At 68.9% G+C, this 55,105-nt stretch carries 54 protein-coding genes, 2 tRNA genes and 1 pseudogene (1 of these 57 cut by a window edge); 31 read left to right on the forward strand and 26 right to left on the reverse strand.

All coding sequences use genetic code 11. The features are described 5' to 3' along the window. Positions 1-173: pseudogene (locus tag CKO28_RS29605) on the reverse strand (ferredoxin:protochlorophyllide reductase (ATP-dependent) subunit N); the annotation flags it as partial. Beyond that, a complete protein-coding gene (bchF, locus tag CKO28_RS09360; RefSeq protein WP_200340420.1) occupies positions 170-712 on the reverse strand; it encodes a 2-vinyl bacteriochlorophyllide hydratase in 543 nt (180 codons plus the stop codon). The pseudogene CKO28_RS29605 and the gene bchF, both read right to left, overlap by 4 nt. A gap of 318 nt (positions 713-1,030) precedes the next feature. Between bchF and CKO28_RS09365 the strand changes: the two genes are divergently transcribed. The 5 genes from CKO28_RS09365 to CKO28_RS09385 all read left to right on the forward strand — a co-directional run bounded on the left by CKO28_RS09365 (position 1,031) and on the right by CKO28_RS09385 (position 7,216). Continuing rightward, complete coding sequence (locus CKO28_RS09365; protein WP_200340422.1) at positions 1,031-2,023, forward strand: cobalamin B12-binding domain-containing protein; 993 nt, start codon at positions 1,031-1,033, stop codon at positions 2,021-2,023. A 61-nt stretch (positions 2,024-2,084) separates the two neighbouring features. Beyond that, positions 2,085-3,518 (forward strand): transcriptional regulator PpsR, encoded by a 1,434-nt coding sequence (gene ppsR / locus CKO28_RS09370; protein WP_200340424.1) that lies wholly within the window; start codon positions 2,085-2,087, stop codon positions 3,516-3,518. A gap of 205 nt (positions 3,519-3,723) precedes the next feature. Then, entirely contained in the window at positions 3,724-4,605 is an 882-nt protein-coding gene (gene chlG / locus CKO28_RS09375) for a chlorophyll synthase ChlG (RefSeq protein WP_200340426.1), read from the forward strand. After that, positions 4,605-5,987, forward strand: a complete 1,383-nt coding sequence (locus CKO28_RS09380; protein WP_200340428.1) for a BCD family MFS transporter — start codon at positions 4,605-4,607, stop codon at positions 5,985-5,987. The genes chlG and CKO28_RS09380 overlap by 1 nt, the downstream gene beginning before the upstream one ends. Beyond that, a complete protein-coding gene (locus tag CKO28_RS09385) occupies positions 5,984-7,216 on the forward strand; it encodes a geranylgeranyl diphosphate reductase (protein ID WP_200340430.1) in 1,233 nt (410 codons plus the stop codon). Before CKO28_RS09380 ends, CKO28_RS09385 begins: the two co-directional genes overlap by 4 nt. A 146-nt stretch (positions 7,217-7,362) precedes the next feature. On the opposite strand, the gene CKO28_RS09390 is transcribed toward CKO28_RS09385, so the two are convergent. After that, complete coding sequence (locus tag CKO28_RS09390) at positions 7,363-7,653, reverse strand: high-potential iron-sulfur protein (protein ID WP_200340432.1); 291 nt, start codon at positions 7,651-7,653, stop codon at positions 7,363-7,365. Between the two features lie 371 nt (positions 7,654-8,024). On the opposite strand from CKO28_RS09390, the gene CKO28_RS09395 reads away from it, so the two are divergent. From CKO28_RS09395 to CKO28_RS09405, 3 genes are all read left to right on the forward strand, one after another. Next, positions 8,025-9,800, forward strand: coding sequence for an adenylate/guanylate cyclase domain-containing protein (locus CKO28_RS09395; protein WP_200340434.1), 1,776 nt, complete (start codon positions 8,025-8,027; stop codon positions 9,798-9,800). A gap of 139 nt (positions 9,801-9,939) precedes the next feature. Then, positions 9,940-10,518, forward strand: coding sequence for a peptidylprolyl isomerase (locus CKO28_RS09400; protein ID WP_200340436.1), 579 nt, complete (start codon positions 9,940-9,942; stop codon positions 10,516-10,518). Positions 10,519-10,587: 69 nt separating this feature from the next. Next, complete coding sequence (locus CKO28_RS09405) at positions 10,588-11,424, forward strand: transglutaminase-like domain-containing protein (protein ID WP_200340438.1); 837 nt, start codon at positions 10,588-10,590, stop codon at positions 11,422-11,424. 70 nt (positions 11,425-11,494) lie between these two features. Here CKO28_RS09405 and CKO28_RS09410 read toward each other — a convergent pair whose 3' ends face one another. Both CKO28_RS09410 and CKO28_RS09415 read right to left on the reverse strand, forming a co-directional pair. Beyond that, complete coding sequence (locus CKO28_RS09410; RefSeq protein WP_200340440.1) at positions 11,495-12,136, reverse strand: response regulator transcription factor; 642 nt, start codon at positions 12,134-12,136, stop codon at positions 11,495-11,497. Between the two features lie 162 nt (positions 12,137-12,298). Then, complete coding sequence (locus tag CKO28_RS09415; protein WP_200340442.1) at positions 12,299-14,491, reverse strand: ATP-binding protein; 2,193 nt, start codon at positions 14,489-14,491, stop codon at positions 12,299-12,301. Positions 14,492-14,810: 319 nt separating this feature from the next. On the opposite strand from CKO28_RS09415, the gene CKO28_RS09420 reads away from it, so the two are divergent. Together CKO28_RS09420 and CKO28_RS09425 are read left to right on the forward strand one after the other, a co-directional pair. Then, entirely contained in the window at positions 14,811-15,128 is a 318-nt protein-coding gene (locus CKO28_RS09420) for a hypothetical protein (RefSeq protein ID WP_200340444.1), read from the forward strand. Beyond that, positions 15,125-15,634 carry a response regulator gene (locus CKO28_RS09425; RefSeq protein WP_200340446.1) on the forward strand — a complete coding sequence of 170 codons (510 nt, stop codon included), beginning with the start codon at positions 15,125-15,127 and terminating at the stop codon, positions 15,632-15,634. Before CKO28_RS09420 ends, CKO28_RS09425 begins: the two co-directional genes overlap by 4 nt. 37 nt (positions 15,635-15,671) lie before the next feature. Here the strand turns inward: CKO28_RS09425 and CKO28_RS09430 are convergent, their stop codons facing one another. Further along, the gene (locus CKO28_RS09430) at positions 15,672-16,118 is read right to left on the reverse strand and encodes a YqaA family protein (RefSeq protein ID WP_200340448.1); all 447 of its coding nucleotides are present in this window, start codon (positions 16,116-16,118) and stop codon (positions 15,672-15,674) included. A gap of 145 nt (positions 16,119-16,263) precedes the next feature. Here CKO28_RS09430 and ectA point away from each other — a divergent pair, with 145 nt between their 5' ends. The 6 genes from ectA (at position 16,264) to CKO28_RS09460 (ending at position 22,798) form a co-directional block, all read left to right on the forward strand. After that, entirely contained in the window at positions 16,264-16,944 is a 681-nt protein-coding gene (gene ectA, locus CKO28_RS09435) for a diaminobutyrate acetyltransferase (protein ID WP_200340450.1), read from the forward strand. Positions 16,945-17,381: 437 nt separating this feature from the next. Then, positions 17,382-18,752, forward strand: a complete 1,371-nt coding sequence (locus tag CKO28_RS09440; RefSeq protein WP_200340452.1) for a substrate-binding protein — start codon at positions 17,382-17,384, stop codon at positions 18,750-18,752. 150 nt (positions 18,753-18,902) lie between these two features. Next, entirely contained in the window at positions 18,903-19,919 is a 1,017-nt protein-coding gene (locus CKO28_RS09445) for a branched-chain amino acid ABC transporter permease (protein ID WP_200340454.1), read from the forward strand. A gap of 6 nt (positions 19,920-19,925) precedes the next feature. Beyond that, entirely contained in the window at positions 19,926-21,092 is a 1,167-nt protein-coding gene (locus CKO28_RS09450) for a branched-chain amino acid ABC transporter permease (RefSeq protein WP_200340456.1), read from the forward strand. A gap of 19 nt (positions 21,093-21,111) precedes the next feature. Further along, positions 21,112-21,876, forward strand: a complete 765-nt coding sequence (locus CKO28_RS09455) for an ABC transporter ATP-binding protein (RefSeq protein WP_200340458.1) — start codon at positions 21,112-21,114, stop codon at positions 21,874-21,876. Between the two features lie 115 nt (positions 21,877-21,991). Then, positions 21,992-22,798, forward strand: a complete 807-nt coding sequence (locus CKO28_RS09460) for an ABC transporter ATP-binding protein (protein WP_200340460.1) — start codon at positions 21,992-21,994, stop codon at positions 22,796-22,798. Positions 22,799-22,925: 127 nt separating this feature from the next. Here the strand turns inward: CKO28_RS09460 and CKO28_RS09465 are convergent, their stop codons facing one another. The 6 genes from CKO28_RS09465 to CKO28_RS09490 all read right to left on the reverse strand — a co-directional run bounded on the left by CKO28_RS09465 (position 22,926) and on the right by CKO28_RS09490 (position 28,084). Beyond that, positions 22,926-25,361 carry an FAD-dependent oxidoreductase gene (locus tag CKO28_RS09465; RefSeq protein WP_200340461.1) on the reverse strand — a complete coding sequence of 812 codons (2,436 nt, stop codon included), beginning with the start codon at positions 25,359-25,361 and terminating at the stop codon, positions 22,926-22,928. Continuing rightward, positions 25,358-25,606, reverse strand: a complete 249-nt coding sequence (locus CKO28_RS09470) for a hypothetical protein (protein WP_200340462.1) — start codon at positions 25,604-25,606, stop codon at positions 25,358-25,360. The genes CKO28_RS09465 and CKO28_RS09470 overlap by 4 nt, the downstream gene beginning before the upstream one ends. Next, positions 25,606-25,743 carry a hypothetical protein gene (locus CKO28_RS09475; RefSeq protein WP_200340464.1) on the reverse strand — a complete coding sequence of 46 codons (138 nt, stop codon included), beginning with the start codon at positions 25,741-25,743 and terminating at the stop codon, positions 25,606-25,608. Before CKO28_RS09475 ends, CKO28_RS09470 begins: the two co-directional genes overlap by 1 nt. Before the next feature lie 178 nt (positions 25,744-25,921). After that, a tRNA-Ile gene (locus tag CKO28_RS09480) sits at positions 25,922-25,998 on the reverse strand. Between the two features lie 104 nt (positions 25,999-26,102). After that, a complete protein-coding gene (rho, locus tag CKO28_RS09485; protein ID WP_200340465.1) occupies positions 26,103-27,353 on the reverse strand; it encodes a transcription termination factor Rho in 1,251 nt (416 codons plus the stop codon). A 344-nt stretch (positions 27,354-27,697) separates the two neighbouring features. After that, the gene (locus CKO28_RS09490; protein ID WP_200340467.1) at positions 27,698-28,084 is read right to left on the reverse strand and encodes an ArsR/SmtB family transcription factor; all 387 of its coding nucleotides are present in this window, start codon (positions 28,082-28,084) and stop codon (positions 27,698-27,700) included. 342 nt (positions 28,085-28,426) lie between these two features. Between CKO28_RS09490 and CKO28_RS09495 the strand changes: the two genes are divergently transcribed. Then, positions 28,427-29,560, forward strand: coding sequence for a M14 family metallopeptidase (locus CKO28_RS09495; protein ID WP_200340469.1), 1,134 nt, complete (start codon positions 28,427-28,429; stop codon positions 29,558-29,560). Between the two features lie 181 nt (positions 29,561-29,741). On the opposite strand, the gene CKO28_RS09500 is transcribed toward CKO28_RS09495, so the two are convergent. The 5 genes from CKO28_RS09500 to CKO28_RS09520 form a co-directional block, all read right to left on the reverse strand. Further along, positions 29,742-29,924 (reverse strand): hypothetical protein, encoded by a 183-nt coding sequence (locus CKO28_RS09500; protein WP_200340471.1) that lies wholly within the window; start codon positions 29,922-29,924, stop codon positions 29,742-29,744. A gap of 350 nt (positions 29,925-30,274) precedes the next feature. Next, a tRNA-Tyr gene (locus tag CKO28_RS09505) sits at positions 30,275-30,360 on the reverse strand. Between the two features lie 239 nt (positions 30,361-30,599). After that, the gene (locus CKO28_RS09510; RefSeq protein ID WP_200340472.1) at positions 30,600-31,820 is read right to left on the reverse strand and encodes a TRM11 family SAM-dependent methyltransferase; all 1,221 of its coding nucleotides are present in this window, start codon (positions 31,818-31,820) and stop codon (positions 30,600-30,602) included. Positions 31,821-31,898: 78 nt separating this feature from the next. After that, entirely contained in the window at positions 31,899-32,663 is a 765-nt protein-coding gene (gene fabI, locus CKO28_RS09515) for an enoyl-ACP reductase FabI (RefSeq protein WP_200340474.1), read from the reverse strand. 196 nt (positions 32,664-32,859) lie between these two features. Continuing rightward, complete coding sequence (locus CKO28_RS09520; protein WP_200340475.1) at positions 32,860-33,288, reverse strand: hypothetical protein; 429 nt, start codon at positions 33,286-33,288, stop codon at positions 32,860-32,862. Positions 33,289-33,703: 415 nt separating this feature from the next. Between CKO28_RS09520 and CKO28_RS09525 the strand changes: the two genes are divergently transcribed. Continuing rightward, positions 33,704-34,453, forward strand: a complete 750-nt coding sequence (locus CKO28_RS09525; RefSeq protein ID WP_200340478.1) for a PhoH family protein — start codon at positions 33,704-33,706, stop codon at positions 34,451-34,453. 292 nt (positions 34,454-34,745) lie between these two features. Here CKO28_RS09525 and rplI read toward each other — a convergent pair whose 3' ends face one another. The 3 genes from rplI to rpsF all read right to left on the reverse strand — a co-directional run bounded on the left by rplI (position 34,746) and on the right by rpsF (position 36,187). After that, the gene (gene rplI, locus CKO28_RS09530) at positions 34,746-35,360 is read right to left on the reverse strand and encodes a 50S ribosomal protein L9 (RefSeq protein WP_200340480.1); all 615 of its coding nucleotides are present in this window, start codon (positions 35,358-35,360) and stop codon (positions 34,746-34,748) included. A gap of 32 nt (positions 35,361-35,392) precedes the next feature. Next, the gene (gene rpsR / locus CKO28_RS09535) at positions 35,393-35,650 is read right to left on the reverse strand and encodes a 30S ribosomal protein S18 (protein WP_200340483.1); all 258 of its coding nucleotides are present in this window, start codon (positions 35,648-35,650) and stop codon (positions 35,393-35,395) included. A gap of 108 nt (positions 35,651-35,758) precedes the next feature. Then, the gene (gene rpsF, locus CKO28_RS09540; protein ID WP_200340486.1) at positions 35,759-36,187 is read right to left on the reverse strand and encodes a 30S ribosomal protein S6; all 429 of its coding nucleotides are present in this window, start codon (positions 36,185-36,187) and stop codon (positions 35,759-35,761) included. A 362-nt stretch (positions 36,188-36,549) separates the two neighbouring features. On the opposite strand from rpsF, the gene fabD reads away from it, so the two are divergent. The 5 genes from fabD to mltG all read left to right on the forward strand — a co-directional run bounded on the left by fabD (position 36,550) and on the right by mltG (position 41,089). Continuing rightward, the gene (gene fabD / locus CKO28_RS09545; protein ID WP_200340489.1) at positions 36,550-37,500 is read left to right on the forward strand and encodes an ACP S-malonyltransferase; all 951 of its coding nucleotides are present in this window, start codon (positions 36,550-36,552) and stop codon (positions 37,498-37,500) included. A 90-nt stretch (positions 37,501-37,590) separates the two neighbouring features. Next, positions 37,591-38,328 (forward strand): 3-oxoacyl-[acyl-carrier-protein] reductase, encoded by a 738-nt coding sequence (gene fabG / locus CKO28_RS09550; RefSeq protein WP_200340491.1) that lies wholly within the window; start codon positions 37,591-37,593, stop codon positions 38,326-38,328. 163 nt (positions 38,329-38,491) lie between these two features. Further along, entirely contained in the window at positions 38,492-38,734 is a 243-nt protein-coding gene (locus tag CKO28_RS09555; RefSeq protein ID WP_037256420.1) for an acyl carrier protein, read from the forward strand. A gap of 80 nt (positions 38,735-38,814) precedes the next feature. Beyond that, entirely contained in the window at positions 38,815-40,080 is a 1,266-nt protein-coding gene (gene fabF / locus CKO28_RS09560) for a beta-ketoacyl-ACP synthase II (RefSeq protein ID WP_200340493.1), read from the forward strand. A 28-nt stretch (positions 40,081-40,108) separates the two neighbouring features. Further along, positions 40,109-41,089 carry an endolytic transglycosylase MltG gene (gene mltG, locus CKO28_RS09565; protein ID WP_200340495.1) on the forward strand — a complete coding sequence of 327 codons (981 nt, stop codon included), beginning with the start codon at positions 40,109-40,111 and terminating at the stop codon, positions 41,087-41,089. A gap of 462 nt (positions 41,090-41,551) precedes the next feature. Here the strand turns inward: mltG and CKO28_RS09570 are convergent, their stop codons facing one another. Further along, a complete protein-coding gene (locus tag CKO28_RS09570) occupies positions 41,552-42,304 on the reverse strand; it encodes an SDR family NAD(P)-dependent oxidoreductase (RefSeq protein WP_437127620.1) in 753 nt (250 codons plus the stop codon). A gap of 238 nt (positions 42,305-42,542) precedes the next feature. Here CKO28_RS09570 and CKO28_RS09575 point away from each other — a divergent pair, with 238 nt between their 5' ends. Beyond that, on the forward strand, positions 42,543-43,430 hold the full coding sequence (locus tag CKO28_RS09575) for a YicC/YloC family endoribonuclease (RefSeq protein ID WP_338050091.1): 888 nt from the start codon (positions 42,543-42,545) through the stop codon (positions 43,428-43,430). A gap of 6 nt (positions 43,431-43,436) precedes the next feature. Beyond that, on the forward strand, positions 43,437-44,087 hold the full coding sequence (gene gmk / locus CKO28_RS09580) for a guanylate kinase (RefSeq protein WP_200340499.1): 651 nt from the start codon (positions 43,437-43,439) through the stop codon (positions 44,085-44,087). A 46-nt stretch (positions 44,088-44,133) separates the two neighbouring features. Here the strand turns inward: gmk and CKO28_RS28380 are convergent, their stop codons facing one another. Further along, positions 44,134-45,411, reverse strand: a complete 1,278-nt coding sequence (locus CKO28_RS28380) for a threonine/serine exporter family protein (RefSeq protein ID WP_242480458.1) — start codon at positions 45,409-45,411, stop codon at positions 44,134-44,136. A gap of 445 nt (positions 45,412-45,856) precedes the next feature. On the opposite strand from CKO28_RS28380, the gene CKO28_RS09595 reads away from it, so the two are divergent. Then, positions 45,857-46,447, forward strand: a complete 591-nt coding sequence (locus CKO28_RS09595) for a hypothetical protein (RefSeq protein ID WP_200340501.1) — start codon at positions 45,857-45,859, stop codon at positions 46,445-46,447. A 226-nt stretch (positions 46,448-46,673) separates the two neighbouring features. On the opposite strand, the gene rsmA is transcribed toward CKO28_RS09595, so the two are convergent. The 3 genes from rsmA to CKO28_RS09610 are packed head-to-tail and all read right to left on the reverse strand — an operon-like array spanning position 46,674 to position 49,874. Further along, positions 46,674-47,516 carry a 16S rRNA (adenine(1518)-N(6)/adenine(1519)-N(6))-dimethyltransferase RsmA gene (rsmA, locus tag CKO28_RS09600; protein WP_200340503.1) on the reverse strand — a complete coding sequence of 281 codons (843 nt, stop codon included), beginning with the start codon at positions 47,514-47,516 and terminating at the stop codon, positions 46,674-46,676. Between the two features lie 8 nt (positions 47,517-47,524). Next, positions 47,525-48,574 carry a 4-hydroxythreonine-4-phosphate dehydrogenase PdxA gene (gene pdxA / locus CKO28_RS09605; protein WP_200340505.1) on the reverse strand — a complete coding sequence of 350 codons (1,050 nt, stop codon included), beginning with the start codon at positions 48,572-48,574 and terminating at the stop codon, positions 47,525-47,527. A 13-nt stretch (positions 48,575-48,587) separates the two neighbouring features. Beyond that, the gene (locus CKO28_RS09610; protein ID WP_200340507.1) at positions 48,588-49,874 is read right to left on the reverse strand and encodes a peptidylprolyl isomerase; all 1,287 of its coding nucleotides are present in this window, start codon (positions 49,872-49,874) and stop codon (positions 48,588-48,590) included. Between the two features lie 236 nt (positions 49,875-50,110). Between CKO28_RS09610 and CKO28_RS09615 the strand changes: the two genes are divergently transcribed. The 5 genes from CKO28_RS09615 to CKO28_RS09635 all read left to right on the forward strand — a co-directional run bounded on the left by CKO28_RS09615 (position 50,111) and on the right by CKO28_RS09635 (position 54,663). Beyond that, positions 50,111-51,610: a leucyl aminopeptidase gene (locus CKO28_RS09615; protein ID WP_200340509.1), complete on the forward strand. Its 1,500-nt coding sequence runs from the start codon at positions 50,111-50,113 to the stop codon at positions 51,608-51,610. 159 nt (positions 51,611-51,769) lie between these two features. After that, complete coding sequence (locus CKO28_RS09620) at positions 51,770-53,011, forward strand: ATP-binding protein (protein WP_200340510.1); 1,242 nt, start codon at positions 51,770-51,772, stop codon at positions 53,009-53,011. A 33-nt stretch (positions 53,012-53,044) separates the two neighbouring features. Beyond that, on the forward strand, positions 53,045-53,494 hold the full coding sequence (locus CKO28_RS09625; protein WP_200340522.1) for a DNA polymerase III subunit chi: 450 nt from the start codon (positions 53,045-53,047) through the stop codon (positions 53,492-53,494). Between the two features lie 87 nt (positions 53,495-53,581). Then, positions 53,582-54,028 carry a protein tyrosine phosphatase family protein gene (locus CKO28_RS09630; protein ID WP_200340512.1) on the forward strand — a complete coding sequence of 149 codons (447 nt, stop codon included), beginning with the start codon at positions 53,582-53,584 and terminating at the stop codon, positions 54,026-54,028. A gap of 212 nt (positions 54,029-54,240) precedes the next feature. Next, the gene (locus CKO28_RS09635) at positions 54,241-54,663 is read left to right on the forward strand and encodes a hypothetical protein (RefSeq protein ID WP_200340514.1); all 423 of its coding nucleotides are present in this window, start codon (positions 54,241-54,243) and stop codon (positions 54,661-54,663) included. 164 nt (positions 54,664-54,827) lie between these two features. Here the strand turns inward: CKO28_RS09635 and CKO28_RS09640 are convergent, their stop codons facing one another. Continuing rightward, positions 54,828-55,105, reverse strand: partial view of a ferredoxin reductase family protein gene (locus CKO28_RS09640; protein ID WP_200340516.1) — the 3' portion only. It continues 1,102 nt past the right edge of the window; the window shows 278 of its 1,380 coding nt (coding positions 1,103-1,380); its start codon lies beyond the right edge, outside the window — the gene reads right to left on this strand; it ends in the stop codon at positions 54,828-54,830.

Genomic DNA, 55,105 nt, shown 5'->3' on the forward strand with positions numbered 1-55,105 from the left:
CCCACGATCAGAAAGAACGCGTCCTGGATCTTGCGGTGCAGCCAGATGATCCCGGTCAGCCCGCAAAATACCTCGTGCTGACCCCGCTGCTTGATCACCCGGCTGTCGTTGCAGCCGCTCGCGGGGAGCGCTTCGGGCTGCTGGGTGTCGCCGGCGGCGTCGTACGGGGTCATGCCGAAGCCTCCGCCGGTTGTCCGCGCAGGCCCAGCGCCTCTTCCTGCTTGCGCGCGGCGCGCAGCTTGAGCAGGAACTGCACCGCGTTGACCGCGTAGCTGGCGTAGGCGGCCAGCGCCACCAGCATCTGCGCGTCGGCGTCGCCCCAACCGATCACCAGCATCACCACGTAAAGGGTGTGCAGGGCGCAGACGACGGAGGAGAAGACATCTTCCCAGAAGAACGCCCGGGCGAACAGGTAGCGGCCGAACACGACCTTTTCCCAGATCGCACCGGTAATCATGATGGCGTAGAGGACCAGCGTCTTGAACACGATCGACCAGGTGGCGAGCAGCAGGCCCTCGCCGGTCGCGAGATAGCGGATCACCAGCGCGAGCGAGACCAGGAACACCAGGAACTGGAACGGCGCCAGCAGCCCCTGCACCAGGGTCCAGCGCGTGCTGTCCCGGCGGCGCCGCTGTTCGGGCGTGTAAAGCGGGGTTGTCACCCCTTCCGGCCGGGTCGGGCCGCTCGCCTGCGGGGTGCGGGCGTTCGCCATCGGGTCCTCCACCTCCTGGTCGCACGGCCGCCCGCTGTCGGGAGCGGCCCGCGACCTGATGTCAGGAACTCTACCGAGGGCCTGGCGCATGTGTCAATCAAACTAGACGTACAGCCCGGTTTACATCCGGGCGGACAAAAGTTTTAATGGCCCCGCGACCTTTTGTGTTTCAATGCGTCAGGCGCCGTTGACGCTCACGGCCCCTGGCTACACCCGCGTGGGGTTGCGCCGGACGCGTCGATGGGCGACCACATCGAGAGGGCGAGAAGGGCCCGCATCGCGCCCGGTACACGCACCACAAGGGGAGGGGTGACGGTCATGGATACAGCGCAGCAGGAACCGACCCCGAGGCATTGGCGAACCCAGCGGCGCCGCGCCGGCGCGGCGTCGATGAGCGCGCAGGACAGCGCCGGGGGCGGCTTCGAGTCGCCGGCGCGGGTGTCCTCCGAGCGCGGGGGCGGCGGCGAGGGCCGCGGCATCATCGGGCTCGACGGCGTCCAGCAGGGCACCCCGCGGCAGTCCGACGCGCAGGCGTGCGAGTTGGCCGAGGACGCGATCCAAAAGCTGTCGGAACTGTATCCACGGGAGCCCGAGGACGTGGAACACACGCGCGGCATCGGCGACAACCGCCCGGATGGCGTGGCCCCGGAAGACGTGGTCGAGTTCTCGCGCCTGATCCTGAAGCGCGACACCGCCGATGCGTTCGCGTTCCTGGAACAGCTGCGCGACCGCGGCGCGAGCGAGGAGGCGCTGTACCTCGACCTGCTGGCGCCGACCGCGCGCCGGCTGGGCGACCTCTGGGTCGCGGACCTGTGCGACTTCACCGAGGTGACGATCGGGCTGGGCCGGCTGCAGCACACGATGCACGAGCTCAGCTTCGACTTCCACCGCCACGCGCTGAACATGTCGCAGCAGCGCCGGATCCTGCTGCTGCCAGCCCCGGGGGAGCAGCACACCATGGGCTTGCTCATGGTCGGCGAGTTCTTCCGCCGGTCCGGCTGGGACGTCTGGAGCGCGCCCTGGTCGTCGCGCGACGACATGCTGTCGATGGTGCAGCACCAATGGTTTCCGGTCGTCGGGCTGTCGATCAGTTGCGACCGCCATCTCGATGAACTAACCCGTGGCATTCAGCGCATTCGAAAGGAATCTCGCAACGAATCGGTCGGCATCATGGTCGGCGGCCCGCTGGTCCTGGATCATCCGGAGGTGGTGGCGCGCGTGGGCGCGGATGCGACCGCGACGGACGCGCGGGATGCCGCGGTGCAGGCCGAGAAGCTGCTGCAGTCGGTAACCCAGGTTCGGCCCAGCTGAGCACGAACGTGATCGACGGGCGGCATCCGCTGTGAGTGGCGTGGAAGGATCAACGCGAACCGTGGTGCAGTTCAAAGCCCCCGAGGAATCGCTGGCAAACCTGGACGCCGAGGCGATGGGCTCGCTGATCGCGGCGGCGGGCGACGTCGCGTTCATCGTCGACGCCGACGGCGTGATCCGGGACGCCGCGTTCAACAGCGCCGAACTGGCGCAGGAGGGTGCGGAGGCCTGGCTCGGGCACGCGTTCCTGGAGACCGTGACCAAGGAGAGCCAGCCGAAGATCGAGGGCCTGCTGGAGGAAGCCAAGCAGGGTCAGGTCAAGCGCTGGCGTCAGGTCAACCATCCCTCGCCCGGCAAGCCGGACATCCCGATCATCTACTACGCCCAACAGGTCGGGTACGGTCGGCTGGTGGTCGTGGGCCGCGATCTGCGCGCCTTTGCCACGCTGCAGCAGCGCCTGGTCGACGTGCAGATGTCGCTGGAGCGCGACTACGCCCGGCTGCGCGATTTCGAAACGCGCTACCGCCTGCTGTTCGAGATGACCAGCGAGCCGGTGGTGATCCTGGACGCCTCGTCGAGCAAGCTGGTCGAGGCGAACCCGGCGGCGCACCGGCGGTTCGGCTGGACCAAGGGCACCGGTGGGCGCGCCTTTTTCGACAAGTTCGACGCCGCCAGCAAGTCGGAGCTGCAACAGCTGCTCGAGCGGGTGCGCAGTGTCGGCCGCTCGGAAGAGGTCCAGGTCCAGAGCGGCGAGGACGGCAGCGAATTCCTGGTGTCCGCCTTCCTGTTCCGCCACGAGCGATCGCTGCTGTTCCTGGTACGCCTGGCGCCGGTGGCCGACCAGGCCGAGTCCGCGATGCTGCCGCAGACCCGCAGCAAGTTCGTCAAGATTCTGGAGAGTACGCCGGACGGTTTCGTGCTGACCGGCCCCGACCAGCGGGTGATCGCCGCCAACTCCGCGTTCCTGGAGATGGCGCAGCTGGCCACCGAGGAGCAGGTCCGCGGCGAGCCGCTGGAACGCTGGCTGGGCCGCTCCGCGGTCGACCTCAACGTCCTGATCGCCAACGTCCGCGAGCACGGCTCGGTGCGTCTGTTCGGCACCGTGCTGCAGGGTGAATACGGGGTCGCCAGCGAGGTCGAGGTGTCGGGCGTGCAGGTGGTCAACGGCGAGCAGCCGTGCTTCGGCCTGATGATCCGCTACGTCGACCGACGGGCGCAGGGCCAGCAGCAGCAGGGCGGCGGCGAAAGCCGGCCGTCCGGCGAACTGCCGCGCTCGGTCGAGCAGCTGACCGACCTGGTCGGGCGGGTGCCGCTCAAGGAGATCGTGCGCGAGACCACCGACGTGGTGGAGCGCCTGTGCATCGAGGCGGCGCTCGAGCTGACCGGCGACAACCGCGCCTCGGCGGCGGAAATGCTCGGCCTCAGCCGGCAGTCGCTGTACGTCAAGCTGCGCCGCTACGGGCTGGGCGATCTGGAGCCCGAGGCGGGCGACTAGGCGGGCGGGGTCGAGCCGTGTAGCTCGCCTTTTGCAATAGAATTAACCCCCCTCCTCCCAGTGGAGGAGAGGGGACCCAATCTGCCGCCCGGTGGCCAGCTCCAACATGCGCCTCTTTCGGCTGCCAAAGTCAGTGTCATTCCAAGTTGACACACCAGTGTGTCAACCGTATCGTCGCGGTATGGAACACTCCGCGACACCCGGCATGGAGAGGCCGCAGGTCGGCGCGCTGGTGGAGCTTCTAAAGCCGATCACCTGGTTCGCGCCGATGTGGGCGTTTGCCTGCGGGATCGTCTCTTCCGGCCAGCCGATCCTGGGGCATTGGGCGGTCATCCTGGCGGGCGTGCTGGTGGCGGGGCCGCTGGTCTGCGGCACCAGTCAGATCGTCAACGACTGGTACGACCGCGAGGTCGACGCGATCAACCAGCCGGAGCGCGCGATTCCCTCGGGGCGGGTGCCCGGCAATTTCGCCTTCTGGTTCGCCTGCGCCTGGACGGCGCTGTCGGTCCTGGTGGCGACGGCGCTTGGCGTCTGGGGCTTCGTCGCGGCGCTGATCGCGTTGCTGCTGGCATGGCTGTATTCGGCCCCGCCCGCGCGCCTGAAGCGGAGCGGCTGGTGGGGGCCCGGCACCGTCGCGGTCTGCTACGAGGGGATCCCCTGGTTCACCGGCGCGGCGATCATGACCGCCGCGTTCCCGGACTGGCGGATCGTCACCCTCGCGGTGCTGTATTCCGTGGGTGCGCATGGGATCATGACGCTGAACGACTTCAAGGCGGTGGAAGGCGATCGTCAGCACGGCGTGCGCAGCCTGCCCGCGGTCATGGGCATGCGCGCGGCCGCTTGGCTGTCCTGCGCGATCATGGCGCTGCCGCAGGTCGCGGTGATCGTGCTGCTGTATAGCTGGGACCGGCCGTATTACGGCGGCGCGGTGGCGGCCTTGCTGCTGGTGCAGTTCGCCCTGATGGCCCGCCTGATGAAGGATCCCAAGCGCTTCGCTCCGTGGTACAACGCCACCGGCACAACGCTGTACGTCTCCGGCATGATGATCAGCGCCTTCGCGGTGGGCTCTTTCCTGGAGGCTGTGTGATGGCGCACGGCACGCCCGCGGACGCGGCCGCCCGCCCGGTTCGGATGCTGGGCTGGCTTGGGATCGTCCGGCTCGGTCTGGTGCAGACCGCGTTGGGCGCGATCGTGGTGCTGACCACCTCGACCCTGAACCGGGTGATCGTGGTCGAACTGGCGCTGCCGGCGGTGCTGCCCGGCCTGTTGGTCGGCTGGCACTACGCGGTGCAGATGTCGCGCCCACGCATGGGCTACGGCTCCGATGTCGGGCGCCGGCGCACGCCCTGGATCATCGGCGGCATGGCCGTGCTCGCGCTGGGCGGTCTGGGCGCGGCGGCGTCGGTCGCCTTGATGAGTGTCGACACCTGGGCCGGGATCGCGCTCGGCGCGGTCGCCTTCTCCGCGATCGGTGCGGGCGTCGGCGCCTCCGGCACCTCGCTGCTGACCCTACTGGCCAAACGGGTCGACCCGACGCGCCGGGCGCCGGCGGCCGCGACCGTCTGGATCATGATGATCGCCGGCTTCGTCGTGACCGCGGCGACGGCGGGACAGTTCCTCGACCCCTATAGCCACCTGCGTCTGGTCGTGGTCACCGGCGTCGTCTGCGCGATCGCGTTCACGATCACCACGGCGGCGGTCTGGGGCCTGGAAGGTCCGGGCGATCCGGTGGCCGCGGAAAGCGCGCCGCCCGCCCAGCGGAAGGGCCAGTTCTGGGACGCCTTCAAGCAGATCTGGGGCGAGACGCAGGCCCGGCGCTTCACCGTCTTCGTGTTCGTCTCGATGCTCGCCTACAGCGCCCAGGACCTGATTCTGGAGCCGTTCGCCGGCGCGGTGTTCGAGATGACGCCGGGGCAGTCGACCCAGCTTTCGGGCATGCAGCACGGCGGCGTCCTGGCCGGCATGCTGCTGGTCGCGGTCGCGGGCATGGTGCTGAAGAACAAGATCGGTTCGCTGCGCAGCTGGGCGATCGGCGGCTGCATCGCCTCCGCGGTCGCGCTGCTGGGCCTGGTGGCGGGCGGCCTGATCGGGCCGGCCTATCCGCTGAAGGCCAACGTGGTCTTCCTAGGAGCCGCCAACGGCGCGTTCGCCGTTGCCGCGATCGGGTCGATGATGAGCCTGGCGGGCCAGGGCCAGAAGCAGCGTGAAGGCACGCGGATGGGCCTGTGGGGTGCCAGCCAGGCGATCGCCTTCGGGCTGGGCGGCCTGATGGGGACGATGGCGATCGACATCACGCGGCTGCTGATCGCCGAGATGGCGGTCGCCTACGGCGCGGTGTTCGCCAGCCAGGCCGCGCTGTTCCTGATCGCGGCCGTGCTGGCCGCGCGGATCGACAAGGCGGGCGCCGCGTCCCGCCAGGTGGGCCTGTCGCCGGCGGCGGAAGGCTACGCAACGGGAGTGGGCGGATGAGCGCGAACGCAACGACCGAGAGCTTCGACTGCGTCGTCGTCGGCGGCGGTCCCGCCGGCGCCACCGCGGCCCAACGGCTGGCGCAGGCGGGCCGGTCGGTTCTGCTGCTGGACAAGCCGGGCAAGATCAAGCCGTGCGGCGGCGCGATCCCGCCCAAGGCGATCAACGACTTCAACATCCCGGACTCCCAGCTGGTCTGCAAGGTGGGCGGCGCGCGCGTGGTCTCCCCCAAGGGCTGCAATGTCGACATGCCGATCGACGACGACGGCTTCGTCGGCATGGTCGACCGCAAGGACTTCGACCCCTGGCTGCGCAACCGCGCGACGCTGATGGGCGCGGCCTACCGGGAGGGCGCGTTCCAGAGCCTGACGCGCGGCCGCGACGGCGTTCCGGTGCTGAGCTACCGGCCGATGGCCGCGGACGACGACCGCAGCGCGCCCCAGGTCAAGGTGCGCGCGCGCATGGTGATCGGCGCGGACGGCGCCAACAGCCAGATCCGGCAGACCGAGCTGCCGGACGGCGATCAGGTGCCCTATGTGTTCGCCTACCACGAGATCGTCCGCTCCCCCGAGGCGGGCGCGCACGCGCCGGCGACCGGCGGGTTCGATCCCGGGCGCTGCGACGTGTTCTATCAGGGCGACGTCTCGCCCGACTTCTACGGCTGGGTGTTCCCGCACGGGGCCTGCACCTCGGTCGGCATGGGCACCGCGCACAAGGGCTTCTCCCTGCGCGGCGCGACCGCCGAGTTGCGCCAGCGCAGCGGCCTCGCCGAGGCCGAGACGGTCCGCCGCGAGGGCGCGCCGCTGCCGTTGATGCCGATGAAGAAGTGGGACAACGGCCGCGACGTGCTGCTGGCCGGCGACGCCGCCGGCGTCGTCGCGCCGGCGAGCGGCGAGGGCATCTACTACGCCATGTTGAGCGGCGAGTATGCCGGCGACGCGGTGCACGAGGCGCTCGCCACCGCCGACGCCAAGGCGCTGGCGGGCGCGCGCAAGCGCTTCATGAAAAAGCACGGGCAGGTGTTCTGGATCCTCGGGATCATGCAGCGCTACTGGTACACCACCGACCAGCGGCGCGAACGCTTCGTGCGGATCTGCCGGGACCGCGACGTCCAGCGCCTGACCTGGGACGCCTACATGAACAAGGAACTGGTCAAGGCGGAGCCGCTGGCGCACGCCCGGATCTTCTGGAAGAACATCTTCCACCTGACCGGCCTGGCGCCGGTGTAGCGCACGGGCACGTGCGCCGCCGTCGCGGCAACACCGTCGCGACGGCATCGTCGCGACGCCGGCGTGTGCGAGACGGGCATGAAAAAGGCCGGCGGGAGGTCCCGCCGGCCTTTTCCGGTGTGCCAGGCATGGCGCCGAACCGGGCGTTACGCCGCGGCCCAGAGGTTGCACCAGCCGTTGGGATGGATCTTACCCTGGACGATCTGGCAGGCGCCCATCTGGGCGTCGCCCTCCGGCGGGATCCAGAACTGGCAGTTGCTGCAGATCTGATCGCCCTTCGGCTCGGCTTGGTACTGCACCGACTCCTTCGGGGCCTTCTGGGCTTGCGCGTCACCGCTGCGCAGGATTTGCGCGGCACCCACGGCGACCGCGCCGGTCGCCAGAGCGCGGCCGAAAAAGCCGCGGCGGGTCAATTTGTTGCCGTCATGCTTGTGCATGATATCGGACTCCCTCATGTGCAACGTCCGTTAGGTTTGTTTTCGTTCCAGGCGCGATCGGACGCCCTCTGCCTGGAATCGTGAGGGCATTAAACCGTCCGGCGGGTGCAATTGTCCAGCCGCCGTACTGCGGCGAATCGCCGGGCGCGACCGCACGGCATCGCAGATGGCGTCTGTTTCCGCCCGCGCACCACGGACGATTGGACCAACCGCGCGGAACGCACGGCCCGCAAGGTCTCTGCCGCATCAAGCACGCGACGGGGCTCGTGCTGTCGGCGCCGGCCGCGGCCGCGGAAATTAGAGCAAAATCGATGAAGGTCGAGTCGACCTTGATCGTGAATCTTGCTCTAACTGCTTGAAGAGAGAGCAAGATGCTGAAAGGTGGCTGCACCTTTCAGCATCTTGCTTTAGGTCGCAACCGCGGCATCCAGGATCGCCGGGGCGGGTGGATGCGTGTAAGCTGGCCCGCCGTCATCGAGAAGTTGGCGGACGCGGCAGGCTGGGGGCGCAGTGACATGTTCAAGAAGCTATACGACCGGCTGTCGCGGCCGGCGTCGGTGCTGGTCGCGGTCGTGCTGGCGCTCGCCGGCCTGGCGGCTGCCGTGCACATGGACTTGAAGGAAATCTCGAACCAGGCGCTCAGGAAACAGGCCGTGAGTGTCACCGACCTGCTGTCCGACTTTCGCCAGTACTACGCCAGCAATGTGGTGGCGCGGCTGGCTTCTGGAACCGGTGTGGCGGGGGCAGCGGGCGAGGACGGCACGGCTGGTGTCCAGATCGTCCACAATTACGCCGATGTGCCGGGCGCGATCCCGATCCCGGCGACCCTGTCGATCGAGCTGGGGGAGGTGATCAAGGTTGAGCGGGACAACCTGACCTACCGCTTTGTCTCCGATGCGCCGTTCGCGCACCGCGGGTCGCACGATCTCGATACGTTCGAAAGCACGGCGCTGAAGCGTTTCAGGCAGGCCGACGCGCCGGAACGGCTGTTCAAGACCAGCGGCACGATCTTCGATCACACCGTCCGGCTCGCCGAGCCGGTGGTGATGCAGCCGAGTTGCGTGGGATGTCACAACCGTCATCCGAGCAGCCCGATAACAGACTGGGCGGCCGGCGACGTTCGGGGCATTCGGGCGGTGACGGTCAGCCAGCCGCTGGTCGACAACCTGTTCTCGTTTCGCTGGCTGCTCGGCTACATCGCGCTGGCCGGCGGAGCCGGTGTTGGCTTCGCCGGCTTGCAATGGCGCCAGGCCATGCATTTTCGCAGCTTGAGCGACCAGCTGAAGGAGACGAACCGCTTTCTGAACACGATTTCACTGAAACTTGCGAAGTACTTGTCGCCGCAGGTCTATCGGAGCATTTTCCGCGGCGAGAAGGACGTGGCGCTCGTGACCGAGCGCAAGAAGCTCACGATCTTTTTCTCCGACCTCAAGGACTTCACCGAGTCGTCGGAGCGCATGCAGCCGGAAGAGCTGACCGCCCTGCTCAATGAATACTTCACCGAGATGTCGGAAATCGCGGCGGCCCACGGGGCCACGGTGGACAAGTTCATAGGCGACGCGATCCTGGCGTTCTTCGGCGATCCGGAGACCAGGGGCACGCGGGAGGACGCGCGCGCCTGCGTCGAGATGGCGATCGCGATGCAGCGGCGTCTTGCTGTGCTCAACGAAGCCTGGCGCCGGCGCGGGATCGAACGGCCGCTGCGCGCGCGGATCGGCATCAACACCGGGTACTGCAATGTCGGCAACTTCGGCAGCACCGACCGCATGGACTATACGATCATCGGCGCCGAATCGAACCTCGCGGCACGTTTGGAAGGGATCGCGGAGCCGGGCGGTATCGTCTTGAGCTATGAAACCTACGCCTTGGTCCAGGACCAGGTGACCGCCGTGGAACTGCCGCCGATCACCCTGAAGGGCATCGCCCGGGAGGTGATCCCCTATGCCGTTCAGGACGTTCTGGGGACCGGCGCGGCGGAGCCCGATGCCGTCGTCCGCCGCGTTGGTCCCGGCGTGAATATCTATCTGGAGCCGGACAAGATCGACCGGAGCACGCGCGCGGAGGTCGCCCGGACCCTGGAGGCCGCTCTCACGCGCCTGCGGGGTAACGAGGGCCAGGGCGGCGATGGCCAGGGCCGCGATGGCTAGGGCGGCGATGGCTGGGGCGGCGATGGCTGCGGCCGCGGACCGGGAACGGCCGGCGTAGCGCGGTACCGGGACGACGTGCTAAGCCGGGCCGCCGGCGAACAGCCGGGCGCCCGATCACATCACCGCGGATACCTAGACCATGAATAACTGGATCAAGACGGCCCTCGTCGCGGGCGTCCTGGCGCTGAGCGCGCCGCCGGCGCAGGCGCAGGATGGCAATCCGGTGGTGCGCCTGGAGACCAACCGCGGCGACATCCGGATCGAACTGTTCGCCGAGCGCGCGCCCCAGTCGGTCGAGAACTTTCTCGCCTACGTGCGCACCGATCACTACGACGGCACGATCTTCCACCGCGTGATCCCGGACTTCATGATCCAGGGTGGCGGGTTCACGCCGGACTACACCCGCAAGCCGACCCGCGACCCGATCCGCAACGAAGCGGACAACGGTCTGTCGAACGACCGCGGGACGGTGGCGATGGCGCGCACCGGGCAACCGCACTCGGCGACCGCGCAGTTCTTCATCAACCTCTCCGACAACGAGTTCCTGGACCATACGGCGAAGACCCAGCGCGGCTGGGGCTACGCGGTGTTCGGGGAGGTGATCTCCGGGCTCGGCACGGTGGACGAGATCGGCCAGGTGCCGACCGGTTCGGCCGGGCCGTTCGCCAAGGACGCCCCGCAGCAGCCGGTGGTGATCCAGGATGTGGTGGTGGAATAAGCCCACGGCCGCGATCCCGATCCGGGACGACCCAGAATGCGCCAGGCAGGCGCGCAAGCAGGTGGCGCGATGAAGTTCCTGACCGGCTGCACGCTCGACTATTGGATCCCCGGACTGTCGACCTTCGTGTTCAACGTGAGCGCGAACGCGACCGAGCACCAGCGCGTGCTCTCCGAGCGGCTGCTGCTGGAGCCGGAGGTGACGCCGGAGGAGTTCGTCAGCGAGTCCGGCAATCGCTACCACCGGTTTACGCTATCGCACGGCTACCTGCGCCTGCGCTACGACGCGGAGGTGGAGAGCGTGCCAAGCCTTGAGGACCCACAGACGATCGGCACCTGCACGCCCGACGACGTGCCGTTGGCGACGCTGCCCTACCTGCTGCCCAGCCGGTACTGCCAGTCCGACCAATTGATGCGGCTCGCCTACCGGGAGTTCAGCCGCTATCCGCGCGGCTACGAGCAGGTCAACGCGATCTGCAACTGGATCTACGCCAACGTCGACTATCTGGCCGGCACCAGCACGCCGTTGACCAGCGCGTTCGATACCGCAACCGCCCGGGCCGGTGTCTGCCGCGATTTCGCCCACCTCGGGATCGCGTTCTGCCGGGCGGTCAACGTCCCCGCCCGGTTCGTCAGCGGCTACGCCTACACGCTGCAGCCGCCCGACTTCCACGCCGTGTTCGAAGCCTGGCTGGGCGACCGCTGGTACGTGTTCGACCCGACCCGGCGGATCGTGCCCGAGAACCTGGTGCGGATCGGGGTCGGGCGCGACGCGGCGGACGTATCGTTCGCGCTGATCTTCGGCCCGGCGCAGATGACCGGCATGAACGTCTACGCCGACGCCGCCCAGACGATCACCGGTCCGGCGCACACCAGGCAGAGTTCGGCGGCCGTCTGCTCGGCGTGAACGGCCGCAGCCGACCGGATCGCCGCGACCGCCGCGTTCCGGCCGTCACCCCGAACGGCGACGCACAGGCTCACGCGCTGCTGGCGGTGTTCTTCAGAAAGCCGCGCTCCAGGCCGATGCGCAGCGCCTCGGTCCGGTTACGGCACTCGAACTTGCGGTACAGGCGGCGTAGGTGGAGCTTGACGGTGACTTCCTGCAGGTTGAGCTCGCGCGCGATCTCCTTGTTCGACAGGCCCCGCCACAGCCCGTCCAGCACCTGCGTTTCGCGCGTCGACAGGGCGTCGTCGCCGTCCGGCTCGGCCGGTCCCTCCACCGGGCGCGTCATCAAGGCGTAGGGGACGTAGACCTCACCGCTCATCATCAGCCGGATCGCCTGGATCAGCGCGTCGCCGGAGATCGTCTTGGGCACGAAGCCGGCCGCGCCCATGCGCAGGCCTTCCTCGATCACGCCGCGGTCGCTCTGCCCGGACAGCAGCGCCACCGGCATGTCCGGCCGGGCCTGCTTGATCCGCGACAGACCTTCCAGCCGGTTCATGCCCGGCATGACGACGTCGAGCAGGGCGATGTCGATCTCCGGATGCGCGTCCAGCTGCCTGAGCGCGCCGTCGACGTCGGTCGCCTTGTAGACTGGGCTGTCCGGCCAGGTGCGCCCGATGTGGGTCGCCAGCAGGTCGATGAAGAGGTCGTGGTCGTCGGCAATCAGCGGGATCATCAGCTACTCGCACCCATCGGCCCGGAACGGGTCCCTATAATCGAAAGTATACACGCTTGCGTACTGGTTTTCATTAGAATCCATACCAGGCGATTGCGCGTCGAACGCGAGCGGCCGGCCGCCCGGCGCCTGATCCGGACACGGCTGGGGCCGCTCCGGCATCTACCCGCCCGCCGCCGCGTCGCCCGCCCCGGCGGTTAGGATATGCGCCAGCTTTTCGCGCGCGATCGGCTTGTCCAGCACGTGGTCGATCGACGCGCCACGGCTCTCGGCTGCCAGCGAGGTTCGCCCGGAGATCAGGGTGACAGTGATCTCCGCGTCGAGCTGCTTGACCGCCTGGGCGAGCTCGCTGCCCATCATCTCCGGCATGTTCAGATCGGTGACCAGGTGCGCGATCTCTCGGCCGCGCGTGCGCACGAGCTCGAGCGCCTGATTGGCGGAGGTCGTGGTCAGGACCGCGCGGCCCAGACGGCGAACCGCGTCGGCGGTCATCTGCCCGACCGTCTGCTCGTCGTCGACGATCAGCACCAACTGGCGCTCGCCGGCGGCCGCGCGCGGCGGATCGGCCGGCGCCGACGCTGCGCTGTGAGGGTCCGGTGCCGCCTTGGGCGCGTGTGGGCGGCTGTCGGACGCGGCCGCGTCCGTGCGCGGCAGCTCGGCCAGGTGCATCGTCACCTCGGTGCCGCGGCCCTCTCCGGTGGTAATGGTCAGCCCGCCGCCGTGGCTGAGCGCGATACCGGCCACCGCGGACAGGCCGAGCCCCGTGCCCTTGCCGACCGTCTTGGTGGTGTAGAACGGCTCCAGCACCCGCTCCAGCTTGTCCGCCGGGATCCCGCAGCCGTCGTCGGCGACCGACACCTCGATCGTGCCGCCTGGATGGTCGAACCGACCGACCCGCAGCTGCTGTCGACCGTCGGGTAGCTCCAGCAACTGCACCGTGCCCACGCCTTCCAGCTCGGTCGACGCGGCGTGCTCCGTGCCGGGGTCGCTCAGCGGCGCGTCGCGCCGGGCCACCGTGATCCGCACGCACGGATTGGCCATCCCGGCGACCGCGTCGCGGGCGTTGGTCGCCAGGTTCATCACCGCCCGGCCGAGCGCGCTTTCGTTACCGCGTACGCGCAGCAGCGTCTCCGGCAATTCGCACGCCAGCTGCACGTCGCGCGGCATCGCCGCGCTCAGCAGGCCGGCGGTCTCGCTGACCACCTCGGAGATGTCGGTCGCGGTCATGGTCAGGGAATCGCGCCGGCTGAACGACAGGATCTGCTGCACCAGCGTCTTGCCCCGCTCCGCCGCGGTGGCGATCTGGCGGGCGTAGCCGGCTTCCGCGCTCTCGGGCTCCAGGTCGTCGACCAGGAACTCGGCATAGCCGGCGATCGCGGCCAGGACGTTGTTGAAATCGTGGGCGATACCGCCGGCCAGCCGGCCGACCGATTCCAGCTTCTGCGCCTGATGCAGCTCGGCGCGCAGGCGCCGGCGGGTGCGCTGGGCAACGTTGCGTGCGGTGACGTCGCGCGCGACCCGGACCATGCCGCCATCCGGCAGGGCGGCCAGCGACATCTCCTGCTCGATCGTGGTGCCGGTGCGGTGGCGCGCGTTCTTGGTGCCGTGCCAGGCCCCGTTGCTGCGCACCAAGGGCAGCACCTCTTCGTACAGGCGCTGGCGCTCCTCGGGGCCGTATAGAAGATCGATCGGCTGGCCCAGCAGCTCGTCCACCGGATAGCCGTACAGCACCGCGGCGGCGCGGTTGACGAACACGAACCGGTTGTCGGCGTCCAACAGCGTGATCGCGTCCTGCGCCAGCTCGACCGCCTGGGTCACCCGCTCGGCCTGTTCGCGCAGACCAGTCTGCTCTTTCTGGTGCGCCCGGCGGAGCTCCAGCTCGTCGACCGCGATGTCGGCGAGGTCCTGCAGCGTGCGCTCGTCCGCCTGGCTGAGCGCCGCGCGCGGCTGGTAGTCGATGATGCACAGGCTGCCCAGGTTGTAGCCGTCGGGCGTGATCAGCGGCGCACCGGCGTAAAACCGGATGTGGGGCGGACCGGTGACCAGTTGGTTGTCGGCGAACCGCGGATCGGCGGTGGCGTCCGGCACCACCAGCACCCGATCGCTGCCCAGCGTGTGCTTGCAGAACGACACGCTGGTCGAGGTCTCGGTGGCGCACAGCCCGTGCGCGGACTTGAACCACTGCCGGTCGCGTTCGAGCAGGCTGACAAGGGAGATCGGCACGTCGAACAGACGCGCGGCAAGCTCGGTCAGACGGTCGAAGGTCGGCTCTGGCGCGCTGTCGAGGACGTCGTATCTGTAGAGGGCCTGGAGCCGTTCGGGCTCTGACTGGTCGGCCCGTCTTGGCGCCGGCATCCGGTCTCTCCGTCTATCAATGGCCGGGTCGATCGAGGCGCCGGGTCGATCAAGGCGCCGGGTCGATCGATGCGCCGGGTCGATCGAGGCGCCGGGGACGACCCGTCGATAGGTCCCCCGGACGATAATCGCTGTTGCGCGTATCCGGAAGGTTAAAGGCCGAGCCCATTCGGCCATGCCGCGGTGTTCCTCTGCCCGGCGCAACACCCTTGCGCACAGATGCGCTGCCGCCCGGCGCGGCGCATTTTGGGTGCCCGACACGAAGGTATCGGCGTCGGCGCACGGTCGCCCGGCGCGTAGGCCCATCAGGAGGATCACCATGGCGCAGATCATCAGCTTCCCCGAGACCCGTCCGACATCGCCCGCGCCGGCAACCCCGGGCGCATCCAGCGGCGTTGCCGCCGAGGTGCATCGCCTGCTGCCGGTCTCCGGGACAACCCGGCCGGGGCACGGCGGCGCGATGCCGCCGCTGCACGAGCTGGTCGCACGGATGCGCGCGGACTCCGAGCAGCTGACGCGCAGCCTGGGCGAGCTTCAGACCGCCGTCCGCCGGCTTGCGGACGCGGATCTACCGGGCCAGGCTCGCGCGCTGGTCGACGAGGCGTTCGGCCATCCCCGCGCCGAGGCGGCGCGATGACGACGCCGACCCCGGGTCGGTCTGCACCAGACCCGACCCGCCGGGTCTGGCCGGTACCCGGCCGCGGGCCGGGCCGGCTGGGCCGCGTGCTGCTGGTGGCGGACGATCCGCTTTCCCCGTCGCGGCTGGCAGCGGTGCTGCGCCGGGCCGGGTTCTTCGTGCTGGTCGCACAGAGCGGACGTCACGCGCTCCGGGAGATCTGCATGCGCGGGTTCGAACTCGTCATCACGGACGTGGTGGTGCAGGATCTCGACGGGCTGGAGTTGCTGCGCTGGCTGCGCCGGCTGCACGGCGGCATCCCCGCGATCGCGCTCAGCGGTGCCGGCCCGGACGCGGGCGCGCTGTACGCCAAAGCGGCGCAGTGCATCGGCGCCGACGTGACCCTGCCCAAACCGGCCGAGCCAGCCAGCGTGCTGGCCGCCGCCCACCGTCTGACCGCCCGCCCGGGACCCGGCCGGAGCTGGGGCGCGCCGGCGCCGGCCGATGCGCCGGTTTCCGCGACATGACCAGCCGCGCGACAGGGCTGCCGTCCGGCATGCTGTCTCAGCCGGCGCCCCAGCCGAAATAGGCGACGCCGATCGCGAGCAGCAGGTAACGGGCCAGCTTGCCCGCGGTGACCAGCAGCAGGAACGGCACGATCGGCGCGCGCAGCACCCCGGCGACCACGGTCAGCGGGTCGCCCAGCCAGGGCGTCCAGGCGAGCAGCAGCGACCAGATTCCCCAGCGCCGGTACCACGCCTCCGCCCGGGCGTAGGTCTTGGCGTCGACCGGGAACCAGCGGCGGTGCTTGAACCGCTCGATGCCGAGGCCGAGCGCCCAGTTGACGACGGCGCCCAGCACGTTGCCGGCGGTCGCCGCCAGGACCAGCCAGCCCCAGGGCCAGCCGTCCAGCTGCAGGCCGATCAGCACGACCTCGGACTGGAAGGGCAGGATGGTGGCCGCCAGGAAGGCGCTGGCGAACATGCTGGCGTAGGCGGCAAGCGCGCTCATCCGGGCGTTTCTGCCTCCCGTTGGCTTGGCGGTTGGCGTGGCGCTTGGCTGGCGGTTCGCCGCTCCGGCGGGCGAACGGCTTCGCCGCCTAGGGCTGGCGTGTTAGGTTGGCGGCGAGCACCCAAGCAAGGACTGCGCGAAAACCGTGAGCGACGACGTAACCTACCGCACCCCCTCCATCGACGATGGCGCCGAGATTTGGCGCATGGTCGACGAGTCTGTAAATCTCGACCGGGATTCCGGCTACGCCTATTTCATGGTGGCGCGCAACTTCGCCGCGACCAGTGTGGTCGCGGAGCGCGGCGAGCACACCATCGGCATGCTGACCGCCTACCGTCTGCCGCAGGACCCCCGGCGGCTATTCGTCTGGCAGGTCAACGTGCGCGATCCGCACAAGAACAGCGGGATCGCGAGCGGCATGCTCGACCATCTGCTGCAGCGCGACGAGGCGGCCGGCGTGCGCTGGGTCGAGGCGACCATCGTGCCGGGCAACACGCCCGCCGAGAACCTGTTCAAGAGCCTGGCCAACCGTCTGGACTGCCCGATCCGGGAGACCGAGGCGTTCGCCGACGAATTGTTTCCGGACGCCGAGCGCAAGGTCGAGCGGCTGTTCGTGGTGGGCCCGATCCCGTACGAAAAGTGCGAAATCCGGATCCGGCCAGAGGGCGGCAGGTATCGTCTCTACAGCTTCTGGGACGGCTCCGAACTGCCGGCGTTCGAGCCCGCCAACCCGGCGTTCGACGACTTCGACGACGCCAAGCGCGCCGCCGAGAAGGTCCGCATCGATCACGGCGCAAGTAAGGTCGTGGTTGAACGCGAAGGCTGAGCGCCCAGTCGACCGAGCGCCGGTTTCGACGGCCGCGCGCCGCCGCCGTCAATCCGCGACAGGTGTGGGCGCGCGGCCCGGTACATCGGGAGTCGCGGTCCCCGTCGGATTTAAGCTATAGTCGACGCGCCGCGATTGTTTGATGACCCAAAAATCCGCCGAGGAGCGGGGCTTTGACGGGGGCGCTACGGGGGCTACGGGGGCAGTTCCACCGACTTTAAGTGGCGAATTCAGAATAGTATTGGACCGTGTTGGCGAGTGACGGTAGGCTCGCGTCACGTTCGGTAGGGCAAAATAGAAAAAGCCGTCCGCCGAAGCTTGCGAACGCGTCCGATATCGGCTGTGGCCCGCCCGGGCCGCAGATCGGGCGCTGGGGTAGGCAGCCGGGACACCACCAAACCCGTCCCGGTTATAGGTAAACGTTCAGGAGAGGCAGAATGACAGACAACGGCAATCCGACTGGCTGGTCCCGCCGGCGCTTTCTGCAGACGGGCGCCGCGACGACCGCGGGCCTGGGCGCGCTGAGTTTCAGCGGCACGGCGCCGACGGGCTTCGTGCGCAACGCCTGGGCGCAGGACTTCCGCAACAACCCGGGTAATTCCGACACCGTCACGCTCGGCTTCAACGTGCCGCAAACCGGCCCCTACGCCGAAGAGGGCAAGGACGAGCTGCGCGCCTACAAGCTCGCCGTGAAGCACCTGAACGGCGAGGGCGACGGCGGCATGCTCAACACGATGCAGCCGACCGCGCTCAAGGGGAACGGCATCCTCGGCAAGAAGGTCGACTACGTCACCGGCGACACCCAGACCAAGTCGGACGCCGCGCGCGCGTCGGCCAAGCGCATGATCGAGCGCGACGGCGTGGTCATGGTGACCGGCGGTTCGTCGTCCGGCGTCGCGGTGTCGGTGCAGGCGCTGTGCCAGGACATGGGCGTGATCTTCATGGCCGGCCTGACCCACGCCAACGACACCACCGGCAAGGATCGCCGGCGCTACGGCTTCCGCCACTTCTTCAACGCCCACATGTCGGCCGCCGCGCTGGGCCCGGTGCTCAAGGAGCAGATGGGCACCAACCGCAAGTCCTACATGCTGGTCGCGGACTACAACTGGGGTTGGTCCGTCGAGGAGTCGATGAAGAACGTCACCGAGGAGATGGGCTGGGAGACGGTCAACGCCCTCCGCACCCCGCTCGGGACCAGCGACTACTCGCAGTACCTGACCCCGGTGCGCGATTCCGGCGCGGACGTCTTGTTCCTGATCCACTACGGCGGGGACATGGTGAACAGCCTGACGCAGGCGGTGCAGTTCGGCCTGAAGGACGCGACCGTGAACGGCAAGCCGTTCGAGATCGTGGTGCCGCTGTACTCCCGCGTCATGGCGCAGGGCGCCGGCGAGGCCGTCGCCGGGATCTACGGCTCGACCAACTGGCACTGGTCGCTGCAGAACGAAGGGTCCGAGGCGTTCGTCAAGTCGTTCGGCGAGGAGTACGGCTTCCCGCCGTCGCAGGCCGCGCACACCTGCTACGTCCAGACGCTGCTGTACGCCAACGCGGTCGAGTCCGCCGGCACCTTCTACCCGCCGGAGGTCATCAAGTTCCTCGAGGGCTTCGAGTTCACCGGCATGGGCAACGGCGACACGCTGTACCGCGCCGCGGACCACCAGGCGTTCAAGCCCGTCCTGGTGGTGAAGGGCAACGACGACCCGCAGAGCCAGTTCGACCTGCTGGAGGTCGTCAAGGAAGTCCCGACGGAGGAGATCATGTATCCGGCCGATCTCTATCCGGGCAATCTGGGCCCCTACGAGGTCTAAGGCCGGGACGACGTGTCCACACGATCGGGACCGGCGTGCGCGTTTTCGGCGCGCGCCGGTCCCATCGCCTTCTTCCATCCGGCTTGCACCCGTGGCTTGGGCGACGTCCGGCTAAGCGCGCCCGCGCTGGGTTAAGGGGACAGGAAATCGATGGATAGCCTGCTGCTCCAGCTGCTCAACGGCCTGGACAAGGGCGCCGCCTACGCGCTGATCGCGCTCGGGCTGACGCTCGTGTTCGGCACGTTGGGGGTGGTCAACTTCGCGCACGGCGCGCTGTTCATGCTGGGCGCCTTCGTGGCCGTCAGCGTGAACAAGCTGCTGACCATCTCCCAGAAGGTGCGCGACGAGAGCATCACCGCCTTCGAGGCCTATACCGAGAAACCGTACCTCGAAATCTGGCTCGGCGATCTCGGCACGGAGATCATCCAGTGGTCGGTGCCGATCTCCGCCTTGGTGGCGATCCCGGTGATGCTGTTGATCGGCTTGGTGATGGAGCGCGGGCTGATCCAGTACTTCTACAAGCGCACCCACGCCGAACAGATCCTGGTCACCTTCGGCTTGGCGATCGTGCTGGGCGAGATCATCAAGGTGTTTTTCGGCGCCAACCCGATCTCGCAGTCCGCGCCGCCGGAGCTGTCGGGCGCCGCGCGGTTGGGCGCCATGCTGGGGCTGAACGAGAATCTGGTCTATCCCTGGTGGCGCCTGGTCTATCTGCTGTGCTCGTTCCTGATCGTCTCCTCGGTGTTCGCGTTCCTCAAGCTCACCACCTACGGCATGGTCGTGCGCGCCGGCATGGCCGATCGCGAGATGGTTGGCCTGCTCGGGATCAACATCCAGCGCCGCTTCACGGTCGTCTTCGGAATCGCCGCGATCGTCACGGGGCTCGCGGGCTGTCTTTACACACCGATCCTGCCGCCGGACTACCACATGGGCATGAACTTCCTGGTGCTGTCGTTCGTGGTCGTGGTCGTGGGCGGCATGGGCTCGCTCGGCGGCGCGGTCTGCGCCGGCTTCCTGCTCGGCATCCTGCAGTCGTTCGCTGCGATGAGTTGGGTCAAGGACATCGTGCCCGGCATCGACCAGATCATCATTTACCTCATCGCCGTCGTGATCCTGCTGACCCGTCCGCGGGGCCTGATGGGTCGCAAAGGCGTGATGGAGGGCTAACCGGCCATGGCCAGCATCACGCACTTCAATCCCTCGACGCCCAAGCGCGACCTCGCGGTCATGGGGATCTTCGCGCTGGTGGTCCTGACCGCGCCGATCTGGGCCACGCCGATCGGGGCCAACTACCCCGACCTGCTGCAGCGCTTCGCCATCTTCGGGATCTTCGCGATCGGCTATAACCTGCTGTTCGGCCTGACCGGCTATCTGTCGTTCGGTCACGCGGCGTTCCTCGGCGTCGGCTCCTATGCCGCGGTGTGGATCTTCAAGCTGCTGACCATGAACGCGATCCTGGCCGTGGCGTTCGGCATGCTGGTGGCCGCGGTCTTCGCGGTGGCGATCGGGTACGTCGCGCTGCGCCGCGCCGGGATCTACTTCGCCATCCTCACGCTCGCCTTCGCGCAGATGTCGTACCGGCTGGCCTATTCGGTGCTGACTCCGATCACCAATGGCGAAACCGGCCTGACCCTGGACGGCAACGATCCGCGGGTGATCGACGCGCTGTTCGGCGGCGGTGGCGAGGGCATCCCCAACCCCTCGCTGTTCGGCCTGGAACTGACTGGCTATGCCGCCTTCTACTTCTGCGCGGTGGTGCTGATCCTGGCGTTCTGGGTGTCGCTGAAGATCTTCCGCTCGCCGTTCGGCCTGAAGCTGCTGGCGATCAAGTCCAACCAGACGCGGATGCGCTTCACCGGCTACAACACCCGGCCCTACGTGCTGACGGTGTTCGTGATCTCGGGCATGTACGCCGGGCTCGCCGGATCGCTGATGGCGGTCACCGACCCTCTGGCCGGGGCCGAGCGGATGGTCTGGACGGCCTCGGGCGAGGTCGTGCTGATGACCATCCTGGGCGGCGCCGGCACGCTCGTCGGGCCGATGCTGGGTGCCGTCCTGATCAAGTACGCGGAGAACATCTTCTCCGCCGTCAACGATAGCCAACTTGCCGATCTGTTCGGCTTCCTGCCGGAGCCGGTGACCGATCTGATGGTCGGTGTGGCCAGCCTGTTCGTCGGCGAGGGCTGGCACCTCACCCTCGGCCTCTTGTTCATGGCGATCGTGATCTTCCTGCCCGGCGGCATGATGGAAGGCCTGTACCGGATCGGCGGCGCGATCAGGCGCCGGCGTGCCGGCGGACGGGCCGCGGACAATTCAGCCGTCACCCAGCCGTCGGAGTAGAGGGGCCGCACGACCGACCATGGCACAGAATTTCGTCCTTAACGTCTCCGACGTGAACAAGAGCTTCGGCGGCCTGCAGGCCCTGACCAACATCAACTTGCAGATCGAGGAAGGCAAAACCCACGCGGTGATCGGCCCCAACGGGGCGGGCAAGTCGACCCTGCTGAACACGGTGATCGGCCGGCTGGCGCCGGATACCGGCTCGGTGCTGTTCGACGGGGTCAATCTGACCGGCAAGACCGCGCACCAGATCAACCAGCTGGGTGTGGCCCGGGTGTTCCAGACGCCGGAGATCTTTCTCGACCTCACGGTGCTGCAGAACATCGAAATCGCCGCGCTGGCCAAGCGCGACGGCGCGTTCAGCTTCAAGCCGTTCCGCTCGATGTTCTCGGAGACGAAGATCCAGCAAGAGGCCGTCGACATGCTGGACGATATGGGCCTGCATCACCTGCGCGATCATCCCGCGGCCAACCTGTCGCGCGGCGACAAGCGCCGGCTGGAGATCGCCATGTGCCTGATCCAGCACCCGCGCCTGCTGCTGCTCGACGAGCCGACCGCCGGCATGGCCCGGCACGACACCAACCGCACCATCGATCTGCTGCAGCGGATTAAGGCACGCGGCATGACCAAGGTGATCATCGAACACGACATGCACGTCGTGTTCTCGCTCGCCGACTGGATCAGCGTGCTGGCCCAGGGGGCAATCATCGCCGAGGGCACGCCGGAGGACATCAAGGGCAACCCGAAGGTCCAGGAAGCCTACCTGGGCGGCACCGAGGTCTAGCGCAAAATCGATGAAGGTCTAGTCGACCTTCATCTTGCCCTAGAGCCTTGGTCGCTCCGCGCGCGCGAGCGCCAGCCGAGCCCGTCGACGCCAGCCAACGGAAAGACACGCAGTCATGAGCGAGAGCGAAACCGCCAGCGCCGCCGCCGACAAGGCGTACCGGGATGCCCAGGAGCACAGTGCGGAGCTGAAGGCCCAGGTTGGTACCGGCGCGCCGGACTCCTATTTCGCCTGCCGGAACCTGCACGCTTTTTACGGCGAGAGCTACATCGTCCAGGGCGTCGGCTTCGAAATTCCGGAAGGCAAGATCCTGGCGCTGTTGGGCCGCAACGGCGCGGGCAAGACCTCGACCCTGCGCACCATCGCCCGCGCCGGCTCGCCCGAGCTGCGGCAGGGCGAGGTCTGGCTGCAGGGCACCGCGATCCACCCGATGAAGGATTTCGAGGCCGCCCAGCAGGGCATTCAGCTGGTGCCGGAAGACCGCCGGATCATCGGCGGCCTGACGGTCGAGGAGAACCTCGAGCTGGCCCAGATCGCCGAGCCCAGGGGCTGGGAGTTCGAACGCATCTACCAGGCGTTTCCGCGCCTGAAGGAGCGCCGCACGCAGGACGCCAGCACGCTTTCCGGCGGCGAGCAGCAGATGCTGGCGATCGCCCGCGCGCTTGCCCGGGACGTCAAGCTGCTGCTGCTGGACGAGCCGTACGAGGGGCTGGCGCCGGTGATCGTGCAGGAAATCGAGCGGATCCTGTCCGACGTGCGCCAGCTCGGCATCACCACCATCATCGTCGAGCAGAACGCCGTGGCCGCGCTCAAGCTGGCGGATCTGTCGATCATCCTCGACCAGGGCGAGGTGGTCTACGAGGGTAGCGCCAAGGACGTCCTCGACAACGAAGATCTGCGCCACGAGTACCTGGCGATCTAAGACGGGGCTCGGTTCAGTCCCTCTCTACTAGGTAGGGCCACGGGTCTATTCTTGCGGCAACCTTCTCTCCCTAACCCTCTCCTCCCAAGTGGAGGCGAGGGGACCGATGTCGCCGTTCTCCTGAAAACTACTCCGCCGCGCGCCGTTTGGCGGCTGGCTGGCGGCGCGCGGCCAGTTCGGGCTCGCTCGCGAACACGCGGCCGGCCGCCGCCGCACCGGACAGCAGGGCGTCGCCCGCCGTCGGGCCGAGGCACCAGTCGCCGCAGGCGCCCAGGCCCAGCCCGGAATCGAACAGGCAATCCTCACCCACCGGCTGGGTCACTTGGCCGTAAAGCCAGCGGTGGCCGATCAGCTGCCGCGGGTCCGGCAGGTCCGGCTGGTGCGCCCGGAAGGCGTCGAACAGCGCCCGCGCGATCGGGTCGAAGTCGTCGTCCTTGTGCGCTTGCGACCAATCGGCCGTGGCGTGCAGGGCCCATACGTCGGCCAGCGGGTCGCGGCCCGGCTTGGCGGTGTCGCGCACGGCCTTCTCCAGAACCGGATCGTCGACCGGCAGCAGCAGCTCGCAGTCGACTTCCAGTAGCTGATCGAACACGGCAAGCGCGCTCATGATCGGGCGGTAGGCGGCCGTGCGGGCGCGCGCCGCCAGTGCAGGGGCATGCGCCGCGATCAGGTCGGCCGCCTGGCGCGCCGGGGCGGTGACGACCACCCGGTCGAACGGGCCGTGCGTTTCGCCGTCAATAACCAGCTGCCAACCGGCGCGATCGCGCTGCAACTCGGTGACCGCCGTGCCCTGGCGGATGTCCAGCTCGGCGCCCAGATGCTGCGCCAGCCCGCGGGTCGTCGGCAGAGCCACCTGCCAGGGCTGGTCCGAGCCCGCCGGCGTCCAGTCGCCCAGCACCTCGCGTTCGCGCCACGCGGCGCGGTAGGGCGTCAACCGTGGGTCGCCGATCTCCAGCTTGGGCGCGCCGTGGTCGGCGAACCGGCCGTCGCCCAGCCGCTTTGCCGCGGTCCGGCCGCCCGGCAACCGGCCCTTGTCGAACACCGTGACCGGGACCCCGTGGTCGGCCAGCGTGCGGGCGCACATCAGGCCGGACAGACCCGCGCCGACGACCGCAACCGTCGGCAGGTCGGATCCGCGGACCTGGCGGGCGGTGTACGCCGCGACATCGAGGCGCTTGGCGTGGACCTCGGTCGAGCGATGGCGGACGGTGCCGAAAATCGCCCGCTCCGGCTCGAACGGCCGATCGAACGCGCCCAGGCACCAGAACAGGCCGGAGTAGGAGTTCGGATCGCCGCCGTCCAGGCTGTAGCGGTTGTTGAGGTCGACCAGCAGCTCCGCGGTACGTTCCGGGCCGGGCGTCCAGGTCAGCAGCTCCTTGGCCCAGGTCATGCGCAGGTTGTTGTGCAGGTAGCCGCGCCGGAAGTAGCCGAGCTGCGCCGCGTTCCACAGCGCGTCGTCGGTCTCGCCGCGGGCCAGCGTATCCCAGTCGTAAAGCGCCGGGCGCGGATCGATTTCCCGGCGCTTCAGCGTCTCCCACGCCCAGTCGGGGACGATCGCGGTGCTGTCGTGGTCGGGGACGTGGAAGGCGTAGGCCCAGGACATCTCCCGCCAGATCAACAGCTCGTCCAGGAACTTGTCCGCGCCCTTGCCGCCGGCCGCCGCGGCCTCGCGGGCGACCCGGGTCGCCGCGATCATGCCGTGGCGCAGGTAGGGCGACAGGCGGGAGACGTAGCTTTCCTGCAGCGCGTCGTTGCGTTTGGCGGCGTAGCCCGAGAGCCGGCTGTCGCGCCAGTCGGCCCAGTGCGCGGCCGCCGCCGGCTCGCCGCCCGGGAATTCCGGGACCGGCGGCACCGTATGGTCGATCGCGCAGGCAGCCGTGAGCGCGCCCAGGTCGCAGGCCGACAGATCGTCGCCCGCGATCCCCAGGTCGCCGGCATAGCGCGGCTGCCGCGGGGCGACCGGCGGGAAGCCGTCGTCCAGCCGGCGCCGGCGCAGTTCCTTGGTCGCGTTGCGGAACTTGAACGCCCGGTCGTACGCCCGGCCCACCTGGCGCATCGGCACCAGGCAACTCGCGTCGACCGCCAGCACGGGCCCGCCGCTGGCCGCGTCGGCCGCGGCCAGCAGGCGCGTGCGTCGGTCGCGATACGGGCGGGTGGGCACGTCGTCGGTGACCGTCAGCGCGGCCCCGGCGATCAACTGGCGCGCCGCATCCGTACGCTTGCCGGGGCGGTGGACGTGGACGCACACGCGTACACCCATGGCCGCCAGCCCCTGCTGCAGCGCGCGAAGGCCTTCCAGCTGGAACCGGTGGTGGCGGTCGCTGGCGAGCGGCTGATCCTCGCGCAGCTCGGCCAGAACCACCGGCGGAAGGCCGTGTGCGTTGGCCAGCGTCAGCGCGGTGTCGAGCGCCTGATTCTCCTGCGTGCGCAGGTTGCCGTCCAGCACGTACAGCACGTACGGCCCGTCCGCCGGCGCCGCCTCGCGCAGCACCCGCGTCCGCAATGCCAGCGTCCGGGGGAGGGGCGCGGTCAGCCGGCCGTGGTCGCTCGCGTCGTCGCTCACGCGCTGCCGGGCCCGCCGCCGGTTTCGCCGCTGGCTGGACCGCCGGTGGCCTCTTCGTCGATCCAGTCGTGCCGCGCGACCTCGGGGTCGGGGGCGTCGTCGTGCCGGCCGCGGCCCGCCACCGACGGCCCGTTGCCGGCCTTGCACGCCCGGCGCCAGCCCGCGGCGGCGAGGACCAGCAGCCCGGCGGCCGCCACGCCGGCGGCCGCGTGCACGCCGTAGTTCAGGCCCATCCGGATCAGCATCAGCGCGTCTCCTTGTCGCTGTTGCGGGACTTGCACATCCGCCGATAGGCGCAGGCGCCGCCGAACACCGCACTGCCGATCGCCAGGCCTTTCACGAACCCGGCGGTGGCGGCGAGGTTTTGGAGAACGAAGCCCATGCGATGCCTCCCTCAAGAACGATTGATCGCACGAATGCAGGTAGGGCGCGCCTCGCCGCGGACCAGGGGGCGCGGCGAGCGGCCGCTCGCGCCTCGACAGGCGCGAGCGAGGCACCCCTTCATGCGTATCGATAAAAACCGGCAGGAGCGTTGCGACGCGCAGCTTAACGCAGGCGGCTGGTAGGGGCGCCGGGGATCGAACCCGGAACCTCCCAGTTATAAGCTGGGTGCTCTGACCGCTTGAGCTACACCCCCGCGATGGCGGACGCGCACGGCCGGCCGGCGGCCGTGCGGTATTCGTCCGTTGCGGGGGCGGAAGCGGGTCATGCTGGCTCCGGATGGCGCTCGGGTCGGTGGCGCTACTGGTTCATCATATCGAAGAACTCGGTGTTGTTCTTCGTCCGCCGCAGCTTGTCGGTCAGGAACTCCATGGCGTCCATGGTCCCCATCGGCTGCAGGATCCGGCGCAGCACGATCATCTTGTTCAGGCGGTGCTCGTCGACCAGCAGTTCCTCGCGCCGGGTGCCCGAGGGGCCGACGTTGATCGCCGGGAAGACGCGCTTGTCCGCCAGCTTGCGGTCCAGGACGATCTCCGAGTTGCCGGTGCCTTTGAACTCCTCGAAGATCACCTCGTCCATCCGGCTGCCGGTGTCCACCAGCGCGGTGCCGACGATGGTGAGCGAGCCGCCCTCCTCGATGTTGCGGGCGGCGCCGAAGAAGCGCTTGGGGCGCTGCAGGGCGTTGGCGTCGACGCCGCCGGTCAGCACCTTGCCGCTCGACGGCACGGTCGTGTTGTAGGCGCGGCCCAGGCGCGTGATCGAATCCAAGAGGATCACCACGTCCTTCTTCGCCTCGACCAGCCGGCGCGCCTTCTGCAGCACCATCTCGGTGACCTGGACGTGGCGCTGGGCGGGCTCGTCGAACGTCGAGGAGACGACCTCGCCCTGCACCGTGCGCGCCATGTCCGTGACCTCCTCCGGGCGCTCGTCGATCAACAGGACGATCAGGTAGCACTCCGGGTGGTTGGTCTCGATCGCCCGCGCGATGTTCTGCAGGATCATCGTCTTGCCGGCGCGCGGCGGCGAGACGATCAGCGCGCGCTGGCCCTTGCCGAGTGGCGCCACCAGGTCGATCACCCGGTTGGTGATGTCCTTCTGCGCGTCGGTCTGCAGGTCGAGCTTCTCGTCCGGATAGAGCGGCGTCAGGTTGTCGAAGTTGATCCGGTGCTTGAGCGCGTCCGGCGCGTCGAAGTTCACCGTGTTGACCTTGAGCAGGGCGAAGTAGCGCTCGCCCTTGTTCGGCGAGCGGATCTCGCCGTCGACCGTGTCGCCGGTGCGCAGGGCGAACCGCCGGATCTGGGACGGGCTGACGTAGATGTCGTCCGGGCCCGGCAGATAGTTGGATTCCGGCGAGCGCAGGAAGCCGAACCCGTCCTGCATGATCTCCAGCACGCCCGAGCCGTAGATCGAAACGTCCTGTTGCGCCAGGCGCTCCAGGATGGCGAACATCATTTCCTGCTTGCGCAACGAGGAGGCGTTCTCGACATCCAGTTCCTCGGCGTAGGCGAGCAGGTCGGCCGGCGATTTGGCCTTCAGGTCTTGCAGGTTCATGAGGTGCGGAATTCGGGTGCTGACGGCGCGCGCAAGGCACGGTGCGCGGCGGGCGGGTCGGTGGCGGCGTGCCGGAAGTCATTCCGGCATCACGCAGCCGGCTGGCAACAGTCGGACCCGGCTGGGAAACTGTCCCAAGCGGTATTTTAGTTTTGCCGGTCGGACCGGCAAAACGCAAGGGGCCAGCACCCGGCGCCCGCGGGTCGATTTCGCCCGCCCCGATGCGATTGCGGGACGCGCCGCCGGGGCTCGCCGGCTGGACCGACGCGCGTGCCATTTTGGGGGCGCCCAGCTGCCGGCCGCGCGGCCGGGCAGCCCCCTGGAGGTGAGGCCGTGGGCCGGCGTCAGCCCTGGCGGCTGGCTGCCCGGCCGTCGGTCGCCTGGCCGTCGGGGACGCCGCCGTCCACCCGGCCGGGCGCGGCAGGGGCACAGTACAGGCGGTACAGCGTCTCGATCACCGCCTGCACTTCCGTGCTGGCCAGCGAGTAATAGATCGACTTGCCGTCGCGCCGGGTCGCCACCAGGCCCTCGCTGCGCAGACGCGCCAGCTGTTGCGACAGGGTCGGCTGGCGCAGCTCCAGCAGGGCTTCCAGATCGCCGACCTTCCGCTCCCCCTCGGCCAGGTAGCACAGGATCATCAGGCGGTCCTTGTTGGACAGCGCCTTCAGCAGGCGCGCGGCTTCGTCCGCGCTGCGCTCCAGTGTCTCCAGATCCTTCGTCGTGATATCCATGACGTCCTTTCCCACCGCAAAGCGGGCCTTCTCGCTGTTATGTCCGGGGCGTCTCCGGCCGGTCCGGCGCCGGACCTCGTGCCGGCAAACTGGCGCTGGACCCCGCCGGTGTCCGCGTGCCGCCCACGAAAATTCCCGCCTCAAAATGACCAACCAAGATATATACCCTTCGTCTGATGTGTAAATAACCTGCGTGCGCCGGGGCCGTCTGGCCGATGTTGGGCCCGATCCGACGGCGACACGGCCGCCTCCGCGCCGGCCGCCGGTTGGCAAGCGCGGGGCGGGGGTCTATGCACGAGGGGTAGGCGCCAACCGCCCCGACAACAGAAAGACCCGGCAGTCATGTGGATTTCCAGCGCGTTCGACAGCGGCAACATCCTGGTCGACCGGATCGACGGCGAGACGGCGGACCTGCGGATCCGCGCGGACGCCGGCGACAAGTTCTTCCAGTGGTTCCACTTCACCGCGGCCGGCACGCCGGGGCGGACGCGCACGCTGCGCCTGACCAACGCCGACCAGGCCTCGTTTCCGCGCGGCTGGGACGGCTACCAGGCGGTCGCCTCCTACGACCTGCAGACCTGGTTCCGGGTGCCGACGGAATTCGACGGCGGCACGCTTGCGATCACCCACATCCCCGAGGCGCCGCTGGTCACCTACGCCTACTTCGCGCCCTATCCGATGAGCCGGCACCGCGAGCTGATCGCGCGCTGCACGGCCACAGGCCGGGTCGGCTACGAGGTGCTGGGCGAAACGGTCGACGGCCAGCCGATGGAGATGCTGCAGATCGGCACCTGGGACGCGCAAAAGCTGCCGGTCTGGGTGATCGGCCGCCAGCATCCGGGCGAATCCATGGCCGAATGGTGGATGGAGGGCTTCCTGGAACGCCTGCTGGACACCGACGATCCGTCGCCGGCCTACCTGTTGGAGCGCTGCGTCTTCTACGTCGTGCCCAACATGAACCCGGACGGCACCCGCCGCGGGCATCTGCGCACCAACGCCGCCGGGGTCAACCTAAACCGGGTGTGGCAGGAACCCGACCGGGAGACCAGCCCGGAAGTCTATCACGTCCGCCGTCGGATGTATCAGACCAGCTGTTCGGTGCTGCTGGACGTGCACGGCGAGGAGGTGCTGCCGCACAACTTCATCGCCGGGTTCGAAGGCATCCCGAACCTGCGCTCGGAGCAGATCCAGATGGTCGAGTTGTTCAAGCAGCGCCTGCTGGAGCTCAACCCCGACTTCCAGACCAGCCAGGGCTACCCGCCGGCCAAGCCCGGCCACGCCAACCTCGGCATCGCCACGCCGTTCATGGCGGAGAGTTTCGGCGCGGTGGCGATGACGCTGGAGATGCCGTTCAAGGACTCGCTCGACAGCCCGCACCCGGCGGAAGGCTGGTCGCCCGCGCGCAGCCGCATGCTCGGCCGCTCCTGCCTGAACGCCCTGCGCCCCGTGGTCGACCGGATGCGCGGGGAGGATTAGGCACGCAGGCTGATGGCCTCCGAGGAAAGCGCCCGGTGTTATGTCAGAAAGACCGTGGTATTCGTCCCTTAAGCAAAATCGATGAAAGCCGAAGGCGGCTTTCATCGTGAATTTGGCTCTAATTCATTGAAGAAAGGGCAAGATTAAACTGAAGGGTGGGTCGACCTTTCAGGATCTTGCCCTAGCTCGCCAACGCTTGGGTCTGCGGGCAGGTGGAATCCAGGCGTTCGCGGGCGCGTCGGACGGCGCGCAGGATGTCCTGCCGGCTGATCCGGTCCCGGCGCATCAACAGTTCGACGATCGGGTCGTAGAGAAGCTCGTCCAGCGCGGGTTCGGGCCCCGCGCAATTCCATGCGGCCTGCACAGCGTTTCCCTCCCGCCGCGTCCACGTACGCCCCAGTGCCTCGGCGCGGTGCCTCGGCGCGGTGCCCCGGCGCGATCGCGGGCGGCGATGCGTATTTGGTTTAAGTGGTTTCTTTTGTAGCCCGCTTCGTCGGGCCGCGCCATATCGCAGGTTGATTAATGCCGCCGAAAGCGCGGCTTTTTCGCCCGGGCGTATTGAAGATGTAGTTAAGGGCCGGTTCGCGAGCAAGCGACAGCTTTGTGGCAACCCGCCGGCCATGCCAGACACGCCGAACACGCCGGTCACACGCGTCGCCACGGCGGGCGGCGCGAACAGGCGGCTTACCGGTTGCGGCCGTTGAGAAGAGTGAGTGGTGGGGGAGGGAGGATTCGAACCTCCGAAGGCAGTGCCGGCGGATTTACAGTCCGCTCCCGTTGACCGCTTGGGTAACTCCCCCACGAAAGCGCGATCCGACGCCCGCGTCGACGCGGGCCGGGCCTTGGCATCGCGGACCCGGGCGGATGGGTCGCCAAAGACGGGATCGGCGCGCCTGGGGCGCGGTCACGGACGGGATCGCCGCCCGCCCCAGGGCGCGCTTGTTCTAGGAGCTTCGACCCCCGCTTTGCAAGTCCCGATCCCCGGGATTCGGTAAATTATGTCGGTTCGGCGACAGCGGTGCGGACCCGGGCCGGGCGGCTACCCGGCGGCCGGCAGATCCAGGAGAACGATCGCCGCGTCCTCGCCGCGCACCCGGATCGCGGTGTCGTGGCGCACGCGCAGGCCGGTCTGCCGGGCGGCGTCGCGCAACAGGCGGCGGTCGCTGACCAGCAGCGCGGCGCGGAAGCCCCTGGGCGTTGCGACCCGGCGGACTTCCTGCAGCACCTCAGCGTAAAGCGACCGGTTCTCGGCGACGTCGCCGTACTGCTTGCCGAACGGCAGGTTGGCCAGCACCAGGCTGACGCTGGCGTCCGGCAGGTCGAGCGCGCGCGCGTCGGCGTGCTCGACCTGCGCCGTGTCGAAGCTTTTCAGGTTGCGCCGCGCGGTCTTCACCGCCTGCAGATCCTGGTCCGTGCCGATCAGCCGGGCGCCGGGCGCGTAGCCGCCGGCTTCCGCCAGCAGCGTGCCGGAGCCGCACACCGGGTCCAGGATGGTATCGTCGTCGACCGGACGGGTCATGAACGCCATCGCGGCCGCGATCGGCGGCGGCAGGCTGCCCTCGCGCTCGACCTGCCGGCGGTCGCGTCCGGCGGTCTGGTCCGCGTCGCGAACCGGGACGCAGGCGTAGTAGGCCTGCTCGATGCAGAACACCAGCAGCGGGGTGTTCGCCGCCTCGTCCAGCTTGACCCCGCGCGCGCTCAGTTCGCGGCCGAGAAAGCGGGCCAAGTCGTGGCGGTTGAAGTGCCGGCCGTCGGCGGTGACGACCAGCCGGCGGCGCTGCCCCTGCAGCAGCTGCGCCAGCCGCTCCAGCTGGCTGTCGGACACCTTGTAGCGGCCGTAGACCAGGCAGCGGTGCATGTCCTCCGCGCTGCGCAGCTCGGTCGCGGCCGGCGTGCGCGCCAGACGCGGGGCGAACAGCAGGTCGTGGTTGCGCTGCCAGAGCAGGTCCGCGCGGTCGTTCTGGCCGAGCAGCCTGGCGTGGCGCAGCTCCGCCAGCAGGGTCCGGCCCAGGCCGGGGGCGGCGCGCACGACCCAGCCGGCCGGCTGGGCCGTCTTGCCGGCGCCGGCGGACTTGGCCTTGTGCGCAGTGGCGCGCTGGGCCTTATGCGCGGCGGCGCCGTGGGCCTTGGGCGCGGCCGCCGGCCCGCCCGTCCGCGCGGCCGACTTGGCGGCGGTCTTGCCGCGGTTGGGCTTGCGGCCAGAGTCCTTGCCCGGGCCGGGCCGGGCGCGGTCCTTGGTGCGGGGCGGCTTGCTGCTCATCACGCGCGGGAGGTCGCAGATTTGGCCGGACGCCGCAAGGCCGCCGGCATCCGCGCCTGCCGTCCCGCGGCCGCCGGCCTATTCCATGACGTGGACGCCGGCGTCGACGTATTCGACGTTGCCGGTCATCGCCCGGGCCCGGTCGCTGGCCAGGAAGGCCGACAGCGCGCCGACGTCGTCGATCGTCGCCAGCTGGTGCTCCGGGGCGCGCTGGCGGGCGCGCTCCAGCATCTCGTCGAACCGGTCGATACCGCTCGCCGCACGGGTCTTGAGCGGGCCGGGGGAGAGCGCGTTCACCCGGATGCCCTTGGGCCCGAGCTCGGCGGCGAGGTAGCGCACGCTGCTTTCCAGCGCGGCCTTCACCGGGCCCATCAGATTGTATTCCTCGACCACCCGCTCGGAGCCGTAGAAGGTGACGGTCTGCAGGCTGCCGCCGCGCGTCATCAGCGGCTCGGCATAGTGCGCCAGTCGGATAAAGGAGTGCGCCGAGACGTCCATCGCCTGCGCGAAGCCGCCGCGCGAGCAGTCGGTCACGCGCGCGTGCAGATCTTCCTTGGGCGCGAACGCGATCGCGTGCAGCACGAAGTCGAGCTGGCCCCAGCGTTCCCGGATGGTGTCGAACACGCCCTTGAGTTCGCCTTCCGCGCGGACGTCGCAGGGCAGGAAAAGCTGCGCGCCCACGTCGCGGGCGATCGGTTCGACGTGGGGGCGCGCCTTCTCGTTCAGGTAGGTGACGGCGAGCTCCGCCCCGGCGGCGCGATAGGCGCGCGCGCAGCCGGTGGCGATCGAGTGCTGGTTGGCGATCCCGATGACGAGCCCGCGCTTACCGGTCAGATCGATCATCGCTGTCGCAGCCTCCCTGGTGCGTCGAACGGCGGAGTGTGCGCTGCACCATATACCGCGACAGTACACGTTGCACTGCAACAGAAAAATGAAAACACGCGTTTGAGGCCGGGGATCCGGACACACCAGATGGCGGCCGTGGCCGGTCCGGGCCGCGACCGCCGCCTGCGCGGACAATAGTGGAAAGCGCGGTCGGTTACGCCGCCGCGCGGGTCACGGGGGCCGTGTCGACCTCGCCGTTGGCGATCGCGTCGGCCACCCGGTGCCACACGGCGCACCCCTCCCGGTCGCCGCAAGACCGCAGTTTTTCGGCATATTCGCGCGCGTACGGGACGGCGTAGTCGCGGTGTCGGCGGGCAAAGCCCGTGGCGTAAGCCAGCAGATCGGCTTCATTCGGCATCATCTTCTCCCCACCTTCGAACACGATCGAAAGGTCCGCCGAAGTCGCGCGCAGGATTCCGGTATGACCGGTCCATGGCAAGCCCTTTGCAGCGCAGCATGATCGTTTCTTGTGGATAACCCGATTAACCGCTTCCAAAGCCCGGGATTCTGCCCGGCCCAAGAGCCGCCGCGACGGATCGGCGTTCCGCACCGCCGGGCCGTTTGCCGTGATTCCGGCCAACATACGCTAGATGTTGTGTGAAGCTTCTCTTTCACCCCAACGAATCGCGCGACAGGCGGGGGTAACTCGGGGTAGGCTGATCGAGAGTTGGGTTGATGAGCCACGCGCTCATGCCACGCACGGGAGTAGCGCCCTGACGCGACCGTCCGACCGCGACCGCCACGATCTGCCGGCCTTCCCGGTCCGGTCCGTGGCGCTGCCGTCCGGGACCGTCACGCCGGCCATCGCGCCCGCCCCCGGCGATCAACCCGCGGCCGAAGCCCCGCCGGCCGATCATGCGCCCCGTGCCCTGCCGTTTCACGCCAAGTTGCCGCCTGCCGCCTTGCCGGGTTCGAGCGACCCCGGCAAGGCGGGGGTGTGCCGCCCGTCCGGCGCGCACGCGTCGGATCCCGTCATCCCGACAGCCGAGGAGTCCAAGATGGGCAAGCGTTCCGCGCGTCGCGCCGCCAACAATCAAGAGGGCAAGGTCCGTGCGCTGTACCCCCGCGAGGGAGATTGGCATCCGCTGAACGCCGGCGGGCACGGCGACGACGCCCGCGAGCAATCCTACCGCCGCCGGGTCAAGCCGATGAGCGCGGGTCAGGAAGCCTTGATGCAGGCGATCGACAGCCAGAACCTGGTGCTGGCCCTGGGGCCGGCGGGGACCGGCAAGACCTACCTCGCGATCTCGAAAGCCGTGGAGGCGCTGGAAGCCCGCGAGGTTGAGCGCATCGTGCTCACCCGCCCGGCGGTCGAGGCCGGCGAAAACCTGGGCTTCCTGCCCGGCGGGGTGGAAAGCAAGCTGCAGCCCTACCTGCGCCCGCTGTACGACGCGCTGACCGACCGGCTGGGCAACAAGCGGGTCAAGATGGCGCTGGGCGAGGGGCTGATCGAGATCGCGCCCGTCGGCTTCATGCGCGGACGCACGCTGAACAACGCGTTCGTGGTGATCGACGAGGCACAGAACTGCACCTACGGGCAGATCAAGATGCTGCTGACCCGGCTCGGCTGGTCGTCGACCATGGTGCTGACCGGCGACCCGGACCAGAGCGACCTGCTGCCCGGCGTCTCCGGGCTGGGCGAGATCGCCCGGCGGCTGTCCGCGCTGGCGGACGTCGGCGTGATCGAACTGGACGACGCCGACATCGTCCGCCACCCCTTGGTCGCCTCGATGCTGACGGTGATCTGAGCGCGCGGTTCGCGGCGCCCGCGCGCCAGTCGCCTCCTCCATTCCCTCTGATTCCCCATCTCCAATGGGAGGAGGGGCGAGGGGAGGAGGGACCCCGGTTGTCGACGCCGCGGGCAACCTCCTCTCCCTGGTCCTCTCCTCCCATAGGAGGAGAGCGGACCCCGCCGCCATGGCGTGCCGAGAGCGGAGCTACCGCGTACCTCTAAATTCGAGCTCCCAGACACACCTGCGGCCACCTCCCGTCTCCGGAAGGTGGCCGCAAGCGCGTTGACGCTGTGCACCGAAGCGGCGGTTACGCCCGCTCGGTCTCCTCGGCGGGAGCGGTCTCGTCGTCCGCGTCCGTCTCGTCGGTCTCCATCTCCTCGACCTCGGAGATCACTTCGTCGACGGCGCGGTCGGCGATCTCCTGCTGCTCCTCGACCGAGACGGTCCGGCCCTGCTCGAGCTGCGTGTCCGCCTCGCCGCGGGAGCGGGCGACGTTGACCGTGATCTCGATGCTGACCTCGGGGTGCAGGCGGACATCGACCGGGTGCAGGCCGATCGTCTTGATCTGGCGGCCCAGCTGGATCTGGCCGCGCTCGACCCGGGCGCCCTGCTCGGCCAGCTGGTCGGCGATGTCGCGGGCGGTCACCGAGCCGTACAGCTGACCGGTCTCGCCGGCCTGGCGGATCATGCTGACCACCATGCCGTCGATCCGCTTGGCGGCTTCTTCAGCCTCCTTGCGGCGCTCGGCGTTGCGGGCCTCGAGCTCGGCGCGCTTCGACTGGAAGTACGCGCGGTTCGACTGCGTGGCGCGCAGGGCCTTCTTCTGCGGCAGCAGGAAGTTGCGGGCATAGCCCGGCTTCACGGCGACCTCGTCGCCCATGAAGCCCAGGTTTTCGACCCGCTCCAACAGGATAACCTGCATGATCGTCTCCTTAATGCTCCGGGCGGATGCGGTTACCTGATGACGTACGGCATCAGGGCGAGGTAGCGCGCCCGCTTGATCGCCCGGGCGAGCTCGCGCTGCTTCTTCGCCGACACCGCCGTGATCCGGCTCGGCACGATCTTGCCGCGCTCACTGGTGAAGCGGGTCAAGAGCTTGACGTCCTTATAGTCGATCTTCGGCGCATTCGGGCCCGAGAACGGGCAGCTCTTGCGGCGCCGGAAGAACGGGCGGCGCTGGGCGGCGCCGCGGCTGACGACACGAACGGTCATCGTCGGTCTCCTCCGTGGTCGCGGCCGGGCATGCGTCCCGGCCGATCAGGTCTCGATTAAGTCCGGTTCAGGGAACGGCGGACGGCAACGGCGTCTTGGCGGCGGGCGTTACTCGCGCCCGCGGCCGCCCCGGCCGCCGCGCTCGCCCCGGCCGCCGCGCTCACCGCGGCCACCGCGCTCGCCGCGCCGGTCGCCGTCCTTCTTGTCCTTGCGCTCCATCTGGACCGACGGGTTCGGGTCCAGCTCGTCGGTACGCAGGGTCAGGTAGCGCAGCACGTCCTCGTTATAGCGCATCGTCCGCTCGTACTCGTCGATCGCGGCCGACGGCGCCTCGATGTTGAACAGGACGTAGTGGCCCTTCCGGTTCTTGTTGACCCGGTAGGCGAGGTTCTTCAGGCCCCAGTGCTCGGTCTTGTGGACCTTGCCGCCTTGGCCTTCGAGCACCTGCTGGAACTGGTTGGCCAGTTCCTCGACGTTGGAGGACGAAATGTCCTGGCGTGCGATAAACACGCTCTCGTAATAGCGCGACTCTTCCATGTTCGCTCCCCATGGCTGTTGAACGGGCCGTAGCTCCGCGGGGTTTGACCGGGTAGCCGGGCGGCCCTAGCCGACCCCATAAATTCCCGGCTGTGCGTCCGAGAGACGGCGCAGCGGCGGGCTCGCATCGGGATCGGCGAGGAGGTCTCTTGCGAGGTGGCGCGACTATATAGATGAACGTCGCGCACGCAAGGGCGTGTGCGGGGCGGATTTCCGCGCCTTTCGGCGGATAAGCACCGGCCGGTGGGGGCGCGGTCGCGGGCCCCGTTGGCACGCTGCCGCGCGCATCGCTTGACAGCGGAAGGTCAGCCGCTATCACTGCCCCCGCTTTTTCCATGCCCAACACCGAAAGGCAGCTTGCGATGGCGCGCGCTTTCGTTTTTCCCGGTCAGGGCTCCCAGGGGGTCGGCATGGGCCGGGAACTCGCCGAGTCCTTCCCCGCGGCGCGCTATATCTTCCAGGAGGTCGACGACGCGCTGGGCCAGGATCTGTCCCGGCTGATGTTCGAAGGGCCGGAGGCAGACCTGGTGCTGACCGAGAACGCGCAGCCGGCGCTGATGGCGGTCAGCCTGGCGACCGTCCGCGCGATCGAGGAGCAGGGCGGGTTCGCGCTGTCCAGCACCGGCGCTTACGTGGCCGGCCATTCGCTGGGCGAGTATTCTGCCCTGGCCGCGATGGACGCGCTGTCCGCGGGCGACGCGGCGCAGCTGCTGCGCCTGCGCGGCCAGGCGATGCAGCGCGCGGTGCCGGTCGGCGCGGGCGCGATGTCCGCGATCCTGGGCCTCGACCTGGAGACCGTGCAGGCGGTCGCGGACGAGGCCGCCCGCGGCGAGGTGTGCCAGATCGCCAACGACAACGCGCCAGGACAGGTCGTGGTGTCCGGCAACCTCGGCGCGGTCGAGCGGGCGATCGAGATCGCCAAGCAGAAGGGCGCCAAGCGCGCGGTCATGCTGAACGTCTCCGCCCCGTTCCACTGCAAGCTGATGCAGCCGGCCGCCGAGGAGATGGAGCGCGCGCTCGCCCAGGCAGCGATCGAGACGCCCAACCTGCCGGTGGTATCCAACGTCACCGCGTACGCGCTGGAGAGCCCGGACGAGATCCGCGCCCGACTGGTCGAGCAGATCGTGCACCCGGTGCGCTGGCGCGAGAGCGTCGAATACATGCGCGACAAGGGCGTTGCGCGCCTGTACGAGGTCGGCCACGGCAAGGTGCTGAGCGGTCTGACCAAGCGGATCGACCGCAAGCTGACCGGCATGCCGGTGGGCACGCCGGGTGACGTCGAGAATTTCCTGAACGAGCAGGTCGACGCCTGAGCCGGCGCCGTTCGCGCGCGGCGCTCGGGTACAGCCGGACCGTGAGTCAAACGGGCCAGAAGCCATCATCCAGGGGAGCGGACGCAGCAGATGTTCGATCTGAGCGGCAAGACGGCGCTGGTTACCGGCGCCACCGGCGGCATCGGCGGCGAGATCGCGCGCGCCCTGCACAAGCAGGGGGCGACCATCGGCGTCAGCGGCACGCGCAAGGAGAAACTGGACGCGCTTGCGGCCGAGCTGGGCGAGCGGGTGCACGTGCTGCCCTGCAACCTGTCCGAGCCGGAGGAGGTCAACCAGCTGGTCGCCGACGCCGAGAAGGCGATGGGCGGACTGGACATCCTGATCAACAACGCCGGGCTGACGCGCGACACGCTGGCCATGCGGATGAAGGACGACGACTGGGAAAAGGTCCTGGAGGTCAACCTGACCGCCGCGTTCCGCCTGTCGCGGGCGGCCATCAAGGGGATGATGAAGCGCAAGTGGGGACGGATCATCAACATCTCCTCCGTGGTGGCGCAGACCGGCAACGCCGGCCAGGCCAACTACATCTCCTCCAAGGCCGGCCTGATCGGCCTGTCCAAGGGGCTGGCGACCGAGGTCGCCTCGCGCAACATCACGGTGAACTGCGTCGCTCCCGGTTTCATCGAAACGGCGATGACCGATGCGCTGAACGACAAGCAGCGCGCGGCCACGCTGGCGCGGGTTCCCGCCGAACGATTGGGCACGCCCGGCGAAATCGCCGCGTGTGTGGCGTTCCTGGCCAGCGAAGAGGCGGGCTACGTGACCGGACACACCTTGCACGCCAACGGCGGAATGGCCATGGTGTGAGCCGGCTTCAGCGGGCGACCGCACGCGTGTGCGCCAACGCTGGTCACCGCTGAAACACTGTGATAAGAGGCGCAGCCCGTGTCACTCGCGGGCAATAATCATGCAAATCCAGGCCGGGGCGGGCGCCCCCGGCTCTTCCGGTCTACCGAGGGTTCTAAGGGCAATGAGCGACAACGACATCGGCCAGCGCGTAAAGAAGATCGTGGTTGAGCACCTGGGCGTGGACGACGCCAAGGTCACCGACGAGGCGAGCTTTATCGACGACCTGGGCGCCGACAGCCTCGACACGGTCGAGCTCGTGATGGCGTTCGAGGAAGAGTTCGGCTGCGAAATCCCGGACGATGCGGCCGAGAAGATCGTCACCGTGAAGGACGCGGTGAACTTCATCCAGGAGCATGCCGGCTAAGCTGCGGGTCTGCGCGCCCAACGCGGCGTGACGCCCGACTTTCTCCGCGGGATCCCCCGACCACAGCCGTCAGTGAGCTCATGAGACGCGTCGTCGTCACAGGGATGGGGCTGGTGACGCCGCTGGGAAGCGGCGTCGAGCCGGTCTGGCAACGGCTGCTGGAGGGGCAGTCCGGTGTCAAACGGATCGAGTCGTTCGACGTCAGCGACCTGAACGCGCAAATCGCGGGGCAGGTGCCGCGCGGCGACACAGCCGACGGTTTGTTCAACGCCGACGACTACGTCGCCAAGAAGGACCAGCGGAAGGTCGACCAGTTCATCGTCTACGGTATGGCGGCCGCGCACCAGGCCGTCACCGATGCCGGGTGGATGCCGGACGACTTGGACTCCCAGGAACGCACCGGCGTCATGATCGGCTCCGGGATCGGCGGGCTGCAGACGATCAACGACGGCGCGATCACCCTGCACGAGCGGGGGCCGCGGCGCCTGTCACCGTTCTTCATTCCGGCGGCGCTGATCAACCTGGTCTCCGGCCAGGTGTCGATCCGCTACGGCTTTCGGGGGCCGAACCATTCCGCCGTCACGGCCTGCTCCACCGGGGCGCACGCGATCGGCGACGCCAGCCGGTTGATCGCCCTGGGCGATGCCGACGTTATGGTGGCCGGCGGCGCGGAAGCGGCGATCTGCCGGATCGGTATCGCCGGGTTCGCCGCCGCCAAGGCCCTGTCGACCTGCTACAACGACCGGCCGAGCGAAGCGTCGCGTCCCTGGGACAAGGGCCGCGACGGCTTCGTGATGGGCGAGGGAGCCGGCGTCGTCGTGCTCGAGGAACTGGAGCACGCCAAGGCCCGCGGCGCCACGATCTACGGCGAGGTCGTCGGCTACGGCCTGTCGGGCGACGCCCACCACATCACCGCCCCGCCGGACGACGGCGCGGGCGGTTACCGCGCGATGCAGTCGGCGATGCGCTCGGCCGGGATCGAGCCCAGCCAGATCGACTACGTCAACGCCCACGGCACCTCCACGCCCAAGGGCGACGAGATCGAGCTCGGCTCGGTCCAGCGATTGCTGGGCGACGCCTACCGCGACACCTGCATGTCCTCGACCAAGTCCGCGATCGGGCACCTTCTGGGGGCGGCTGGCGCGGTCGAGGCAATCTTTTGCATCAAGGCAATCGCCGACGGGGTCGTTCCGCCGACGCTCAACCTCGCGGATCCGAGCGACGGCTGTCGGGACATGAACCTGGTGCCCAACTACGCCCAGGAGCGAAAGGTGCGCTACGCGCTGTCGAACTCGTTCGGGTTCGGCGGCACGAATGCGTGCCTGATCCTGTCGGCGCCGTCTTGATTCGTCTGGCGCTGGAGCGAGGCCGTCCGTGAAACGGCTGCTGATCGCCGCCACCTTCCTGATCACCGCCGCCGCGGTCGGCGCCGGTTTGCTGTACGCCTGGGGGCATCAGCGCTTCACCGGGCCGGGACCGCTCGACGCGCGTAAGATCGTCTTGATCGAACGGGGGGCCGGCGTCAGCGCGATCGCCCAACAGCTGGCCCGCGAAGGCGTGATCCGCTCTCCCCTGATTTTCCGCCTGGGCGCCCGGGCGACCGGCCAGGCGACCCAGCTCAAGGCGGGCGAGTACGAATTCCCGGCGAAAGTTAGCCCGCAGCAGGCGCTGCGGATCGTCGTGTCGGGCAACACGGTCGCCCGCACCCTGACGATCCCAGAGGGACTGACCAGCCACGAGGTCGTCGACCGGATCCGTCAGGCGCCCGCCTTGAGCGGCGAGATCGCGGAAGTGCCGGACGAAGGCGAACTGCTGCCCGAGACCTACCAATATCAGCGCGGCAACAGCCGGGCAGAGCTGCTGCAGCGGATGCGGGACGCGATGGACCGCACGTTGGCGAAGCTGTGGCCGCAACGCGCGGACGATCTGCCTTACGACACCAAGCAGGCCGCCGTCACGCTGGCGTCGATCGTGGAGAAGGAGACGGCCGTTCCGGACGAGCGCGCGCTGGTCGCCGGCGTGTTCGTGAACCGGCTGGAACGCGGCATGCGCCTGCAGTCGGATCCGACCGTGCGGTTCGCCCTGACCAACGGCGAGACGGAGCTTGGGCGGCCGCTGACCCGCGCCGACTGGCGGGTCGACCACCCGTACAACACCTATCGGATCTCCGGCCTGCCGCCCGGGCCGATCGCCAATCCCGGGCGCGCGGCGCTGAAGGCCGCGCTCAACCCGGCGGAGACCGAGTATCTCTATTTCGTCGCCGACGGCAGCGGCGGCCACGCGTTCGCCAAGACCCTGCGCGAGCACAACCGCAACGTGGCCGAATGGCGCAAGGTCCGCGACGGCGACAATTAAGGCGCGCAAGCGTGTTGCGGGGTGCGCGCGATCGTATGCTTACTGCTCTGCTGGCGGCCACAAGGTTTGTGAAATGCAATCGCGTCGGCGAGCACAAGGCCGGGCTCTGGGCGGCTTCTCGCTCAACCTTTCCGTTGCCATCTTCACGGTCGGATTGCTGGCGCCGGTTCTCGAAGTTGGCTTCGCGGGCGCAGGCCCTGTCAATCTGTCCACGGCGCTCAGCGCCATGGCGGTTGGAGTGGCGCTTGCCGCGAGCGGGGTCTACCTAATCGGTAAGGCAGAGCCGCCCGAGGAGCCATCCAAATCATGATTGTCGATCCGGAGACGGGTTTCTACGTCGCCCTTGGTGTTGTCGCGCTCGTTGGGCTTGGCGCCTTTCTATATGCGAAGCTCGTACTGCGCGATCCGTCCAGGAAGAAGCATCGAGGTAGCTAGCCCGGATCGCCGCTGACAGCGTCCGCCTCAACCGTTCCCCGGTTTCTCCGGCAGCCGGGCCAGCATCCCGTCGGTCCAGCTGGGCGGCAGCAGGTTGAGCAGCCAGACGGCCGCGTAGAGCCGGCGCGGGAAGGCGATCCGGGGCCGGTCGCGGGCGAGGCCGCGCCGGATCCGGCGCGCCGCGCGGTCGGCGTCCATCAGCAGCGGCATCGGGAAGTCGTTGTTCGCCGTCATCCGGGTCTTCACGTAGCCGGGACAGATCACCGAGACGCACAGCCCGTCGCGGCCAAGATGGCCGCGTAGGGATTCGCCCCAGACCCGCACCGCCGCTTTGCTGGCGCAGTACGCCGGCGCGCCCGGAAAGCCGCGGAACCCGGCCAGGGACGAGACGATCGCGAGCTGCCCGTGCCCGCGCGTGCGCATCGCGGCGGCAGCCGGCAGGACGGTGTTGACCGCGCCGGTGACGTTCACGCTCATGATCTGGTGGGTCTGCTGGGCGCTCTCGCCCGCGCCGCCGGTGCCGCCGCCGACCCCGGCGTTGGCGATGACGAGATCGAGCGGCGCCAGCGCATCGGCCTTCGCGATCCAATCGGCCATCGCCACCCGGTGCAGCACGTCCAGGTGGCGCGTCGTGACCTCCGCGCCATGTGTCCGGCAGTCCGCCGCCACCGCCTCCAGCCGGCGGACATCCCGGCCGCCCAGCGCCAGGCTGACCCCCGGCGCCGCGTACAGGCGGGCGAGCGCGGCGCCGAGCCCGCTCGACGCACCGGTGATCAGGATCGACCGTGGCGGCTTCGGCGGTGTGCGTGGCGGCGGTGTGCGTTGCGGCGGTGTGCGTGGCGGCGGGGTCGCGGGCACGGGGAACGGGTCCTTATCGGCGATGGGCAGCCGGGCGTGCCGCCAGCCTACAGCGCCCGGCCGGCCTTGTGACCCGCAAGGCGGCGTGAATATGATGCGCGCCCATCGAGTCCCCGCGCGCCCGCAGCCGCGCCGACCCGCGCCAGAAAGGCATTCCGCCGTGACCGTCGCCAGCATGACCGGATTCGCCCGCCGCGAGGGCGGCGATGCGCAGCAGACCTGGGTCTGGGAAGCCAAGAGCGTGAACGGCAAGGGCCTGGACGTGCGCGTGCGCGTGCCGAGCGGCCTGGACCGGCTCGAGCACGAGGTGCGCGGCCGGGTGCCGAAGGTCTGCGCGCGCGGCAACGTCAGCGTATCCCTGTCGGTCGAGCGGTCGGAGCGGCGCATGCAGTTGCAGGTCAACCGGGAAATGCTGGACCAGCTGGTGCGCCTGACCCGCGAACTGCGCGAGGAGGTCGATGCCGAGCCGCCGCGCCTGGACGGCCTGCTCGCGGTGCGCGGCGTCCTGGAGACGGTCGAGGAGCCGGAGGACGAAGCGGCGCGGGAAGCGCGCGAGCAGGCGATGATCGCCGATTTGCAGGGACTGCTCGACGACCTCGCGGCCGCGCGGCTGCAGGAGGGCCGCGCGCTCAACCAGATGGCGGAGAGCCACCTCGCCGAGATCGCGCGCCTGACCGAGGACGCGCGCCAGTGTGCCGCCAGCCAGCCGGAGGCGCTGCGCGCGCGTCTGCGCAAGCAGGTCGAGGACCTGCTGGAGACCCGCACCGGTTTGTCGGAGGACCGGCTGGCGCAGGAGGCGGCCCTGCTCGCCAGCAAGGCGGACGTCCGCGAGGAGCTGGACCGGCTGGACGCGCACGTCAGCGCGGCCCGGGAGCTGCTCGCGGACGGCGGGGCGATCGGCCGGCGGCTCGATTTCCTGTGCCAGGAGTTCAACCGCGAAGCCAACACGCTGTGCTCCAAGGCCGGCGACGTGGCGTTGACCGGGATCGGCCTGTCCCTCAAGAACGCGGTCGAGCAGCTGCGCGAGCAGGTCCAGAACATCGAGTAGGAACACATGGTCCAGGACGGATTGATCAAGCGCCGCGGTCTGATGCTGGTGCTCTCCTCGCCCTCCGGCGCCGGCAAGACCACGATCTCGCGGCGCCTGCTCGCGGATCAGGACAACCTGCAGCTGTCGATCTCGTGCACGACCCGCCAGCAGCGCCCGAGCGAAGAGGAGGGGATCGATTACCACTTCGTCGACGAGGCGACCTTCAGGCAGATGGTCGACGACGGCGAATTCCTGGAATACGCCAAGGTGTTCGGCAACTACTACGGCACCCCGCGCCGGCCGGTCGAAGCCGCGCTCGCGCGCGGGGAGGACGTGCTGTTCGACATCGACTGGCAGGGCACCCAGCAGGTCAAGGAAACCGCCGGCGAGGATCTGGTCTCGGTGTTCATCCTGCCGCCCACCAAGGACGCCCTGGAGCACCGGCTGCGCACCCGCGCCCAGGACCCGGAACACGTCGTCCGCCAGCGCATGGCGAAGGCGTCGGACGAGATGAGCCACTACACCGAGTACGACTACATCGTGGTCAACGAGCAGGTCGAGAAGTCGGTCAGCCGGGTGACCTCGATCCTGCAGGCTGAACGGCTGCGCCGCTCGCGCCAGACCGGCCTGCACGCCTTCGTCGCGCAACTGGTCGAGGACACGGCCAAGGGGTAAGCCGCCCGGCGGACCGGGGCGCGGCGGCGCAACCGGCAGCGCGGCGCTACGGGAAGTCCCGGTGCGGCACGACCGAGCGCACCATGGTCAGGCCGGCGCCGATCGCGCCCAGCGTGAACACCACCTGCAGCCCGGCCGTGGTCGAGGCGACCAGGGCCGTCTGCGCCTCCGCCGGGGTCCGCGAGCTCAGCTCCAACAGCCCGATGATGCACTGCGCCGCCGCGCCGCCGGGGACCATGGGAATGCAGCCGGCGACGGCCAGCGTCTGCCCGGCGTGCGGGATCCGGATCGGGGCGATCCCGAGCACTTCGACCCAGATCGCCACGGCCGCCGCCGCCAGGAAGGACGCCGCCTCCAGCGGCAGCCCGCTTTCCAGGCCGAGCGTGCGCGCGGCCAGCGCCAGCGCGCCCGCGGCCGCCGCCCAGATCAGTGTCTTGGTGCCGAAATTGAACAGCACCCCGAAGCAGGCGGCCGCCAGCCCGCCGAACGCCGCCTGGTGCGCCAGCCAGGCGGGCGGGACCAGGCTGCTGTCCAGCCCGGGCCCGACGATCATCCGGGCCGCGCCCATGCCGACGGTGATGAAGATCAGGATCATCGCGACCGTCACGAAGCGGGCGCTGCCCATGGTCGGGTAGCCTTCCATGATGTCGGTCTGGGCGTTCATCGAGGGCACGCCGGGGACTAGCAGCAGCACGGATGCGGTCATCGCGATCCCGACCGTGGCGCTGCCGATCCAGCTTGCGCCCAGGCCGGCCAGCCCGGAGGCCACCAGCGCCACCACGGCGATCAGCACAAAGGTGTTGGTGCCGCGCGCGGCGAGTGTCATCCGCACGCCCTGGGCGAGCGCGCTGCCCGCCAGGATCGGGGCGAACGAGATCCAGTCGGCGCCGAGCAGCCGCCCGAACGCGGCACAGGCGGTGCCGGCTGCCAGCATGGCGAAGATCCGGTGGTGGCGCGGCACCGTCCCGGTCAGCGCCCGGATCTCGCGCGCGAGGTCCCGGGCGGTCAGGCCGCCCTGCGCGGCGCGGGTGCACAGGCTGCGGATTTCATGATTGAGCCGCATGTCGACCCGGTGATGGCCGACCCCGACCATCCGGGAGATCGTGTTGTGCCCGTGGGTGACCGTGAGCGACAGCGAGGCGTAGCCGATCCGGGTGTGCACCTGTTCCGCGCCCAGCCCGGTCGCGGCCTTGCGCATGCCGCTCGCGACCACGGTGGACTTGGCGCCGGTCTCCATCAGCAGGCGGCCGGTTTCCAGCGCCGCCATCGCGATCTGCTCGAGATGGCGGTGCCGCATCACCGTGGGATCGGTCGCGTCGGTCATGCCCACCCGTCTCGCACGCCCGCGGGGCGACGGCAAGATATCGCCGGTCGCCGCGGTCGTTGCGCTGGCTTGGAACGCGACACGCGGTTGTCGGCTACAGGTTCCCTGGACGTCCGGCTGGCGGGACGGCCCACGCTGTTGGCCGTCCGTGATCCGACGGGAGCTCGCGCGTGGCGAAGCCCAGGTGAAGCGGTCCGTGGCGGCGGCGTTCTGACGCTCGACGGCCAAACCACCTGTGCGGTCCAGGGACCGGCTTTGGGTCGAAGTTGAAGACCGTATAAGAGAAGGGGAAAAAACAGGAACATAGCTGCCTGTCTCGTGGATCAGCCCGTACGCGTATAGTGCAATGCACAGAGCGCACCTCCAAAGACGTAAACGAAATACTTGACGGCATCTCCGACATGATGTGTATTTTAATACAGTGCACGTAATAGGAGATATTTTAATGTCGAATCCTGATTTAACATCGTCACAGCGCCCTATCTCGTCTTCAATGAACGCGCGTTTTTATGAAGTGCTTGTTAATACGGTAATTAAAGAAGACGGGATTCAGCGTTCAATATCAAAAAATACAAAAGGAATTTATCACGTACACGAAATAGCTTTTGTTTATCAATTTGAGAAAAAAATGCACGATATGTTTCCTAAATTTGATATTGATTATGTTTCAAGTTTTAGAGAATATTCGACTGAAAACACCCGGCAATCAGATCTCGTCTTACAAGGGGTCGACCAGAACATTATATTTGAATTTAAGATGGATTGCGCGCTCAGTTCGGTAGCTCACGATGCCGTCAAACTAGGTCCGTCAGTCAAGTCAGGGGACGCCGCTTACCTCATAAATATAAAAACCATGAGTGTAAAAAGTTTGTTTGGTTTTCCGAAACAGCGTACGAATGAATTGAGCCAGGAAATCAAAAATATTACTAATGAGCCATATTACGTAGATAATGTGGTGTCAGAATTTGACTTCATATCACAAGCAGGTAATTCGACATTGGCTGACGTAATTTGTATGTGGGAAGTTCATATTTAGCTTGTAGTATAGATGTCCGTGGCGGTTCATCTCCGGCCGAGCCGACGCGCGGTGGTGTTGGCCGCGGTTGGCTGCCGACCTGGCGCGCGCGGGAGCGCTCTCGTCCGCCTGCATTCCTAGAGCAAGATGCTGAGAGGGGAAGCCACCTCTCAGCATCTTGCTCTCTCTTCAAGCAGTTAGAGCAAAATTCACGATGAAGTTCGACTCGACCTCCATCGATTTTGCTCTAGCGCAGCGTGCGCGCCAGGGCGCAGAAGTCCTGGACCGTCAGCGCTTCGGCGCGGGCGGTTGGATCGATTCCGGCGGCTGCGCACAGGGCTTGCGGATCGGCGCTGACCGCTTTCAAGGCGCCGCGCAGCATCTTGCGGCGCTGGTTGAACGCGGCGGCCGTTACACGCTGCAGCACGGCCGGGTCGGCGGGCGCGAGCGGTTGGGCGCGCGGGGTCAGTTCGACCACGCTGGAGACGATCTTGGGCGGCGGGGTGAAGGCTTCCTTCGGCACGTTGAAGGCGACGCGGGCGTGCGTCAGCCACTGCGTCAGCACGCTCAACCGGCCGTAGGTCTTGGTCCCCGGTTTGGCGACCAGGCGGTCGGCGACTTCCTTCTGGAACATCACCACCAGCGCCTCGACCACGCCCGGGTCATCGGCGATCTCGCCCAGCCAGTTGGTCAGCAGGGCGGTGGAGACGTTGTAGGGCAGGTTCGCCACCACCCGCCGCGGGGCGGGGCCGAGCTCGGCCAGCGCCGTCTCCAGCGCGTCGCCGGCGCGGGTCTCCAGCCGGCCGGGGTAGGCGGCGGCCAGCTCGGCCAGCGCGGCCAGGCAGCGGTCGTCGCGTTCGACCGCGACCACGCGGCCCGCGCCCGCGCTCAACAGCGCGCGGGTCAGGCCGCCCGGGCCGGGGCCGATCTCGATCGTCGTGCCGGCCGACAGGTCGCCGGCCGTGCGCGCGATCCGGCCGGTCAGGTTGAGGTCGAGCAGGAAGTGCTGGCCCAGGCTCTTGCGCGCGTCCAGCCCGTGGCGGCTGATCGTCTCGCGCAGCGGCGGCAAGCGGGCCGGCATCTCCGCCATCCGGCGGCTCAGCCGGCGGCCGCGTGCCGGGCGCGCCCTCGGGCCATCCGCCGGGCGGTCTTCAGCGCCTCGATCAGGCTGGTCGGGTCGGCCTCCCCGGTTCCGGCAATGGCGAACGCGGTGCCGTGGTCCGGGGAGGTGCGCACGAACGGCAGGCCGAGCGTCGCGTTGACCCCGCGGGCAAAGTCCAGGGTCTTGATCGGAATCAGCGCCTGGTCGTGGAACATGCACAGCGCGGCGTCGTAGCGCTGCCGGGCCCGGCCGTGGAACATCGTGTCCGCGCTCAACGGCCCGGCGACGTCGACGCCCGCCGCGCGCAGCGTCGCGCACGCCGGCGCGACGATCTCGATGTCCTCGCGCCCGATGGTGCCGCTTTCGCCCGCGTGCGGGTTCAGCCCGGCGACCGCCAGGCGCGGCCGGTCGATGCCGAAGTCGCGCGCCATCGCCTGGGCCGTGACCCGGCCGGCGTGCACGATCGCGGCCTGGGTCAGGCGGCGGGGCACCTCGGCGAGCGGGATGTGGATCGTCACCGGCACGACGCTCAGCTCCAGGCAGGTCAGCAGCATCACCGGCTCGGCCGCCGGCCCGCCGTCGGCCGCCAGCCAGGCGAGGTATTCGGTGTGGCCCGGATGGTCGAACCCGGCGGCGGTCAGCACGTGCTTGGCGATCGGGTTGGTGACGACCGCGGCCGTCTCGCCGGCGCGGGTCAGGCGCACGGCTTCGCGGATGCTGGCCAGCACGGCCGGGGCGGTCTCCCCGGTCGGTTGGCCGGGGGCGGGATGAACCGGCAGCGGCTGGGGCAGCACGGGCAGCCCCTCGGCGAACGCGGCCCTGGCGTCGCCGGCGCGGGCGACCTCGACGATCGGCACCGGCCAGTCCAGCCGCGCGCTGAGTGCGCGCAGCCGGGCCGGATCGTCCAGCAGGACGAACGGGCTCAGCGCGTCTTCGACCCGGCGCCGCCAGGCCGCGAGCGCGATTTCGCCGCTGATCCCCGCCGGCTCGCCCATGGTGAGCGCGAGTGGGGCGTGGGGGGCCGGCGCGGCGGTGGGCTGGCTCATCCGCGCGTCCCCGTCAGCCGGTGTCCTCCAGGTTGCGCCGCTCGCCGCCCATCTGGATCTCGATGTTGGCCTGCCGGCGCAGATCGCGCATGTAGCGCTGCGCCAGCATGTTCAGACGCTCCCGCTGCAGGTTCTGCCGGATCTGCTCGCGGTCGATGCCGCCGCTGCGTTCGCACACCATCAGCACGGCGTAGCCGCCGGCGACCTTCAGCGGTTCCGAGGGGGTTTGCAGCGGCAGGTCGGCCACCTTGGGCCGGATGTCCTCGGGCAGCGCGCTCATCTTAACTTCGCCCAGATCGCTGGTGCGCGCCGCGTCGGTATCGTCCGCCAGGGCGTTGAAGTTGCTGCAGCCCTCCGCCGGCTCGGCCAGGCGGTTCAGGCGCTGCTTCGCTGCGGCCACGGCGTCCGCGCCGGCGCCGTCGGGCACGGGCGTGAACAGCTGGCGCAGATCGACCGTCGCGTTGCCGGGCGACAGCACACGCGTGTCCATCAGGTTGACGATATACAGGCCGCTGTAGCCGCGCACCGGACCCGCCAGCTGGCCGGGCTGCATCTGGGTGACCCGCTCTGCCACCGCTTCGGGCAGGCTCTCGGGCGTCACCCAGCCGAGCACGCCGTTATCGGCGGCCGTGGGCGACTGCGAGAACTGCCGGGCCAGCGCGCCGAAATCGGCTCCCTGGCGCAGTTGCTGCATCAGCCGCTGGGCGGTCTGGCGCACCCGCGGCAGCTCCTGTTCGTCGTCCACCGCCAGGAAGATCTCGCGCACCCTGTACTGCCGCTCGCCCTGGAGGGAGCGGTAGCGCTGGACCGCGTCGTCGACGTCCTCGTCGGAGATCGAAACCTCGCGGGCCAGCCGGTTCCGGATCACCTTCTGCCAGGCCAGGTTGGCGCGCAGCTGATCGCGGAAGGTCGCGACCGACACGTTGTTCTGCCGCAGGATCGACAGGAACCGGTCGGCGGACATGTTGTTGTTCCGCGCCACCCGCGCGACCGCCTGGTCCACCTCCTGCTTGCTCACCGAGTACCCGAAGCGCTCCGCCGCCTGCAACTGCAGCTGCTCGTTGATCAGGTTGCGCATGACCTGATCCCGCAGCCGGGCGCGGTCGGCCTGCTGCGGCGAAATGCCGGCGGACAGCATGACCAGCCGCATGCGCATCCGGACGTCGAACTGGGAGATCACCTGGTCGTTCACCACCGCCGCGGCGCGCAGGGTCTGCTGAGCCGGCGCGGGCTGGACGGCACCGAGCGTGAGCGCGGCCAGGGCGAGGAAACCGGTCAGGCGGAAAAAGAGACGACTCATCGAGCGGCCTTTGAGGACAAGCGTTCACGTCGGCGCGGACTATAGGGATGGCACGGCGCCCTCACAACGTTCCATCGCCCGGGGTTTCGTGGACAGGACTCCACCGGGGCGGCGCGATCGCCTGGCGCATTGACAGGTGCGTGCGGCCGCGGCTATCGCAAGTTTAGGATGTCCGCCCGTTGGCCCGCGGGCGCGGACGTTCCGGACACACCCCAGTCGAAAGGCTCGCCCCGCCCATGAAGGTCGCCTTCACCAGCCACGCCGTGCCGGCCAGCCACGCGGTCTGCGTCGGCGTGTGCGCCGACCGGACGCTGACCGCGAGCGCCCAGAAGCTCGACGACGCCACCGGCGGCGCGCTATCGCGCGCGGTCCAGGCATCGGGCAAGTTCAAGGGCGATAAGCGGCAGGTGCTGGAGCTGCTGGCGCCCGCGGGGGTGGAGAACAGCCGCGTGCTGCTGGTCGGCCTGGGCAAGCCGGACGAGCTGGACGCGGGCGACCTGGAGGCGATCGGCGGCGAGCTGGTCGCCAAGCTGAACGCCGTGGGCGAGAGCCAGGCGACGTTCGTGCTGGACCCGCTGGCCGGCGCGCCGCTGAGCGCACCGCAGGCGGCCGCCCGGCTCGCGCTCGGCGCGCGGCTGCGCAGCTATCGCTTCGACAAGTACCGCACCCAGGAAAAGGCCGAGGACAAGCCGACGCTCGGCCAGTTCACGGTCGCGCTGTCGCACAAGAAGGACGCCGAGAACGCCTACCAGCCGCTGGAGAAGGTCGCCGACGGGGTCGAGATGACCCGCGATCTGGTCAGCGAACCGGCCAACGTCCTGACCCCGGAGAACCTGGCGGCGGAGTGCCGCAAGCTGGAGGAGCTCGGCGTCGAGGTCGAGGTGCTGGACGCCAAGGCGATGCGCAAGCTCGGCATGGGCGCGCTGCTCGCCGTCGCCCAGGGCTCCGACAAGGACCCCAAGCTGGTGACCATGCGCTGGCACGGCGGGTCGGGCAAGAAGACCCCGCTCGCCGTGGTCGGCAAGGGCGTGTGCTTCGATTCCGGCGGCATCTCGCTGAAGCCGGCCCAGGGCATGGGCGACATGAAGTGGGACATGGGCGGCGCCGGCGTCACGGTCGGCCTGATCAAGGCGCTCGCCGGGCGCAAGGCCAAGCTGAACGCCGTGGGCGTGGTCGGCCTGGTCGAGAACATGCCGAGCGGTGCGGCCTACCGCCCGGGCGACGTGCTGACCAGCATGTCCGGCCAGACGATCGAGGTGCACAACACCGACGCCGAGGGCCGGCTCGTGCTGGCCGACGCGCTCTGGTACACGCAGCAGACCTACCAGCCGGAGACGATGGTCAACCTGGCGACCCTGACCGGGGCGGTGCTGGTCGCGCTCGGCAACCGGCGGGCCGGGCTGTTCGCCAACGACGACGAGCTCGCCCAGCAGCTCAGCCAGGCCGGCGATGCGGTCGGGGAAAAGCTCTGGCGCCTGCCGATGGACGACGACTACGACAAGGATATCAACTCCGACATCGCCGACATGAAGAACGTCGGCGACGGCCGCAACGCGAGTTCCACGGCCGCCGCGCAATTCCTGCGCCGGTTCGTCCAGAAGGGCACCAAGTGGGCGCATCTGGACATTGCCGGCGTCACCTGGTCGAGCAAGGACGCACCGACCGTGCCCAAGGGCGGCACCGGTTTCGGCGTGCGCCTGCTGGACCGGTTCGTCGGCGACCGGTTCGAGCGGTAGCGTGCGACCGGCTGCTGCCGGCCGTCATTGAAAATTCAAAAAACGGTAACCGGGCGCGCGGGCAAAAGTTTACGTCTTCTTAAAGATGCCGGCGCATCTGTGGGTATGCGCTTCGTCAGGTCGTGACCCCTTCTGCCCCCTGCTTTCGCAAGGCCGCCCGTGACCGCCAAGTCGACGATCAACCGCGACCTACCGACCCTGACCGCGGACATGCGCTGCGGCCAGGTGTTCGAGTTGATGCGGATGTACGAGAGCGGGCCGGCGCTCGCAGTGGTCGACGACCGCGACCGCCCGGTCGGCCTGATCGCCCGGCACACCCTGCTGCAGGCGTTCGCCCATCCGGTCACCTACGCGCTGTACGAGAACCGGCCGGTCCGGCTGTTGATGAACCGCGCCCCGCTGACGGTCGACGCGGAGGAGACGATCGACCGGGTTTCGGAGTGGATCGCCAACGAGCATCCCGATGCGGTCGACGAAGGGTTCATCGTGACCGCGGACAGACGCTATCTCGGGATCGGTACGGTCCTGCAGGTGCTCGACAGTTCGGTCGCGCGCGCCCGCCAGCAGATCGCCGAGCTGGAAAGCGCACGGGTCGCGGCGGAGCACGCCAACCTCGCCAAGAGCGCATTCCTGGCGAACATGAGCCACGAGTTGCGCACGCCGCTCAACGCGGTGCTCGGCTTCACCGACCTGCTGGCGAGCGGCATGGCCGGGACCGTCACCGAGCGCCAGGGCGAATATCTGCGCGACATCCAGACCAGCGGCCGGCGTCTGCTCGACCTGATCAACGACCTGCTCGACCTGTCGCGCGCCGAATCCGGCCAGCTGGACGTTGCCGATGCCCGGGTCGATCCCGCGCGCCTGATCGCGGAGGTGCAGCGCATGCTGGCCCCAAGGGCACACGCGGCCGGGGTCGAGGTGCTGAGCCAACCCGACACCCGCGACCAGATCCGCGGCGACGAACGCAAGCTGCTGCAGGTGCTGGTGAACCTCGCGACCAACGCGGTGAAGTTCACGCCGCAGGGCGGCGTGGTCACGCTCGGCGTCAGCCGGACGGCCGACGGCGGCACCGCGCTGTGGGTACGCGACACCGGGGTGGGCATTCCGGAATCCGAACTGGACAGCGTGCTGGCCCCGTTCGGGCGCGGCCACGATGCCATGGTCCGCCAGATCGAGGGCAGCGGCATTGGGCTGGCCCTGACCCGGGTGCTGGTCGAACTGCACGGCGGCAGTTTAGTTCTGGACAGCGCGCCGGGGCAGGGGACGACGGCGCAGGCCCGCCTGCCCTCCGGCCGCACCCTGCCGGCGGACCTCGACCCGGCCACGCCGGAGGCGCGCCAACCGGGGACGTCGGATCCGGACCTCCGGGACGCCCTGAGCGCAGGCGGCTGCGGCAGGTGACACCCGGCCGCCGGATGCAATAGCTTGCGCACGATGACCGAAGTGCGCTTCTACCACCTGACCCGGACCAGCCTGGAACAGGCGCTGCCGCAGCTGCTGGAGCGTGCCCTGCAGCGCGACTGGCGCGCGGTCGTCATTGCCGGCTCCGACGCCCGGGTCGAGCACTTGAACCAGCATCTCTGGACCTACGACGACAAGGGCTTCCTGCCGCACGGCTCGGCCAAGGATGGCTATGCCGAGCACCAGCCGGTCTGGCTTACCGCGGCCGAGGAGAACCCGAACGGCGCGCACGTCGCCTTCCTGGTCGACGGCGCCACCACCGACCGGCCGGAGGCGTTCGGCCTGGTCGCCGAGATGTTCGACGGCAACGATCCCGAAGCCGTGCAGGGCGCGCGGCAGCGCTGGAAGGCCTACCGCCAGGCCGGGCACGACCTGACCTACTGGCAGCAGGACGAACGCGGGCGCTGGAAAAAGGGCGCGTGAGGCCCCCGCTCTTGCCGGCCGCCGCGTGCCGGGTCATCTGCGGCGATTGAACCAGAACGACCGGACCACAGGGGAGGGCCAGCACCGATGGACGCGCGCCGGATCACCGAGAGCTTCGCCGTCGCCGGGCAGCTGCAGCCGGACGACATGCAGGCGGCGGCGCAGGCCGGCTACACCACCGTGATCAACAACCGCCCGGACCACGAGGACGGCCCCGAGCAGCCGACCGCGCAGGCCTGCGCCCAGGCGGCCGAGGCCGCGGGCCTGACCTACCACTACCTGCCGATGACCCCGGATCAGCTGAGCCCGGAACTGGTGGCGAGCTTCCAGCAGGCGCTGCGCGAAAGCCAGGGACCGGTGCTGGCCCACTGCAAGTCCGGCCCGCGCTCGCTGGTCCTCTGGGGCCTCGCCCAGGTCTGCCACCAAGGCCGGGACATCGACACGGTGCTGGATGAAGCCCGGACCCAGGGCTTCGACATCTCCCACCTGAAGCCGCTGTTCGAGGCGTTCCAGGCGCAGGCGCAGACCGGCTGAGGGCGCCGCCTCCCCAGTAAGGCTAGCCGGTTGCCCAGAGTCGTGTGAGCGCGCTAGCACGCCCTCGGCCGCGCCGCGGCCACTCTCGCCGCGGGGGAGCCGCATTGCATGCGCGGAGCCCCTTTCTCCGAAGGGGGCTAGACGCCACTTTCTAGCTCGGCGCGCGATCGCTGCGCCCAAGGGCACACAGCTTCAAAGGGGGTTTGGATATCATGTCGCGGTTTAATGTTCTGCGCGGGGTGCTCGCGATCTGGGTGCTCTGGCACCTGGCGTTCGGGGCGCTGTCGACCTTCTGGCCTGAGGTCGGCGCCAACGCGGTCGGCTGGAGTGCCGAAGGCGGCTGGAGCGACCCGCTGCTCGCGATGAGCACGCAGTATGGCATGGTCATGGTGCTGCTGGCGGGAATGTACGCGTTCATGCTGCTGGAGCCGCTGCGCTACCTCGGCCTGATCTGGGTCGCGGTGGGCGAGCAGGCGCTCGGCATCCTCTACGCCTTCTACATCTACGCCAACATGGGTCAGATCACGCCGACCCAGCTGGGCGTGCAGGCCGCCGTCAACGTGATCATCATGCTGGTGTTCGTGCTGCTCTGGTCCGGACTGAAAGGCCAGACCGGGCAGGCCAAGGCGGCCTGACCTGCGGATCGGCATCGTCAGGCGTTTTCGAGGGGCCGGGACTAGAGCAAAATCGATGAAGGTCGAGGTGACCTTCATCTTGCTCGCGCGGCCACGACCGCCATGCACGGTCGCGGCGGCGCTCCTCCCGGCCCCTTTCGTCATTCCGAGGGGCACGGATGACCTTACGAGCCGGTGACGATCCGGCCGCGCGGCACCCCCAGCCGGCGTAGGGCACGCGCGAGCGATGCCATCATCGCCGGCGGGCCGCAGACGAAGGCGCGGTGCGCCTTGCGGTTGGACGCGGGCAGGCAGGCGTCGAGCAGGTCCCGGTCGATCCGGCCGACGTGCCCGGTCCAGCCGGCCGGCGCGGCGTGCACCACGAAATGGCAGGTGAGGTTGAGCGTGCCGGCCAGGTCCGCCAGTTCCTGCCGGCAGACCAGCGCCTCCGGCGTCTCGGCGG

This window comes from Rhodovibrio sodomensis (assembly GCF_016583645.1).
Classification (GTDB): domain Bacteria; phylum Pseudomonadota; class Alphaproteobacteria; order Kiloniellales; family Rhodovibrionaceae; genus Rhodovibrio; species Rhodovibrio sodomensis.

What these genes read in the sequence shown, in the direction of transcription:
- chlG (WP_200340426.1), top strand. Translation starts at nt 3,724, where the DNA reads ATGGAGAGGCCGCAGGTCGGCGCGCTGGTGGAGCTTCTAAAGCCGATC.
- gmk (WP_200340499.1), top strand. Translation starts at nt 43,437, where the DNA reads ATGGTCCAGGACGGATTGATCAAGCGCCGCGGTCTGATGCTGGTGCTC.
- CKO28_RS09630 (WP_200340512.1), top strand. Translation starts at nt 53,582, where the DNA reads ATGGACGCGCGCCGGATCACCGAGAGCTTCGCCGTCGCCGGGCAGCTG.
- CKO28_RS09495 (WP_200340469.1), top strand. Translation starts at nt 28,427, where the DNA reads ATGTGGATTTCCAGCGCGTTCGACAGCGGCAACATCCTGGTCGACCGG.
- rplI (WP_200340480.1), bottom strand. Translation starts at nt 35,360, where the DNA reads ATGCAGGTTATCCTGTTGGAGCGGGTCGAAAACCTGGGCTTCATGGGC.
- CKO28_RS09615 (WP_200340509.1), top strand. Translation starts at nt 50,111, where the DNA reads ATGAAGGTCGCCTTCACCAGCCACGCCGTGCCGGCCAGCCACGCGGTC.
- CKO28_RS09520 (WP_200340475.1), bottom strand. Translation starts at nt 33,288, where the DNA reads ATGTTGGCCGGAATCACGGCAAACGGCCCGGCGGTGCGGAACGCCGAT.
- CKO28_RS09635 (WP_200340514.1), top strand. Translation starts at nt 54,241, where the DNA reads ATGTCGCGGTTTAATGTTCTGCGCGGGGTGCTCGCGATCTGGGTGCTC.
- rho (WP_200340465.1), bottom strand. Translation starts at nt 27,353, where the DNA reads ATGAACCTGCAAGACCTGAAGGCCAAATCGCCGGCCGACCTGCTCGCC.
- CKO28_RS09475 (WP_200340464.1), bottom strand. Translation starts at nt 25,743, where the DNA reads ATGGGCTTCGTTCTCCAAAACCTCGCCGCCACCGCCGGGTTCGTGAAA.
- CKO28_RS09400 (WP_200340436.1), top strand. Translation starts at nt 9,940, where the DNA reads ATGAATAACTGGATCAAGACGGCCCTCGTCGCGGGCGTCCTGGCGCTG.
- CKO28_RS09430 (WP_200340448.1), bottom strand. Translation starts at nt 16,118, where the DNA reads ATGAGCGCGCTTGCCGCCTACGCCAGCATGTTCGCCAGCGCCTTCCTG.
- CKO28_RS09365 (WP_200340422.1), top strand. Translation starts at nt 1,031, where the DNA reads ATGGATACAGCGCAGCAGGAACCGACCCCGAGGCATTGGCGAACCCAG.
- CKO28_RS09405 (WP_200340438.1), top strand. Translation starts at nt 10,588, where the DNA reads ATGAAGTTCCTGACCGGCTGCACGCTCGACTATTGGATCCCCGGACTG.
- rsmA (WP_200340503.1), bottom strand. Translation starts at nt 47,516, where the DNA reads ATGGCGGAGATGCCGGCCCGCTTGCCGCCGCTGCGCGAGACGATCAGC.
- CKO28_RS09395 (WP_200340434.1), top strand. Translation starts at nt 8,025, where the DNA reads ATGCTGAAAGGTGGCTGCACCTTTCAGCATCTTGCTTTAGGTCGCAAC.
- CKO28_RS28380 (WP_242480458.1), bottom strand. Translation starts at nt 45,411, where the DNA reads ATGACCGACGCGACCGATCCCACGGTGATGCGGCACCGCCATCTCGAG.
- pdxA (WP_200340505.1), bottom strand. Translation starts at nt 48,574, where the DNA reads ATGAGCCAGCCCACCGCCGCGCCGGCCCCCCACGCCCCACTCGCGCTC.
- CKO28_RS09455 (WP_200340458.1), top strand. Translation starts at nt 21,112, where the DNA reads ATGGCACAGAATTTCGTCCTTAACGTCTCCGACGTGAACAAGAGCTTC.
- CKO28_RS09450 (WP_200340456.1), top strand. Translation starts at nt 19,926, where the DNA reads ATGGCCAGCATCACGCACTTCAATCCCTCGACGCCCAAGCGCGACCTC.
- CKO28_RS09420 (WP_200340444.1), top strand. Translation starts at nt 14,811, where the DNA reads ATGGCGCAGATCATCAGCTTCCCCGAGACCCGTCCGACATCGCCCGCG.
- fabG (WP_200340491.1), top strand. Translation starts at nt 37,591, where the DNA reads ATGTTCGATCTGAGCGGCAAGACGGCGCTGGTTACCGGCGCCACCGGC.
- CKO28_RS09610 (WP_200340507.1), bottom strand. Translation starts at nt 49,874, where the DNA reads ATGAGTCGTCTCTTTTTCCGCCTGACCGGTTTCCTCGCCCTGGCCGCG.
- fabF (WP_200340493.1), top strand. Translation starts at nt 38,815, where the DNA reads ATGAGACGCGTCGTCGTCACAGGGATGGGGCTGGTGACGCCGCTGGGA.
- CKO28_RS09460 (WP_200340460.1), top strand. Translation starts at nt 21,992, where the DNA reads ATGAGCGAGAGCGAAACCGCCAGCGCCGCCGCCGACAAGGCGTACCGG.
- CKO28_RS09490 (WP_200340467.1), bottom strand. Translation starts at nt 28,084, where the DNA reads ATGGATATCACGACGAAGGATCTGGAGACACTGGAGCGCAGCGCGGAC.
- CKO28_RS09385 (WP_200340430.1), top strand. Translation starts at nt 5,984, where the DNA reads ATGAGCGCGAACGCAACGACCGAGAGCTTCGACTGCGTCGTCGTCGGC.
- CKO28_RS09625 (WP_200340522.1), top strand. Translation starts at nt 53,045, where the DNA reads ATGACCGAAGTGCGCTTCTACCACCTGACCCGGACCAGCCTGGAACAG.
- bchF (WP_200340420.1), bottom strand. Translation starts at nt 712, where the DNA reads ATGGCGAACGCCCGCACCCCGCAGGCGAGCGGCCCGACCCGGCCGGAA.
- CKO28_RS09510 (WP_200340472.1), bottom strand. Translation starts at nt 31,820, where the DNA reads ATGAGCAGCAAGCCGCCCCGCACCAAGGACCGCGCCCGGCCCGGCCCG.
- CKO28_RS09415 (WP_200340442.1), bottom strand. Translation starts at nt 14,491, where the DNA reads ATGCCGGCGCCAAGACGGGCCGACCAGTCAGAGCCCGAACGGCTCCAG.
- CKO28_RS09555 (WP_037256420.1), top strand. Translation starts at nt 38,492, where the DNA reads ATGAGCGACAACGACATCGGCCAGCGCGTAAAGAAGATCGTGGTTGAG.
- CKO28_RS09470 (WP_200340462.1), bottom strand. Translation starts at nt 25,606, where the DNA reads ATGCTGATCCGGATGGGCCTGAACTACGGCGTGCACGCGGCCGCCGGC.
- rpsR (WP_200340483.1), bottom strand. Translation starts at nt 35,650, where the DNA reads ATGACCGTTCGTGTCGTCAGCCGCGGCGCCGCCCAGCGCCGCCCGTTC.
- fabI (WP_200340474.1), bottom strand. Translation starts at nt 32,663, where the DNA reads ATGATCGATCTGACCGGTAAGCGCGGGCTCGTCATCGGGATCGCCAAC.
- CKO28_RS09440 (WP_200340452.1), top strand. Translation starts at nt 17,382, where the DNA reads ATGACAGACAACGGCAATCCGACTGGCTGGTCCCGCCGGCGCTTTCTG.
- CKO28_RS09525 (WP_200340478.1), top strand. Translation starts at nt 33,704, where the DNA reads ATGGGCAAGCGTTCCGCGCGTCGCGCCGCCAACAATCAAGAGGGCAAG.
- fabD (WP_200340489.1), top strand. Translation starts at nt 36,550, where the DNA reads ATGGCGCGCGCTTTCGTTTTTCCCGGTCAGGGCTCCCAGGGGGTCGGC.
- CKO28_RS09445 (WP_200340454.1), top strand. Translation starts at nt 18,903, where the DNA reads ATGGATAGCCTGCTGCTCCAGCTGCTCAACGGCCTGGACAAGGGCGCC.
- rpsF (WP_200340486.1), bottom strand. Translation starts at nt 36,187, where the DNA reads ATGGAAGAGTCGCGCTATTACGAGAGCGTGTTTATCGCACGCCAGGAC.
- CKO28_RS09595 (WP_200340501.1), top strand. Translation starts at nt 45,857, where the DNA reads ATGTCGAATCCTGATTTAACATCGTCACAGCGCCCTATCTCGTCTTCA.
- CKO28_RS09425 (WP_200340446.1), top strand. Translation starts at nt 15,125, where the DNA reads ATGACGACGCCGACCCCGGGTCGGTCTGCACCAGACCCGACCCGCCGG.
- CKO28_RS09390 (WP_200340432.1), bottom strand. Translation starts at nt 7,653, where the DNA reads ATGCACAAGCATGACGGCAACAAATTGACCCGCCGCGGCTTTTTCGGC.
- CKO28_RS09410 (WP_200340440.1), bottom strand. Translation starts at nt 12,136, where the DNA reads ATGATCCCGCTGATTGCCGACGACCACGACCTCTTCATCGACCTGCTG.
- CKO28_RS09380 (WP_200340428.1), top strand. Translation starts at nt 4,605, where the DNA reads ATGGCGCACGGCACGCCCGCGGACGCGGCCGCCCGCCCGGTTCGGATG.